Genomic DNA, 57,671 nt, shown 5'->3' with positions numbered 1-57,671 from the left:
TCGCGCGCCGAGAGCAACAGCGGGCTCTGATCCTTGCGCTTGAACAGCGTCCAGCCGCCCAGTGTCACTGCTCCCAGCAGCAAACTACCTAAAGTCAGAGCCTGGCGTCGCAGCATGGCACTTGCCCTCATCAGTCACCGTCGTTGGCGTTGAAGCCCAGTTGAATGCCCAGCGCCTTGGCCAGTTCGCCTTCGTGCAGGCGATGGACGACGTTGAGGCTGTCGTAGAGGTCGTTGAGTTGCTGGCGACCAGCGTCGTCGGCGAGCATTTCGGTCAGCGAGCGCTGAGTGCTGCCGAACAGTTCCAGCGACGCGGCGTAGGCGGCGTCGATTTTGTCTGCCAACGGTTTCTGCTCGGCCGGCAACAGACCGCGCAGGCCTTTGTTGTCGACGCCTTCCCAGACGGTTTTGGCCGCGGCAAGGCTGGCTTCCAGCGCGGTCAGCGATGACTGGCTGCGCCATGCATCTGCCTGGAACGGCTGCGGCACACCCTTGCTCTGGCGGCCCATCGGCGTGCCGAGTTTTTTCTTCAGGGTGTCGAGGGCGGTGACCTGCACACGCAGCAGATCGGCGATCGCTTCGTGGGAGTCGGCGTAGCGCTGGTTAGGGAACTTGCTCATCTGCGCGAGCATGCCGTCGGTGTTGTTCCAGCTTTGCAGAATCTCTTCGGCCAGTTGCTTCTGACGCTCGCCGATGGCGATCAGCAGTGGGCAGTATTTGGCTTTTTGTTCAGCGTTGGCGACGTCCGGCTTTTCATCGAACAGGATGTATTCGTAAGCCGACAGGCCTTGCACCACCACGCTGGACTTGGCCAGGGCGGCGGCATCGATCTGCGGCTGGGCGACGACCAGTTGCTCGACCTGACGGCCGACGAGGTTCTTCTTGTCCGGCCAGAACTGCACCTGCCACGAACGGTTGCCCTCGGCCAGCGGCCCGATCAGCAGCGGTTGCAGCTCGGCCCAGGCTTTCTGCGCATGCAGGAAGTCGGCGCGGGCGGTTTCCAGGGTTTCCTTGCCCTGGCAGTAGGCGAGGGCGCTGACGGCCAGTTGCTTGTCGGCTTCGACCCAACGAGTGTAGGTCGGCAGGATCACCGATTTGGCGATGGCCGCCGAGGTGACTGCTTGCGGATCCTGCGGCGAGCAGGCGCCGAGGGCGAGCGCGGCAAGGCTGGTGAACAACAACTTGGGACGGAACATGTCGGGCTCCCGATTCTTTTAAGTGTTTAAAGTGAGTTCAAGAACGCCAGCAGCGCGGCACGCTGTTCGGCGTTGAAAGACAAAACCTGTTGCTGCGCCTTCTGCGCTTCGCCGCCATGCCAGAGCACGGCTTCGAGCAGATTGCGGGCGCGGCCGTCATGCAGAAACTGAGTGTGGCCACTGACCGCCTGCGTCAGGCCGATCCCCCACAACGGCGGGGTGCGCCAGTCGCGACCGGAGGCCTGGAATTCAGTGCGGTTGTCGGCCAGACCGTCGCCCATGTCATGCAGCAGCAGATCGCTGTACGGGCGAATCACTTGATTGGCCAGTTCAGGTTCGGCGGCGTTGGCGGCGGTGGTGTATTGGGGGGTGTGACAGGACTGGCAGCCCGCCTGGAAAAACAGGTTCTTGCCGGCCAGCACGTGTTCGTCGTTGACGCCACGGCGCGCCGGCACCGCGAGGTTGCGGGTGTAGAACAGCACCAGGCGCAGGATGTTGTCGCTGACTTCCGGCTCGCCATCCGGGCCATTGCCGTTGGGCGCCTGTTTGCAGGCGGTTTGCGTGTCGGTGCAGTCATCGAAGGGCCTCAGGCGGGTGGTGAGGCCCATGTCGCCGGAAAACGCGTGAACATTCTGCTGATTGAGATTCGGTTGCCCGGCTTTCCAGCCAAATCGACCGATGACGGTTTTCTGTAGCTCATCGTCCCAGACCCGATTCGGCCGGCCATTGATGCCGTTGTTTGCCTTGGCCTGCGCGGCGGCGTTGGCGAGGATCGCCTCTTGCGGGATGGCTTCGAGCAGGCCGAGGCCGATCATCGGCGGCGCGACACGGGCCGAGAAGCGCGTGTCCGGGTGCATCGGGCCGTAGCCCAATTGCGTGAATTGCAGAACCGGTTTGCGCAGCTCCACTTCGGTGCCGTCCTTGAAGCGGATCGGCAGCGGGGTGTACTCGACGCGCACCTTGCCTTCCGGCGTGACCCCGGGCACCGCCATGTCCTGAAACTGGCCGCCGTAGATCGGCTCCGGCACTACGCCGAGCTGCTCGATGACTTTGGCATAGGCCGGCGAATCGGGAATCGACAGGCGCACCAGCATCGACACTGCGTTCGCCGCATCCGGTGCTGGCGGGTGGCCGCGACCGTCCTTGATGTGGCAGTTCTGGCAGGCGTTGGTGTTGAACAACGGACCGAGGCCATCGCGGGCGGTGGTGGTCGACGGCGCGATCACCCAGGGGCTGCGGAAGAAGCTGTTGCCGACACTGAAATCGACCCGGCGCGACGGCGGCAGATTGGCCGAAGGCAGGGAGAATGCATTCTGATCGGTCTTGCGCACGGTCGCCGCGCCGCCCGAACGCGCTTCACCGGGCTCAGCCTTGGTAAAGCGCGGGGCGTCATCGCAGGCACTCAGGCCCAGGGCCAGAATCAGTGCGGACAAGCGAAGAGGCAGCGAGGGCATCAGACATCCTGCGAAGGGGCGAAAACAAAGGCGCAAAGTCTAACAGGGCGAGGGAGTTTGAATAAGAGGAATTATCGTTTGCTTGATATGGAACAACTCTGAAGGCCTCTGCAAATCCTCTGTAGGCGCTGCCGCAGGCTGCGATCTTTTGATCTTGATCTTAAAAAGCAAAATCAAAAGATCGCAGCCTGCGGCAGCTCCTACATGGGAATGTGTTTGGCAGGCATGAAAAAGGCGACCCCAAGGTCGCCTTCTTGTGCAGCCAGCGTTGATCAGAACTCGTGATCAGCGTTGTCCGGGTTCAGGTCGCTGATGCCCAGTTTGCCGGCAGCGGCTTCGATCGAACCGGTCTGCTTGACCAGGGATGCGATGGCGTCGCGAACGATCTGGTTGCCGGCGGTGTTGCCGGCAGCGATCAACTGGTCGTAGTGCTCACCCTTGTTGGCGTGATCGACCATGACCTGGATCTTGGCTTCGGTAGCGGCCAGATCGGCTTTCAGCGTGGTGTCGGCAGCCGGGTCGGCCTTGGCCACCAGCGAGGACAGGCTGGCGCCGGTCATCTTGGTGCCGTCAACACGGGTGTACTCGCCCAGGTACACGTTACGAATGCCTTTGGCGTCGTAGAAGTGCGAGTTGTGGGTGTTGTCGCTGAAGCAATCCTGTTCGTCTTCCGGCGAGTTGGCTTCCAGGGAAACCTTCATGCGCTCGCCCGCCAGTTCACCCAGGGACAGGCTGCCCATGCCGAACAGCATTTTGCGCAGACCGCTTTCAGCCGGTTCGGCTTCCAGGGTGGCACGGTAGTTGTCGGCGACGTTCGGCTTCCAGTTGCCGACCATTTCTTCCAGGTCGCTGACCAGCAGCTGGGTCACGGCTTTCAGGTAGGCACGGCGACGATCGTTGTGACCGCCGGTGGCGCCTGCGCCTTCCAGGTAGTCCGAAGCCGGACGGTTGCCGGCGCCCGGGCCGGTGCCGTTCAGGTCCTGGCCCCAGAGCAGGAATTCGATGGCGTGGTAGCCGGTGGCGACGTTGGCTTCGGAACCGCCCAGCTCGTTGAGGCTGGCGAGTTTTTCCGGGGTGATGTCTTTCACGTCGACCTTGTCTTCGCCGACCTGCACTTCAGTGTTGGCGATGATGTTGGCGGTGGCCCCCGGGTTGCCCAGCGCGTGTTCGTAGGATTTGTCGACGTAGTCGATCAGGCCTTCGTCCAGCGGCCAGGCGTTCACCTGACCTTCCCAGTCGTCGATGATGGTGTTGCCGAAGCGGAATACTTCGCTCTGCAGGTAAGGCACGCGCGCGGCGACCCAGGCAGCCTTGGCGGCTTTCAGGGTGTCGGCGTTCGGCTTGGCGAGGAACGCGTCGACGGCGGTTTGCAGGGTTTTCGCGGTAGATTCGGCATCGCTGTAGACGGCGAAGACCATGTCGGCGTAGTGCGCGACCACAGCCTTGGCGGCGGCTTCATCGACTTTACCGGCAGCGGCAGGTGCTGCTGCAGCGGCGGTGCTGGCGGCCGGAGTCGGCGCGGCCGGGGCGGCTGCCTTCTCTTTGCCTTCGCCGCAACCGGCGAGGGAAATAGCGATGGCCAGCAGACTGGCGGTAGCCAGAGGCATACGAATCATGGCGAACATCCTGCTTCGGTAATTGAATGGACAGGGCGCGGGTGCGCAAAGCTGCGACATAATGCAAATCTTTCGCATTATGTGTAAAGGGCTGTGGCTGGAAATATTTCTTATTTACGCGATCTTTGGCTTTTATAAAATAGCCGCGTTACTGCGCTGGGCCTGCTTGAGATAGGCGCTCAGTTCCCGGGCAGGCAGCGGCTTGCTGTAGTGGTAACCCTGACCTTCGTGACAGCCTTCGGAGATGATGTAGGACTCTTGTTCGGCGGTTTCCACGCCCTCGGCGATCACCTGCATGCCCAGGCTTTTGCCCAGTTGAATGATCGCGCGAACGATGGTTGCATCGTCGTCGTCATCCAGCAGGTCCTGCACGAAGCTCTTGTCGATCTTGATCTTGTCCAGCGGCAGGCTTTTCAGATAGCTCAGCGATGAATAGCCGGTGCCGAAGTCGTCGATGGCGATCAGCGCCCCGGAACGGCGCAGGCTCAGCAGATGCTGGGCGGCGGTGCTGATGTCTTCCATCAGGCCGGTTTCGGTGACTTCCAGCTCCAGGCTGCGTGGCGGCAAACGGTAGATCTGCAGCAGGTTGTTGACCACCCGCGGCAGCTCGGCATGGTGCAGTTGCACGGTGGACAGGTTGACCGCCATGCGCAGATCCACGAAGCCTTGATCGTGCCATTCGCGCAATTGCTTGCAGGCCTGATCGAGCACCCATTCGCCGATGGCGATGATCGTGCCGTTCTGCTCGGCCAGCGGGATGAACAGGTCCGGCGGCACCAGACCGTGTTCCGGGTGTTGCCAGCGGATCAATGCCTCGACTCCGACCACGCGGTGATCGCGATAGCTGATCTGCGGCTGATAGACCAGATAGAACTGGTCGCGAATCAATGCGTCGCGCAGGTCTTTTTCCAGTTCGCGGCGCCGACGCATTTCGCTGTCGACGCTGGCGATGTAGAACTGATAGCGATTGCGCGAGCGGGTCTTGGCCAGCGTCATGGTCTGCTCGGCCTTCTGCAACAGCTTCTCGGTGCTGTCGCCATCCTCAGGGAACAGGGTGATGCCGATGGTCGCGCGCAGGCGGATTTCCTGATGGTCGAGGGCAAACGCCGCTTCCAGATCATCGAGGATGCTCTGCGCCAGTTCCGCCGCTTCGTAAGGCTGTTCGATATCGGCCTGCACCAGGGCGAACTGATCGCCACCCAGACGGGCGAGGGCGCCAAGGCGGCCACTGTGGGCACGCAGGCGATCGGCCAGTGCCAGCAGCAACTGATCGCCGGTCTGGTAGCTGAACTGTTCGTTGATCCCTTTGAAATCATCCAGGCCCACACACAACACCGCGACCCGGCGTTGCAGCTTGCCGGCGTCGACCAGAATCTTGTCCAGTTGCTGCTGCAGTTGCTGGCGGTTCGGCAGGCCGGTGAGGAAGTCGTACTGCGCCATGCGCAGCAGGCTGTTTTCCGCTTCGTGGCGCAGGTGGGTGTTGCGCTCGATCGATTCGAGCAACTGGTTGGCGGTGTTGATCCAGATCCCGAGTTCGTTTTTCTCGTGGCCCTTGATCTGCGGAATCTTGTGTTCGCTGGGGCGATCCGGATTGATTTCGGTCAGGTGCTCGATGATCCGCGACAGCGGTCTGGTCAGCAGCCAGTGATAGACCAGATACAGCACCAGGCCCATGGCCAGGGCGCGCAGCACACCGGAAATGAAAATGATCACCGAACTGACGATGAAACTCTCGCCGTAGGTGGCGGTGTCGAGGGTGATGCTCAGGTCGCCGTAATACTCGCTATAGGGACCACGACCGACCAATTGTGTGGTGAAGGTGCGTTCCTGGCCGAGGATCAGGTCGGTCAGCCAACGGCTGTTGGAATGCTGCAACTCACGGGACTTTTGCGCGAGCATCGCCTCGTTGGGATGGCCGATGGAGGCCTGGCGCACGGCGTCGTCCTGGAACAGGCCTTCGATCACCTGCATGCCCATTTCCCGGTCCAGGCTGTAGACAGCCTGAGTGGACGGGTCGCGGAACATGTCGAGGATCCGTTGGGCGTCGCCGGCCACGGCCTGGCGGGTCTTGTAAGCGTCGAAGACGATCTGGGCGCAGCTCAAGACCACGCCGACGATCAATGCCGAAAGGAGCACGACCCGGAGCAACTTCACCGACAAGCTGTTCTTGAGTTCCAGCTTCAAAGGGTTATTCCTTGTTCCGTGCGGGTAGCGTCAGGTTGCCATGAGTATTGGCAATCCGGTGTTGGCAGTCAAAGGGACAATCAACCCCAGGGATAATTGCCCGTGGCGTTGGCCGAAATGCAGCTGTCTGGAGTTTTCACCCTGATTGTACTGTGTCGGTAGTTTGAGCCTGCAACTTGAGGGGAACGGGACAATTTTTCCTCTGTTTGATGTTAGCCCGCCACGGCCTGGCGGCAATAGATCGAAGGCTGCTTTCGTAGCAGGAAACACGCTACCCACTGTAGGCGCTGCCGGAGGCTGCGATCTTTTGACGTAGCCTTTAAAAACAAGATCAAAAGATCGCAGCCTGCGGCAGCTCCTACATAAATCAAAGGCATTAAAAAACCCGGCAATGCCGGGTTTTTTGTCTGGCGCGCAGCTTAAGCGGTGAAGGTTTTGCCTTCGAACTGCTCAGCAACGAACTTCCAGTTGACCAGGTTCCAGAACGCTTCAACGTACTTCGGACGCAGGTTGCGGTAGTCGATGTAGTAAGCGTGTTCCCAGACGTCGCAGGTCAGCAGCGGGGTGTCGCCGCTGGTCAGCGGGTTGCCGGCGCCGATGGTGCTGGCCAGAGCCAGGGAACCGTCAGCCTTTTTCACCAGCCAGCCCCAGCCGGAACCGAAGGTGCCGATCGAGGTTTTGCTGAACTCTTCCTTGAACTTGTCGAACGAACCGAAAGCAGCGTTGATGGCTTCAGCCAGTGCGCCGGTTGGTTGACCACCGGCGTTTGGCGCCAGGCAGTTCCAGTAGAAAGTGTGGTTCCAGACCTGAGCGGCGTTGTTGAAGATGCCGCCCGAGGAAGTCTTGACGATCTCTTCCAGGGTCTTGCCTTCGAACTCGGTGCCTGGCACCAGGTTGTTCAGGTTCACGACATAGGTGTTGTGGTGCTTGTCGTGGTGAAATTCCAGGGTTTCCTTGGAAATGTGCGGCTGCAGGGCATCGTGTGCGTAAGGCAGCGGCGGCAATTCGAAAGCCATGATGATTCTCCTAATCAGGTCTGTTGCGGTGAGCGCAAGGCCGATCACGGGCGGCCAGAAATGCACCGACGAGTTTTTACTCTTTGCGGCGCAGGGTTCGGATCATAGCACCGGGGTTACGGCTTAACCACGCAACAACTGTGTGGGATAGAGGTTCCAGAGCCTTTTGGAATAAATCAGTTGGCGATAATCAATTGGCCCGCCACCGTGAACATCATCAACGCCACCACCAGATCAAGAATCCGCCAGGTACTCGGTCGCGCCAGCCATGGCGCAAGCCATGCCGCACCGAGGGCGAGGGTGAAGAACCACAGCAGCGAAGCACTCGCCGCGCCCACTACGTAAGCGCCTGGCACCGACTGTTGCGCACCGAGGGAGCCGATCAGCAATACCGTGTCGAGATACACGTGCGGATTGAGCAACGTCACTGCCAACGCACTGAGCATCACTGCCCGCAGCGAGCGCACGGTCTGATTCTCGCCCTGATCCAGACTCTGTTTCGAGAATGCCCGGCGCAGTGCCTGGCTGCCATACCAGATCAGAAAGACTGCACCGCCCCAGCGCGCCACTGCCAGCAATGTCGGGTTCTGCGCCAGCACGGTGGCCAGACCAAACACTCCGGCGGCTACCAGCAGCGCATCGCAGGCCACGCACAGCGCGGCGACCGGCAGGTGATGTTCGCGACGCAGGCTCTGGGCCAATACAAAGGCGTTCTGCGTGCCGATCGCCATGATCAGCCCCAAGGCCACCAACAGCCCGTTCACATAGCTTTGCCACATAAAGCGTTACTCCGCGTTGGCTGCGAGTTCGCGCAGCACATGCATGGCGCGTTCGGCGTCGGCCTGACCGACAAACAAATGATCGTGGTAGTAACCGGCGATCACGTTGCAACTGATTCCGGCCTTGCCCAGTGCCGTGGCGAACGCGGCGGTGAGGCCGACTGCTTCCAGGGCCGAATGCACGTTCAGGGTGATCCACGCCGCTACATAGTCGAAGCTCAAACCGGCCTGTTCGGCGTGGGCGCGTTCAAGGATCACGGTCAGGCCTTCCTGTTCACGGAAGCTGCCGACAATCTCCAGACCGCTCGGCAACTGGCTGTCGCGCAGGGTGCAGAACACGTATTCGCCGGCGTTGAGCTGCGGGCTCATGCTGCGCAGCAACGTCGTGAGAGAGGTTTCGCCAGCCATTGGGTAGTCCTTGATAAAGAGTGCTTGCTGGCTATTCTCCGGTCGGAAGCTGTATAAGGAAAACGAATAGTCCTGATCGCTCATTAGGAAAACTGATGTTCGACTACAAATTGCTTTCCGCTCTGGCCGCCGTGGTCGAACAAGCTGGATTCGAACGCGCTGCGCAGGTTCTGGGCCTTTCGCAATCGGCGATTTCCCAGCGGATCAAACTGCTGGAAGCGCGGGTCGGCCAACCGGTGCTGGTACGCGGCACGCCGCCGTCGCCGACTGAGATTGGCCGGCGCCTGCTCAACCATGTGCAGCAGGTGCGCCTGCTCGAACGCGACTTGCAGACTCTGGTGCCGGCGCTCGACGAAGAAGGCCTGCCGGAACGCCTGCGCATTGCGCTCAATGCCGACAGCCTCGCCACCTGGTGGGCCGAAGCCGTGGGCGCTTTTTGCGCCGAGCAGCATTTATTGCTGGATCTGGTGGTGGAGGATCAAACCGTCGGCCTCAAGCGCATGCGTGCCGGGGAAGTGGCGGCGTGTGTCTGTGCCAGCGAACGCCCGGTGGCCGGCGCGCGCAGCGTGTTGCTCGGGGCGATGCGCTACCGGGCGCTGGCCAGCCCGGCGTTCATCGCGCGGCATTTCCCTGATGGCGTACGCGCCGAGCAGTTGCCGCGCACCCCGGCGCTGGTGTTCGGGCCGGATGATTTTCTCCAGCATCGTTACCTCGCATCCCTCGGCGTCGATGGCGGATTCGAGCACCATTTGTGCCCGTCCTCCGAAGGTTTTGTGCGCCTGACCGAAGCCGGGTTCGGCTGGGGACTGGTGCCAGAACTGCAAGTGCGCGATCAGTTGCAGCGCGGCGTGTTGCGCGAACTGTTGCCAGATAAACCGATCGATGTGCCGTTGTACTGGCATCATTGGCGCAATGGCGGTCAGCTGCTGGGGTTGCTGACCGAGCAACTGGTACGTTCATCACCACGATGGCTGGTGCCCTGGAAGCAGCCATAAGCGTCAAGCTGCAAGCGGCAAGTAAAGCGCTGCGCACCGTTTTAAACTTGCAGCTAGAGGCTTGACGCTCGCAGCTGCTTTTTTGTTGGAGTTTTGCATGAAAATTCTGGTCACCGGCGCAAGCGGCTTCATTGGCGGACGCTTTGCGCGTTTTGCCCTTGAGCAGGGCCTGGACGTGCGGGTCAACGGTCGCCGGGCCGAAAGCGTCGAGCATTTGGTGCGCCGTGGTGCCGAGTTCGTTCCGGGCGACCTCACCGATGCGGATCTGGTGCGCGACCTCTGCACCGACGTCGAAGCGGTGGTCCACTGTGCCGGTGCCGTCGGCTTGTGGGGGCGTTATCAGGACTTTCATCAGGGCAACGTGCAGGTCACCGAAAACGTCGTTGAAGCCTGCCTCAAGCAGCGCGTGCGGCGACTGGTGCATCTGTCGTCACCGTCGATCTACTTCGATGGCCGCGATCACCTCGGCCTGACTGAAGAACAAGTGCCCAAGCGTTTTAAACATCACTACGCCGCGACCAAGTACCTGGCCGAGCAAAAGGTCTTCGGCGCGCAGGAATTTGGTCTGGAAACCATTGCCCTGCGCCCGCGTTTTGTCACCGGCGCTGGCGACATGAGCATCTTCCCGCGTCTGCTGAACATGCAGCGCAAGGGTCGTCTGGCGATCATCGGCGACGGCTTGAACAAGGTCGATTTCACCAGCGTGCAGAACCTCAACGAAGCGCTGCTCAGCAGTCTGCTGGCGGCCGGTTCGGCGCTGGGCAAGGCCTACAACATCAGCAATGGCGCGCCGGTGCCGTTGTGGGATGTGGTCAATTACGTGATGCGCAAAATGGAAGTGCCGCAGGTCACCCGATATCGCTCGTATGGTCTGGCCTACAGCGTTGCGGCACTCAACGAAGGCGCGTGCAAACTCTGGCCGGGGCGTCCGGAGCCGACGCTGTCGCGGCTGGGCATGCAGGTCATGAAGAAAAATTTCACCCTCGACATCAGCCGCGCCCGGCATTATCTGGACTACGATCCGAAAGTCAGCCTGTGGTCGGCCCTCGATGAGTTCTGCGGTTGGTGGAAAGCTCAGGACATCCGTTGATACAAGTCGGTCGGCCGGCAATGAACCGCGCTGCCGCTTGAGGGTCAATCCCTGCGGCTGCGGCGGTTATACTTCGCAGCATTTAGCCATCACCGCGTTCCACAAAGGTTGCCTCAATGTCCATGCGTAACGATGCCAACGACGATTTCGACGATGTACCGAGCCTGCGGGCCGACACCTTTGACGACGATGACATTCCGCCCAGCGCCCGCACCTCCGTGCATTCGCGCACGCCGCCAGTGGTCAAGGTCAAGGCCGCGAGTACCGGGCCGCTGTGGGCACTGGTCGGCGCGTTGTTCTTTGCCTTCATCGGTCTGGCCTGGTGGAGTTTCCAGCAGATTTCGCTGATGGAGCAGCAGTTGGTCGCGACCCAGGAAAGCTTTGCGCGCATCAGCGAGGAAGCGGCGGGGCGCCTGCAGGACATTTCCGGCAAGGTGGTGGCCAGTCAGAGCAACGTCACCAGCGACAGCGAAGCGTTGAAGCTGCAGATCAAACAGCTGGAAGACAAGCTGGTGGATCAGAGCAAGCAGCAACAGGGCGTGGTCGGTCAGGCCAGCGATCTGGACAAGCGCCTGGCGCAGATGACCGCACAGACCACTGAACAGCAGAACGCCAACAGCCAGTTGCAGGCTCAGGTCAAAGCCTTGAGCGCCGAACTGGCGACCCTCAAAAGCGCCCCGGCCGACACTGGCAAGGTCGACGCCCAGCTCAAGAGTTATGACGCCCAACTGAAAAGCCTCGGTGCTGATATCACTGCGCTGAAAAAGCAGGGCAACTCGAACGCAGCGATCGAGCGTCTGGAGCAGGAAATCGTGGTCCTCAAAAGCGAGCAGGACAACCGTCCGGCAACGCCACAGGGTGGCGGCAATACCGCCGAGTTCGATGCGTTCCGTGGCCAGATGACCCGCAACCTCAACACCCTGCAGGCGCAGATCCAGAACCTGCAGCAACAGATCAACGCCCGGCCATAGAACCCGAGTCAGCAACACCTGTGGTGGAGATATCTTTGTGATGAAGATAGCTCTGTTGTGAAGATGATTCTGTGGTGAGGGGGCTTGCCCCCGTTGGGCTGCGAAGCAGACCCGGTTCGGCACCATACGGTCTGGCTCAAGAATGCCAGGGCGTGCTGCGCACTCCAACGGGGGCAAGCCCCCTCGCCACAGACATCTGGTGCAATCTTTCCAAACGCGCTGAATATCCATACATCCCCCCAAGCCGTCTACGCTCTTGAAACACCAACAAGAACGAGGGATGCGTTATGGGGTTTCTGCATAAAGTGGCGTGGCTCGGTGTGATGCTGCTTGTGGGGGCAGGGCAGGTCAATGCCGCCACCACACAAAAGGACGACAGCAAGGCTGCCATCGCCTTGCTGGAAAAGGCCCTGGCCTATTACCACGACAACGGCGACAAGGCCTTCGCTGCGTTCAGCCGTCAGGGTGAGTTCGTCGACAAGGATCGCTACGTGTTCGTGGTCGACACCAAGGGCGTGATGCTCGCCAGTGGCGGGCCATCCTCTGCCTTGATCGGTCGCGATGTCAGCGAAGTGCTCGGGCCGGATCTGCAAAAGGCCTTCAAGGACGCGTTGCTGGTACCTGAAGGCAACGGCATCCAGCAAGCCGAATACCGCTGGCAGAATTGGGCGGACGGCAAGGTCGAGCGCAAGCATGTCTACTATCAGCGCATCGGCCAGCGGATCCTCGCGGTCGGGTATTACTTGCCGAGGGCTTCAGCGGAACAGGCCAAGACCCTGCTCGACAAGGCTGCGACTGACTTGGGCAAAAACGAGAAAGGCACGCTGACGGCAATCAACTCGCTCAAGGGCGGTTATCTGCAGGATGACCTGTACGTGTTCGTGGTCGATCTGGACACCCAGCGCTATGTTGCCCACGGCACCAACCTGCGGCTGATCAACACCGATTTCAGCAAGATCAAGGACCCGGAGGGTAAACCGGTGGGCGAGCCGATTCTGGCGCTGGTCGCCAAACAGGATGACGGCGAATACGAATACCGCTGGAAAAACCCGGTGACCGGCAAGGTCGAAGACAAGCATGCCTACCTGAAGAAGGTCGGGCATTTTCTGGTGGCGGCGGGTTACTACAGCCCTTGAGTGAACGGCCTTTGCAGGAGTGAGCCTGCTCGCGATGAGGGTGTGTCAGTCGACACCACTGTTCGATGACACACCCTCATCGCGAGCAGGCTCACTCCTACAGGGGATCGCGGTGTTGCTTTTATTTGGCGCCGTGCTCCCGCCCGCGCAGCAGGTTGTTCGGCATCGCGATCGCCGCCGCCAGCCCCAGCAGCGACACCGCGGTACTCACCCACAGCAGATGCCGGAACGTCACCGAAAGCTCGGCGCGCAAGGCGTTCTGTGCATCCCCGGGGGCCGCGTTCAAACCGTCCAGCAGCACGTTGCCCGAATGGCCCTCGCTGATCAGCGAACTGCTCGCCAGATGGGCGAAACTCGAATCCTGCAACAAGGCCAGCAACAGCGCCGACATCAACGCCACACCCACCGCGCCGCCCAGTGAGCGGAACAGATTGGTGGTGCTGGTGGCGACGCCGATGTCGCGTTGTTCCACCGAGTTTTGTGTACCGACCAGCGACGTCGGGAACTGCATGCCGCCAGCGATGCCGCTGAGCAACATGAACAAACCACTGAACAACGTTGCTTCGGGTGGACTGAACGCCATGCCGAGAATCGAGATCGGCATCAAGGTCGCCCCGGTCAGGATCTGCGGCTTGTAGCGCCCGGTGATCGACGTACGCCGGCCGGCGAAATAGGCACCGATCGGCAAGCCCATGGCCAACGGCAACAGGTGTAACGCGGCACTGTCGGCCCCGGCGCCGGTGACGCTCTGGAAGCGCAGCGGCATCAGCACGATCAGCGAGATCGCCTGGAAACTGGTGAAGAAAATCGTGCACCAGCACAGCAACGCATTGCGGTTGGTGAACAAGTGCATCGGTAGCAAAGGCTCGCGCGCCCGGCGTTCATGCCAGACGAACACCGCCAGCACCAGCACCGCACAGGCGAACAGTCCCAGCACTTCGCTGCTGCGCCACGAATGGCCCTGACCGACCTGGGTGATGCCCAGCAGCAATGCGGTCAGGCCGATGATCATCAGCAGGGTGCCCAGGTAGTCGATGATCGGTTTGCGCTGCGGAATCGGCAGCCCGCGCAGGTTGCGTCGCGCCACCCAATACGCACCAAGCCCCAGCGGCAGGTTGATCAGAAACACCCAGCGCCACGACAGGTATTCGGTCATGTAGCCGCCGAGCACCGGCCCGGCGACACTGGCGACTGCGTACATGCTGCTGAAGTAACCCTGATAACGCCCACGTTCGCGGGGCGGGACGATGTCGCCGATGATCGCCTGGCTGACCGAAATCATCCCGCCGGCGCCGATGCCCTGGAGAATCCGCGCCAGCACCAGTTGTTCCATGCTCTGCGCCATGCCGCAGAACAGCGAGGCGAGGGTGAACAGGCCCATGCCGAACAACATCAGTTTGCGTCGCCCGTACAGATCCCCGAGCTTGCCGTAGATCGGCACCGCCACGGTCATTGCCACCATGTAGCCGGAAATCACCCAGGCCAGCAGGCTGACGTCCTTGAATTGTGCGGAAATGGCGGGCATCGACACGGCGACGATGGTCTGGTCCAGCGCGCCGAGAAAGATCGCCAGCATCAGCGCGACCAGCACGCTGCGAATGGCCGGTTTGGGCGTTTCAGGGTGATTGAGGTTGGTCACGGGCGGAACCTGCGGGCAGTGAGAGTCCCGCAAGTCGTCAGGCGAGCGGGGATGCTCGCCAGTGTAAGTCGATAGCAGGCTATTCGATAGCCTCATACGGAAGTCCGACGTAATTTTCTGCAATGGTTTTTCTGCCGGCTTCGGAACTGACGAAATAGTCCAGCTCCGAGGCGCTGATCCGTTGGCTGAAGTCATCATGCTCCTCGAAACGGTGCAGCATCGAGGTCATCCACCAGGAAAACCGTTCGGCTTTCCATACGCGACGCAGGCAGATTTCCGAGTACTTCTCCAGCAGATCGGTGCGGCCCTCGCGATAGACCTTCAACAGAATATTGAACAGCGTACTGACATCGCTGGCGGCCAGGTTCAGGCCCTTGGCGCCGGTGGGCGGAACAATGTGCGCGGCATCACCGAGCAGAAACATCCGCCCGTACTGCATCGGTTCGACGACGAAACTGCGCAGCGGCGCGATGCTTTTTTCAATCGACGGGCCGGTGACCAGTTTCTCGGCAAGCGCGGCGGGCAAGCGTGTTTTGAGTTCATCCCAAAAGCGCTGATCAGACCAGTCTGCGACGTTTTCTTCGGCCGGCACCTGCAGGTAGTAACGGGTACGCGTGGCCGAACGCATGCTGCACAGGGCAAAGCCGCGTTCATGGCGGGCGTAGACCAGTTCCTCGTGCACCGGCGGGGTGTCGGCGAGAATCCCCAGCCAGCCGAACGGATAGACCCGTTCGAAAATCTTCAGGCAGTTCTCGGGAATCGACTGCCGGGCCACGCCGTGAAAACCATCGCAACCGGCGATGTAGTCGCAATCGAGGCGCCAGGTTTCACCGTCCTTTTCGAAGGTGACAAACGCCTCGTCGCTTTTCATGCCGTGCGGAACGACATGGCTCGCCGCGTAAATCGTCGGCGCACCGGCCTCCCGACGAGCGGCCATCAGGTCACGAGTGACTTCGGTCTGGCCGTAAACCATGACGGTTTTTCCGCCGGTCAAACCCTGCAGATCGATGTGTGCCAGACGCCCGTCCAATGCCAGATCGAAGCCGCTGTGCACCAACCCTTCGGCGTCCATCCGCGCGCCCACGCCGGCCTGGCGCAACAGCTCTACCATGCCTTGTTCAAGCACGCCGGCGCGAATTCGTCCAAGCACGTATTCGGGTGTCTGGCGTTCGAGAATCAGGGTGTCGATGCCGGCGTTATGCAGCAACTGGCCGAGGAGCAATCCGGAAGGACCGGCGCCAATGATGGCGACTTGGGTTTTCAGCGTTTTCAGCGTTTTCATTGTTTTTATGACTCGCAAGCTTCACGCGGGATCAACCGGTGAATGATTTTTATGGATCGAGTGCTTGCATTTTTCCCTCGCGGGTCTGTCAATTGAAGGTGAAAACTGAGCCGATACCTGTACATTCTGCCAATCGGTGCGATTATCGCCCGCAACCTCGAGGCCTGGATTGAAGTGATGAACAAGCCTGACCTGCCTTCGATTCCGGTGTTCAAGCTCTACGGTGAAAGCCTGGACTGGCCGACCCCTGACTTGCTGCACTGTGAAACCATTTCCAAACGCAGCCGCGAACATCAATGGGAAATCAAACCCCACCGCCACGCCGATTTGTGCCAGTTGCTCTTCGTCTTCAAAGGTCAGGCAGAGCTTGAAATCGAAGGTCAACGCACGCAGCTCAACGAACCCGCCATCCAGGTCCTGCCACCGTTGTCGGTGCATGGCTTTCGTTTTTCCGAGGACGTCGAAGGCTTTGTCGTCACCCTCGCCAATCCGTTGATCAACCACCTGCAGGCGCAACTGGGCAATTCAGTCCACGCCCTGGCCCAGGTCGGGCACTACCCGGCGGGCAAGGATGCGGAGTACCTGCACAGTCTGTTTTGCGCGTTGCAGGCCGAGTACAACGGCCATCAACCTGCGCGGGAAATGCTCATGCATTCGTTGGTCAGCGTGATCATGGTCTGGGTCAGCCGTCAGGCGATCGTGCGCCATAACGCCAGCCAGCGGCCGCAACGCCAGCGCGAGTACCTCAACGGTTTCATTCAATTGGTGGAGGAGACGTACCGCCAGCATGTGAAGGTCGAGGACCTGGCCCATCGCCTGGGCATCTCGGTATCGCACCTCAACGGCACTTGCCGGGAACTGGCAGGGCAGCCGGCGCTGCAGATCATGCATGAACGTCAGTTACTGGAAGCCAAACGTTTGCTGACGTACACCAGCATGACCATTTACGAGATGTCGGAGCTGTTGGGGTTTTCCGATCCGACCAACTTCACGCGCCTGTTCCGGCGCCGGGTGGGGATTTCACCAAAGGCGTTTCGCGACCGGTTGAAGGCCGAGCAATAAGTCAGACACGCCCCCTGTAGGCGTGAGCCTGCTCGCGATAACGTCGGGTCAGACATCACCAGGTTGAATGATCCACCGCTATCGCGAGCAGGCTCACTCCTACAAAGGGAAATCAGTGACCGCTCGATCAGCGCAGCGCATTGAGCGTCGCGTTATGCGGAATGCAGCGCTCGAAATTGCAGCTGGCGTATTCGCGGGGCAGTTGTCGCAGCTGCTCGACCCGCCAGGCCGCGGTGCCGTACAGCGCCAGCGTGGCGGCGCAGGTGATGAAAATTGCGAAGTACCTTCTTGTTCTGATGTTCATGGCGTTGACCTCTGAACGTATACCCTGCGGTATTACTTTCAGCATAGGTCAGGTAGAAGCAGCTGCAAGCATCGAGCGGCAAGCGCCAAGATGAATGGCGGCGCAGCTAGCTTGTAGCTTGTGGCTTTGCGCTGGAAACTGCTTCATCCCACGCCGGATTCTCGGGAAAACGCTGCACCAGAAAATCCAGCATGCTGCGCAACGCCGCCGGCATGTGCTTGCGTGAAGCGTACACCGCGTAGATGTTCATCTGCCGTGGCTCGGCATCGGGCAGCAGGCGCACCAGTTCACCGGCATGCACATGCACCCCGGCCTGATAGGTCGGCAACATTGCCACGCCCGCACCGGCCAGGGTGGCGCGCAACAGGGTGCTGGCCTCGTTGGCGCTGATGTTGCCCTGTACCGGCACCGACACCGGTTCACCGTGTTCCTCGAAATGCCACAGGCTTTTGCCGAAGTAGGAGTGGGTCAGGCAGTTGTGCCGACTCAGGTCCTCGACCCGCTGCGGTGGCGGGTTGTCCCGCAGATAGGCGGGCGCGGCGCAGACCACCGAACGGCACACCGTCAGACGTCGGGCGATCAGGTTCGGGTCCAGGTCATTGCTGGTGCGGATCGCCAGATCGATGCGCTCATCCACCAGGTTCACCGTGCGATCGAGCATCTGCATATCGATGCTGACGCCGGGGTAGCGCTTGACGTACGCCGCCATCGCGTCAGCCAGTTGCGCCTGGCCGAACGAGGTGCTGACGCTGATGCGCAGCAGTCCGCGCGGTGCCTCGTCGGGTTCGCTGACGGCGGCCTGCATGTCGGTCGAGAGTTCGAGCATCTGCCGGCAGCGCGGCAGGATCTCACTGCCGGCGGCGGTCAGGCTCAACTTGCGCGTGGTGCGGTGCATCAGGCGCGCGCCGACCCAGTCCTCCAGCTCCGCCAGATAGCGCGACACCACCGGCCGCGACAGGTCCAGATGATCGGCTGCCGCCGACTGGCTGCCGAGGTCCACCACTGTGACAAACACCCGCATTGCTTGAAGACGATCCATGATTTGCCCGCTTTCAGAAACAAACTATGTTCAAGCATCGCATTTTTTGTACCGAGTCAGGCAACTAAGCTCTGTCCCATCGCCAAACACGGCATTCGGACCACGGAGCAACAGATGATCGGCTTCACTACCCTCAAGCGCGTTTTGCTGGCCACCGCCACCCTCGGTTTCGCGGCCCACGCCGCGGCCGCCAACCTGACCCTGGACGTCTACAACCCTGGCACCCAGGCCATCTTCCCGGTGACCTCGGTGCTGGTCAGCGGCGAAAAAGACGCCATTCTGGTCGACGCACAATTCGGCAAGGCCCAGGCCGAGCAGGTGGTGGAAAAGATCCGCGCCAGCGGCAAGCACCTGACCACCATTTATATCAGCCACGGTGACCCGGATTACTACTTCGGCCTCGACACCCTGACCAAGGCCTTCCCCGACGCCGAGGTGCTGGCTTCGCAGCCGACCGTGGATCACATCAACAAAACCGTCGCCGGCAAACTCGCCTTCTGGGGGCCGAAAATGGGCGCCGACGTACCGGCCAAAACCATCGTGCCGGGCGTGCTCAAGGGCGACAGCCTGATGCTCGAAGGGCAGAAACTGCAGGTGGTCGGCCTTGAAGGCAAGCAGCCGGATCGCAGTTTCGTATGGATTCCGTCGCTCAAGGCCGTGGTCGGTGGCGTCGTGGTGGCCGAGAACATCCATGTGTGGATGGCCGACACCCAGACCGCGCAATCCCACGCCGACTGGCTGCAAACCCTGCATTCGATCGAAACCCTGAAACCGAAAACCGTGGTGCCGGGTCACTACCTGGGCGAGAGCAGCCGTTCGTTGGCCAGCGTGAAATTCACCGCCGACTACATTAAGGCTTTCGACGCCGAAACCGCCAAGGCCAAGGATTCTGCCGCACTGATCGCGGCGATGAAAAAGCGCTACCCGAAACTGGGCGAAGAAAGCTCGCTGGAGCTGAGCGCCAAAGTCGCCAAGGGCGAAATGCAGTGGTGATCAACTGCCTTTGAGATACACCGATTTCTGTGCTGAAAAACTGATGTGTGGCGAGGGAGCTTGCTCCCGCCCGCCTGCGCAGCAGGCGTAAAACCTGCAAATGCGTTGTATCTGAAACAGGCGGGGAGTGCTTCGTCCTCCAATGGGAGCAAGCTCCCTCGCCACAGGGAATACCGCTTCAAGATTAGATTTATGCCGTCGTTGAAACTCTCAAGCCAACTGGAGAATGTCATGAGCAAGATCGCAATCATTGGTGCCACCGGCCGTGCCGGTAGCCAACTGCTGGAAGAAGCCCTGCGTCGCGGCCATAGCGTCACCGCGATCGCTCGCGATACCTCGAAGATCGGCAGCCGTGCCGGTGTGGTCAGCAAGAATGTCGATGTGCTGGATGCGGCGGCGCTGCAAGCCGCAGTGGCCGGTCACGACGTGGTGATCAGCGCCGCGCATTTCGCCACCGTACCCGCCAGCGCCGTGGTCGGGCCGGTGAAGCAGGCAGGCGTGAAGCGTCTGTTGGTGGTCGGCGGCGCCGGTTCGTTGTTGCTGCCGGACGACACCCGAGTGATCGACAGCACAGGTTTCCCCGCCGAATACAAAGCCGAGGCCAGCGCTGGCGCGGCGTTCCTCGATGCCTTGCGTCAAGAGAAGGCGCTGGACTGGACCTTCCTGTCGCCATCGGCCGAGTTCGTCGAAGGCGAGCGCACCGGCACCTTCCGTGTCGGCAAGGATCACTTGTTGTTCAGTGCAGAAGGTCGCAGTTGGATCACCTTTGCCGATTACGCGATTGCGCTGATCGACGAAGTGGAAACGCCGAAGCATTCGCGGCAGCGGTTTACGGTCGGCTACTGACCTGTAAGCACAATCCCTGTAGGAGCTGCCGCAGGCTGCGATCTTTTGATCTTAAAACAAGATCAAAAGATCGCAGCCTGCGGCAGCTCCTACGGGGTATTTGTGTGTTTCAGCGGGTATGCGCCTGCTCCACCAGCCAGATCATCAACTCCTCCAGCTGCGGCGAGGCCTCTCCACCCTGCGGCATCACCACGAAGTACCCCAACCCCGTCTTCACCTTCAAATCAAACGGCATCACCAGCCGCCCGGCGCGCAGGTCATCGCCGATCAACGACCAGTCGCCAATCGCCACACCCGTCCCATGGGACGCCATCGACATCGCCTGATCCAGCGTCTCGAAATGCTGGCCCATGTTGACGTTGCTCAACTGCAATTCAGCGGCGGTCAGCCACACGGTCCAGTCCTGCGTGTCGCGGGTCGGATGCAGCAGCAGATGCTGTTGCAGGTCGGCCGGTTCGGTCAGCGCTGGCGGGCCTTTCAGCAGGGCCGGCGAACACACCGGTGTCAGTTGCTCATCGAACAGGTGCAGGGCGGTCGATGAGTTGTCCGGCGGTGTGCCGTAGATCACCGCGGCATCGAACTGCTCGCGCTGAAAGTCGACGCCGTGGGCCAGGGTGGTGGTCAGTTTGACCGGCACGTCCGGGCGTTCCTTTTGCCATTGCAGCAGGCGCGGCACCAACCAGCGCATCACGCAGCTCGGCGCCTTGAGCTGCAGGGTTTCGCGCTTCAGACCAATCTGCTCGGTGGCTTCGCTGATCAGGCCGAAGACCTTCTCCACCCGTGGCAGCCATTCACGCCCTTCGGCGGTCAGCTCCAGGCCCCGGGCCCGGCGAATGAACAACTCATAACCCAGATGATCCTCCAGCCCGGCGATCTGCCGGCTCACCGCGCCTTGGGTGATGTGCAACTGCTCGGCGGCCCGCGTGAAGTTGCAGCACTGCGCGGTGATCAGAAACGTGTGCAGGGCGGGCAGGGGAGGCAGTCGTTTCATGTGGATCCAAGGTATGACGTGAGGACATGGCTAGTATGACTTTTAATCGATTGTTGCCGCTACCTGCCGCCCGTTCAATGAGCCCATTGAAGGGCCCTTTGTAGGAGTGAGCCTGCTCGCGATAGCGGTGTGTCAGTCACCGTAATGTTGAATGCGAAGACGCCATCGCGAGCAGGCTCACTCCTACACAAAGGCCTTGTGTCTCAAATGAACAACAAGGGCAATCGACATGGCGACGTGTGGCGAAGTACTGGTCAAGTTACTCGAGGATTATGGGGTCGAGCAGGTGTTCGGCATTCCCGGGGTGCATACCGTGGAGCTGTATCGCGGACTGGCCCGTTCGAGCATCAACCATGTCACCCCACGGCATGAACAGGGCGCTGGGTTCATGGCCGACGGCTATGCGCGCACCAGCGGCAAACCGGGTGTGTGCTTCATCATCACAGGCCCTGGCATGACCAACATCACCACCGCGATGGGCCAGGCCTACGCCGATTCGATTCCGATGCTGGTGATCTCCAGCGTGCAGACGCGCAGCCAGTTGGGCGGTGGTCGCGGCAAGCTCCACGAGCTGCCGAACCAGAGCGCGCTGGTCGGCGGCGTCGCTGCGTTCTCTCACACCCTGATGTCGGCGGCGCAATTGCCGGGCGTGTTGGCCCGGGCCTTCGCGCTGTTCCAGGCCGGGCGTCCGCGTCCGGTGCACATCGAAATTCCGCTGGACGTGCTGGTCGAGGAAGCCGATGACCTGCTCGCCAGCATCCCGGTCAACATCGACCGCGCCGGGGCGGCGCCGACGGCTGTGAGCCGCATGACTGAACTGTTGGCCGGCGCCCAACGTCCGCTGATCCTCGCCGGTGGCGGGGCCATCGATGCCGCCGCCGAACTCACCGAACTGGCCGAACTGCTCGACGCCCCGGTGGCGCTGACCATCAACGCCAAAGGTATGCTGCCGTCCAGTCATCCGCTGCTGATTGGCTCGACGCAAAGCCTGGTCGCGACCCGCGCACTGGTGGCCGATGCCGACGTGGTGCTGGCGATCGGCACCGAACTGGCTGAAACCGATTACGACGTGACCTTCGCCGGCGGTTTCGAGATCCCCGGCAAGCTGCTGCGCATCGACATCGACGCCGATCAGACCGTGCGCAATTATCCGCCGCACCTGGCATTGGTCGCCGACTCGCGCAACGCTGCACAAGCACTGCTCAGTGCTTTGTCGCACAAACCGCTGACCGCGCGCCGCAACGATTGGGGCCAGGTGCGCGCTGCGCGTTTGCGTGAAGATCTGGCCGCATCCTGGGACGCACCGACTCTGGCCCAGACGCGTTTCCTCGAAACCGTCCTGCACGAGTTGCCGGAGGCGGTGTTCGTCGGCGACTCCACGCAACCGGTGTACACCGGCAACCTCACTTTCAACCCGGAGCGTCCGCGCCGCTGGTTCAACTCGTCCACCGGTTACGGCACCCTCGGTTACGCCTTGCCGGCGGCGATCGGCGCATGGCTCGGCGGCAGCCTCGAGCATGGCGCTCGTCCGCCGGTGGTGTGCCTGATCGGCGACGGCGGCTTGCAGTTCACCCTGCCGGAGCTGGCCAGCGCCGTCGAAGCGCGTACCCCGGTGATCATCCTGCTGTGGAATAACCAGGGTTACGAAGAGATCAAGAAGTACATGGTCAACCGCGCCATCGAGCCGGTCGGCGTCGACATCTACACCCCGGACTTCATCGGCGTTGCCAAGGCTCTGGGTTGCGCCGCCGAAGCGATCAGCTCGGTTGAGCAACTGCGCAGCGCGCTACGTGCCGCCACCGATCGTCAGGGCCCGACCCTGATCGAAATCGACCAGACCCAATGGATGCGGGCGGTGGCCCAATGATGAGTTTTCCAACCACACTCGATGGCCTGTACATCAACGGCCAATGGTCGGCCGGCCGCGAACACCTGCGGGTGATCAACCCGGCCACCGAAGCGCTGCTGATCACGGTCAATGGCGGTGATGAACACGCGGTCAACCTGGCTGTGAGTGCTGCCACTGAAGCGTTCAAGGACTGGTCGAAAACCACTGGCGCCGCGCGCGGCGCGATTCTGCGCAACATCGCCAACGGCGTGCGCAATGGTCGCGATCACCTGATGAAGCTGCAGTCGAGCAACAACGGCAAACCGCAATTCGAAGCGGCCATCGACGTCGATGACGTGATCGCCACGTTCGAGTATTACGCCGAATTGGCCGACGGCCTCGACGCACAACTCGACAGCAACGTAGCGCTGCCCAGCGACGATTTCAGCGCACGTCTGCGCCGCGAACCGTGCGGTGTGGTCGGGCTGATCGTGCCGTGGAATTTCCCGATGGTCACCACCGCGTGGAAACTCGCCCCGGCGCTGGCCGCCGGCTGCTGTGTGGTGCTCAAACCGTCGGAAGTCACGCCACTGCCGGAGCTGGAACTGGCGGCGATCATCGCCGAGTCCGGCCTGCCCAAAGGTGTGTTCAACCTGGTCTGCGGCACCGGTCTGGCGGTCGGTGCGCCACTCTCGGCTGACCCGCGCATCGCCAAGATTTCCTTCACCGGCAGCAACGCCGTCGGCGTGCAGGTGATGCAACGCGCCGCGGAAACCGTGAAAGGCGTGAGCCTGGAACTGGGCGGCAAATCTTCGCTGCTGGTGCTCGACGATGCCGATCTGGAACTGGCGGTGGAGCTGGCCTGCGGCGGCGGTTTTTTCAACGCCGGGCAGATGTGCTCGGCCACCAGTCGGGTGTTGGTCGCCGATGAGCTGGCCGATGAATTTCTTGAGCGTCTGCAAAAACGCGCGCAAGCGATTCGCGTGGCTGACCCGTTCGACCCGGACGTGGAGATGGGCGCACTGGTCAACCAGGCGCAATACCAGCGGGTGCTCGGCCACATCGACCGGGGTTTGAGTGCCGGAGCGAAGCTGGTGTGTGGTGGCAATCGTCCGGCGGATCTGCCGCGCGGCTATTTTTTGCAGCCCACCGTGTTCACCGACGTGCCCCTCGACAGTGCGCTGTGGTGCGAAGAGATTTTCGGCCCGGTGTTGTGCGTGCGCCGTTTCAGCAGCGAGGCCGAGGCGATTGCCCTGGCCAACGACAGCCAGTTCGGGCTGGTCGCCAGTGTGGTGACGCGTAACGCCGAGGCTGCCGACCGGGTCGCCAACGCCCTACAGGCGGGGCTTGTGTGGCTCAACGCGCCGCAAGTGATCTTCCCGCAGACGGCGTGGGGCGGCTACAAGCAGAGCAGCATCGGCCGCGAATTGGGGCCGTGGGGCCTGGCCGCGTTTCAGGAAATCAAACACGTGATCCGGGCGCTTTGAACGCCCGAAAACGGTGAACGCATGCCTCGCAACGAGGCATGCGCCGGTGTCATGGCTTCGATGAGTTTTTATCGATAGTCAGGTGTATTGCACGACCTCAGGATGAACCCGTCGGCAGCGCTGCAGGCCTTTGAAAACAAGGCCTTCAGCGGATCCGGCCGCGCGGATGCAACGGTTGCGACCAACCTCATACTTAAAAGAACAAAGGGAGTCCGTCATGGGCGAGCATGATCTGAACAGGCGTCAATTCATTAAAACCGTCGGCGTCGCCTCGGTAGCGGCGGCGGCCCTGAGCATGCCCTTCATCCGGGCCAGTGCCAGCGACACGCGCTTTGCCGGCAAGACCCTGCGCTTGCTGACCTGGTCGGATGACACCGGCCTCGCTGCATTGCGCAACATCGCCGCCACGTTCGAGGCCAAGACCGGCGCCAAAGTCATCGCTGACCGCACCGGCAGCACCTCGGAAATGGTCGCCAAACTCAAGGCCGGCGGTGACCGTCCGCAGTACGACATCATCACTCTGGCCGGGGTTGGCGCCGAAGGTCTGGCCGCCGCCGGACTGCTGGAGAAACCCGACCTCAACCGCATTCCCAACCTGATCGACGTACCGGAAAAATACCGCACGGGCGCCAACGGTCACGGCATTGGTTACCTGCTGTGGTGCAACAGTCTGGTCTACAGCACCCGCACGCTCAAACAAGCACCGGACAGTTACGCCGCGCTGTGGGACGCCGATCTGGCACCGAACATTTTCCTGCCGCCGCCGAACTGGACCGAGGCCATGGACCTGATCATCATCGCCGCCAAACTCGCCGGCGGTGATGAACACAACATCGAGCCGGGCTTCAAGAAACTCGCCGAGCTGAAGGATCGCGTGGTCACCCTCGGCGAAAACCCGAACCAGATCGCCGAGCTGTTCCGCACCGGTTCGCTGGACATGGGCGGCTTGTACGCCCCGGCATTTTTCCCCAAGCAGATCCGCGATCCGAACTACGGCCTCGGTGCCACGTTCGGCATGAAGGAAGGTTTCTACACCGACCTGATGCTCTCGGTGATGCCGAAGAACCGTCCGGGCGACACCGATCTGGCCTACGCCTTCATCGACCACTCCCTCGACCCGCTGGTGCAGGGCAAGATGGCCGAAGACATCTTCAACGGCCCGGTCAACGCCAAGGCGATCATCTCCGCCGAGGCGCGCAAGAGCCCGTACATCCTCACGCCGGAGCAGATTGCCGAGAAGGCGATCATGCACGACAACGCCTTCCTGGCGACCGTGCATGACCAATGGATTCGTCGTTATACGGAAATCTTTTCTTCCTGACCCGAACTCCCCCTGTAGGAGCTGCCGAAGGCTGCGATCTTTTGCCTTTGATCTTCTCTGAGCAGATGAGGATCAACAGCAAGATCAAAAGATCGCAGCCTTCGGCAGCTCCTACAGGGATGTGTTGTTTGGCTTTCCATTGACGAGATCATTGCTATGGAACATCAATCCCTGACCCAACCGGTCGGCGCCAGTGACGTGCGCCCGGCGCGCGGTATTTCGCCGACCGCCCGGGCGTGGTTTTTCCTCACGCCGTCGATGCTGTTTCTCGGTGTGCTGATCGCCGCCAGTCTGTTGGTGCTGCGCATGAGCGTCGGCACCAAAGGCGCGGAGTGGAGCGGGTTCAGCCTCGCCAGCTACGCGCAATTGCTCGAACCCTATTACCTGAAATCCCTGCTGCTGACCCTGCGTCTGGCGTTGATCAGCGCAGTGATCGCCGTGCTGCTGGCGATCCCGGTGGCGTACACCATGTCGCGGCTGACCTCGCCGTTCGTGCGGCGGATTTTCCTTGCGGCGGTGCTGTTGCCGCTGCTGGTCAACCTGCTGCTGCAAAGCTACGGCTGGCTGGTGATCCTCGGTCCGGGCGGGATGCTCAACCAGACGCTGATGGGCCTGGGCCTGATCAAGCGCCCGATCATGTTGCTGTACAACCAGAACGGTGTGCTGATGGGCCTGGTGCAGACCGCGTTTCCGCTAGCCGTGTTGCCGATTGCCAGCGCCATGCGCGGCGTCGCGCGCACCTACGAAGAGGCGGCAGCAACGCTGGGCGCCAGTCGTTTTCAGGTGTTCCGTCAGGTGGTGTTGCCGATGAGTCTGCCGGGGATCATCACCGGGGCGACGCTGGTGTTCGCCTACAACGCCAGCAGTTTCGTCGTGCCGTTGCTGCTCGGTGGCCGCCGTGTGCCGATGCTCGCGGTGATGGTGCATGACCAGATCGCGCCGCTGATGAACTGGCCCGCCGCGTCGGCGGCCGGGGTGGTGCTGATCGTCACCACGCTGGCGATCATGACCCTGTCCGAATACATCACTGGCCGTCGTCGGCGCCTGCTGGAGGCTTCGCAATGAGTACCCTGACCAAGAAGCGCATGGCGCTGCTGCCCGGCGACACCGGCAAGTTTGCCGGGATCCTCTCCGGGGTCATTCTGCTGCTGGCGGTGTTGCCGATCCTGACCATGATCGTGATGTCGTTCAGCGGTGCGTCGAACCTCGACTTCCCGCCGAGCAGCTACAGCCTGCAATGGTACAAGGCGGCCTGGCACACTTTCGTTTCGCCGGACGCCAGTGATGTGTTGAGCCTCGGCCAGGCCATGGCCACCAGCTTGCTGGTGTCGTGTCTGACCATGGTCTTCGCCACGCTGATCGCGGTGCCCGCCGCCTATGCTCTGACCCGCTGCGAGTTCCGTGGCAAAGCGGTGGCGTTGCAACTGATGTCGCTGCCGCTGGTGTTTCCGATGGTGGTGCTGGGCCTGGCATTGCTGCTGGTGTTCGACAGCTTGCCGTTTCACCTGACCACCTCGCGGCTGGTGATTGCCCACGTGATTCTGGCGCTGCCGTTCGTGGTGAAAAACTGCACCGCGGCGATGCTCTCCATCGGCAGCGAAGTCGAAGAAGCGGCGCGAATGCTCGGTGCCTCGCCGCTGCGGGCGATTGTCGACGTGGTGGTGCCGTTGATGAAGTCGGGGATTCTGGCGGGGATGCTGCTGGCGTTCATCGTCTCGTTCAACGAATTCACCGTGACCTATTTCCTCTACACCATCGACGTCATGACCGTGCCGATCTGGATGTACAGCCGCACCGTGTCATCGCTCGACCCTACCGTGTTCTCGTTTGCCGTGCTGATCGTGCTGATCGACTTCGTCCTGATCTGGGCGCTGGAGAAGCTGGTGGGCGAGGGCGGCGTTTCCTTTTGATTTGAGGTGCAACATGACTGGTCTGATTCTGGAAAACGTCGAGAAATTCTACGGCTCGGCGTGCGCGGTACAAGACGTCAACCTGCATTTGCCGGAAGGCAAACTGGTGTGTTTTCTCGGCCCGTCGGGCTGCGGCAAAACCACTTTGCTGCGGATGATCGCCGGGCTGGAAACCCTCACCGGCGGCGAGATTCGCCTGGACGGCGAGGACATCGGCCACACCCCGGCGCACCTGCGCAACTTTGGCATGGTGTTCCAGTCGCTGGCGCTGTTCCCGCACATGACCGTCGGCGAGAACATCGCCTATCCGCTGAAACTGCGCGGCGTGAGCAAAACCGAGCAGCAGGCGCGGGTGGTGGAATTGCTGGAGTTGATCCAGCTGCAAGCGATGATCAATCGGCCGGTGGCGAAGCTTTCCGGTGGGCAGCGGCAGCGGGTGGCGATTGCCCGGGCCATTGCCTCGCGGCCGAAAATTCTTTTGCTCGACGAACCGCTGTCGGCGCTCGACGCCAAGCTGCGCGAGTCGATGCAGGTGGAGATTCGCCAACTGCAACAGCGCCTGAACATCACCACGATCATGGTCACCCACGACCAGCGCGAAGCCATGACCATGGCCGACATCGTCGTGGTGTTGGGCGAACACAAGGTGCAGCAGGTGGGCACACCGATCGAAATCTACCGGCACCCGGCCAACGAGTTCGTCGCCGACTTCATCGGCTCGGGCAACATTTTCCCGGCCACGGTGCTGGGCGACGGCAAGGTCAGTCTGCCGGGCGGCGATGCGCTGCAAGTGCCGATCTGCAGCAGCATTGTGGTGGGGCAGAAGGTAAAAATGCTGATTCGTCCGGAAGACTTGCAACTGTCCGCGCCGCAGGCGACGGCGGGCAATCGCTTGCTCGGCAAGGTGACGTTCGTGCGCGATATCGGCGCGACCATCGAGACCACGGTGGAGTGTTCCGGGGTGACGTTCACCGCGTTGAGTACGCCGTGTCAGGGGATTGGTTTGGGGATCGGGCATCCGGTGTCGGTGACGTTGCCGGTGGAGGCGTGTCGGGTGTTAGGGGTTTGATCCGGATTTGATGTTGGCCTTGCGACGCTATCGCGAGCAGGCTCACTCCTACAGGGGAACGCATTCCAACTGTAGGAGTGAGCCTGCTCGCGATAGGGCCATAAGCCTCACCGCAGATTTCGGATCAGACCGACTGCCGCAACCGCGCCAGATCCCTTAACGGCGGCGCCCCAAACAAGCGGCTGTACTCGCGGCTGAACTGCGATGGACTTTCATACCCCACCCGATACCCCGCCGCCGACGCTTCCAGCCCTTCGGCCAGCATCAGGCGTCGCGCTTCCTGCAGGCGCAATTGCTTCTGATATTGCAGAGGACTCATCGCGGTCATCGCCTTGAAGCGGTGATGCAGGGTCGAGACGCTGAGGTTCACTTCCTTGGCCAGATCATCGATGCGCAACGGCTGTTCGAAGTTGCCGTTGAGCCATTTGATCGCCTGGCTGATGCGGTGGCTCTGGCTGTTGGCAATCGCAATCTCATACAAACGATGGCCCTGCGGACTGCGCAGCAGGCGATAGAGAATTTCCCGGCGGATCAGCGGCGCGAGCATGGCGATGTCTTTCGGCGTGTCGAGCAGCCGCGCCAGGCGCAGTACCGCATCGAGCATCGCGCTGTCGATCTGCTCGACATACAGGCCTCGCCCGGTCGGCCGGGTCGGCACGCCCATGGGGCCGGCGTCGGCGATCAATGCGGTGATTTCGGCCGGGTCGATGTCCAGGCGCACAGCGAGGATCGGATCCTGCGGCGAGACATTCACAACGCGTCCGCTGAGCGGCATCGAGACTGAGACCACCAGGTAATTCAACGGGTCATAGTTGAAGTACTCATCCGCCAGCCGCACCTCTTTGCGTCCCTGCGCCATGATGCACAGCGCCGGTTGCGCCAGCACCGGGGCGAAGTCGTGGGATTTAGTGTGGCGCGACATGAACAGCGAGCCGACGGCGGTCTGATAACTGCCGTCGTCCGTGGTGTTACGGCGAATGATCGCCGCCAGTTCTGCGCGCTGTTTTTCCATGTCGGCATCGGGCGGGGCTTGGAAACGATCGAATGACGTCATGCACGGCATCCTCGGCAAGGGATCTGGAATGGAGCAGAGCTTAAGTTTGTGCAAGCGCAAGCGGTAGACACATTCTGTCAAATGCTTGCCTGATTCTGCATCGGGATGATTTCGCACCTGCCGCCACTCAACCTTGCAGGAGCGGCCGAAGGCTGCGATCTGTTGATCTTCAAGGCAAAATCAAAAGATCGCAGCCTTCGGCAGCTCCTACACAAAACGCATATGACAGCCGTGTTACGCAAGTTTGCAGGTTGTTACAGGCGTTCAGACAACTCTCGCAGGATTGTGCAACGCAGCGACAGGAATCGACTAACGGCACCTTGCGCCCGGCCCTTAACCTTTGATCCTGTCGCAGCCCGTCCCCCGGCTGCCACGCGACTCCCTGGGAGGGTTGAACATGTCCAAGCAGATTCCCGTCAGTCATATGGCCTTCGTTCGAGCGCGCGCCGGACGCTCCGCCGAACTGGGTGTACGCCTCAGTGCCTTGATCGAACCGTCGCGCAGCGCCCCCGGTTGCCTGAACTTTGCCCTGCAGCATTCGCAGTGTGATCCGGACTTGTGGCTGGTCTCCGGTTTCTGGAGCCATCAGCAGGCGATGACCGCGTATTTCAGCAGCCCGTCGATGCAGATCTTTGCCGAATTGGTCCAGGACCTGGTGGTCAACAGCCTGGATTTTCACACCTTCAAAGAGGTGTCGGCGGCACAGGCCCTCGGTCAATGCCCGGCACCGATACACAAACTCGCCGGTTGAGGGTTTAATGTCCGGCTTATTCGTCTGAGCCAGGATGTGTGCCATGGCACGTAAAGAGTTCGAACACTTCGAAGCAGTCTCCGCAATCGTCCCCGTCGAGTTGGGCGGCAACAAGGGTTATCACGCGGCAATCGCGGTCAAGGCCCTGGTCGATGGCGGTGCGCCGCGCTTTCACAAACTGCTGGGTGATCAGGTTTTCCCCGGCGCCATCGCTGCCGATGACGCGGCTACCCAAGAGCTGGACCGTCTGCAGGGCGTCACTGATGACGCCGAGCTGATCTGGTAACTGCGCTTATTTGCCGGCGCCCGGGCGCCACATCTTGAACAAGGCCTCTGGCCCCAACTGGAAATAATCCGCCGGCCCGCCGCCGCGCAGAATCGGTTCTGCCGCGGCGGTGTCGTAGATGCCGTCCTTCAACAGCCACTTGGCGATATGCACGGCGACCACTTCGCCGAGAATCAGCCAGCTCGGCACGGTTTCGCCATCGGCGCGCTGCAACTGAATGATCTGCGTGACCTTGCACTCGAAGGACACCGGGCTTTCGGCCACCCGTGGCACCGCAATCACCTTCGACGCCACGGGCGTCAGTCCGGCCAATTCAAACTCGTTGACCTCAGGCGCGACCATTGCGCAGCTCTGGTTCATCTGCTCGGCCAGCGGCCGGGTGGCGAGGTTCCAGACGAATTCGCCGGTCTGCTCGATGTTGTTCAGGCTGTCTTTGCGCCCGACGCTGGAAAAACCAATGATCGGCGGAATGTAGTTGAACGCATTGAAGAAGCTGTAAGGCGCAAGATTAAGCCGGCCGTGAGCATCCTGCGAAGAGATCCAGCCGATGGGGCGCGGGCCGACGATGGCGTTGAACGGATCGTGGGGCAGGCCGTGGCCGTTGGCGGGTTCGTAGAAATGGATGTCATCGGACATGGCTGGGGTTCCTGAAGAGGGCGTTTTGAAAGACGCCATAGTGTAAGAGCGCACCGCGTATTTCCAGTCAAACGCTGATCCCCTGTAGGAGTGAGCCTGCTCGCGATAGCGGTGTAACAGTCACCCAATGCATTGACTGGTATGACCCTATCGCGAGCAGGCTCACTCCTACAGGGAATGTTTGTGATGCCCCAGAAATGACTAAGCCCGGCCGAAGCCGGGCTGTGGAAGAACCGCTGAGATTCAGCTGATGGCTGCAGCAGTACCGGTTTTGTCGAAGCCATCAGCCGCGATGGCGTTGGCGGTACCGGTTTTGTCGAAGCCATCGGCAGCAACGGTTTTGCCGATGTTGGTTTTATCGAAACCGTCAGCGGCGTAAGTGCCCGAGTGGCTGGTTTCGATGGCGGCGCTGGCGCCGGAAATGAAGTCGGCCGATTTGGTTTTGTCCGAGCCATCGGCAGCGAAGGTGTTGGCAGCCAGTACAGACAGGGTCAGGGCGAGGATCAGTTTGGTTTTCATGTGGGTGACTCCAGATGGGTTGGCGATGTGTCTTGCTTGGGTTTAATGCTACGCCAACTAAATTGATTAAAAAGTGCAAAATAATGCTAAAAACAATCGATTAACTTGATGTTAAGGGCGGCGCACTGATGGGCTTCCACTGTCGGGAGCGAACGCCGCGCAGGTAATCGATCAGGTATTGGCAGGATGCAAGGGCAGCATTAATAGGGGATTAATCGCTGTTTTGGCGACATGACAGATTTTTCATCTGTTGCCGACCGGTTTTTCACCGGCGCAACGCCAGTCTGCCCACGGCCAGAAAACCAAGAAACGGCCGTCTCACACTGGAGCTTTGCTTGCGATGAATAAACTGCCTCAAATCACCCTGGCGTTCTGGGTCATGAAAATCTGCGCGACGACCCTGGGGGAAACCGCGGGGGATTTGCTGTCGATGACCCTCAACGTCGGGTACGCCCTCAGCTCGCTGATCCTGATCAGCGTATTCGTGCTGACGCTGATCACCCAATTGATGGCCAGGACCTACAAGCCGCTGCTGTACTGGATCGTGATTCTGTCCACCAGCACCGCCGGCACCACCATGTCCGACTTCATGGACCGCACCCTCGAACTGGGTTACGCCACCGGGTCGATGATCCTGATTGCGATTCTGCTGGCGATCTTCGCGGCCTGGCGCCTGAGCGGCGATTCGCTGAACGTCAACAAGGTGCAGACCTTGCGGGGCGAGATGTTCTACTGGATGGCGATTCTGTTTTCCAACACCCTGGGCACCGCGCTGGGCGACTACCTGGCCGATGATTCGGGCCTGGGCTTTGCCGGTGGCGCACTGCTGATCGGCTCGACCATTGCCGTGGTCGTGGCGCTCAAATACTTCACGAAGATTTCGACTGTGCTGCTGTTCTGGGTAGCGTTCGTGCTGACCCGGCCGTTCGGTGCGACCCTGGGCGACTTGATGACCAAAACTCATGAGAAGGGTGGTCTGGACTTCGGCACCATCGGCTCGTCGGCAGTGCTGGCGGGGATTCTGCTGGTGATGATTGTCGGTGCGTCGTATGTGCAGAAACGCTATGGCAAGCCGCAGATTGCCGTTTGACCTGATACCGCGTTGCCCGTATTCGCGAGCAAGCTCGCTCCCACAGGGGATTTGTGTTGATCACAGTTCCAATGTGGGAGCGAGCTTGCTCGCGAAGGGGCCATCACAGCCACCGTTGCAGTGGCTGCATGAACACGATCAGTCAGTCACGATCCGTGAGTGTTTCTGCGTGTCTTTCATGGTGATGTACACCAGCAGCGACACCGCGATGCACGCGGTCACGTACCAGTAGTAACCGGTTTCCATGCCGATGCTCTTGAACCACAGCGCGATGTATTCGGCGGTACCGCCGAAGATCGACACGGTCAGTGCGTATGGCAGGCCGACGCCCAGCGCGCGGATTTCGGTCGGGAACAGCTCGGCCTTCACTACGGCGTTGATCGAGGTGTAGCCGCTGACGATGATCAGTGCCGCCATGATCAGGAAGAACGCGCCCCACCAGCTCTGGATGGTGTGCAGTGTCATCAGGATCGGCACGGTGAAGATCGTCCCGAGCACGCCGAAGGCGATCAGGATCGGGCGACGACCGATTTTATCGGACAGGCCACCGATGATCGGTTGCAGGCACATGAACAGGAACAGCGTGGCGGCAGAAATGGTGGTCGAGTCGGAGATGCTCATGCCGACGGTGTTCACCAGGTATTTCTGCATGTAGGTGGTGTAGGTGTAGAACGCCAGCGTACCGCCCATGGTCAGGCCGACCACGGTCAGCAGTTCTTTCGGGTGGCGCATCAAGGTGCGCATCGCGCTTTCCTTGGACTTCTCTTTCTTGGTGAACGACTCGGTTTCTTCCATGCCGCGACGCAGGTACAGCGCGACGATGGCGCACAGTGCGCCGATGGCGAACGGAATGCGCCAGCCCCACGCGTACAGCTGCTCAGTGGTCAGCATGTTCTGCAGCACGATCAGTACGCCCAGCGCGATGAGCTGGCCGGAGATCAGGGTCACGTACTGGAAGCTGGAGAAGAAGCCGCGACGTTCCTTGGTCGCCATCTCCGAGAGGTAGGTGGCCGAGGTGCCGTACTCGCCGCCGACTGACAGGCCTTGCAGCAGTCGCGCGAACACCAGCAGGATCGGCGCGCCGATGCCGATGGTTTCGTAGTTCGGGCTCAGAGCGATCAGCAGCGAGCCGAAACACATCAAATAAACCGAGGCCATCAAGGCTTTCTTGCGACCGACCTTGTCCGCGTACAGACCCATCAGCCAGCCACCGATCGGGCGCATCAGGAAACCTACGGCGAAGATCGCGGCGGTGTTCATCAGCTGGGCGGTGGTGGAACCGGCAGGGAAGAAGGTCTTGGCGAAGTACAGCGAGAAGGCGGCGTAGACGTACCAGTCGTACCACTCGACCATGTTGCCGACAGAACCGCTGAAAATCGATTTGATCCGGCTGGCGGTGGTTCTTGCTTTGGCGGGCGCGGCAGCCGACCCAAGGGGCAGGGCGTTGGAGTTATCCATTGAAGGATCCTTCGTTTAATTGTTTTTGTGGAGCGCGTTAAAACGCAGCCTGCTGGGGCTATAGCAGGAGCTGTGCCAACGGGGAGAGGGCCGGTTTAGAGGGGGTGGCAAGATTGAATGAGCGGAAATCCGCTTATTGTTTGATTTGATTGAGCGGAAAATCGCTTAAAAGATCGCAGCCTGCGGCAGCGCCTACAGGAAATCTGTGGACGACGGTGAAACGGTAGGAGCTGCCGAAGGCTGCGATCTTTTGATCTTAGGAGCTGACAAACATCTCCCGACTCAACCCATGCCGCTGCAGCTTCTCATTGAACGTGCGGCGCGGCAGCTGCAACTCCTCCAGCACCGCTTTCACGTCACCCTTGTGCCGGGTCAGCGCGGCGCGCAGGCATTGGGCTTCGAAGGCTTCCTGCTGCGCGGCGAGGGACTGGCCCGGGTCGATGCCCTGCACCGGCTCATCCAGCCCCAACACCTGACGCTCGGCGACGTTCGCCAGTTCACGCACATTGCCCGGCCAGTCGTGACTGAGCAGGTGGCTCAATTGCGCTCCGCTCAACGGCGGGAAGGTGCGGCCCAGGCGCTGAGCGGCGCTGAAGGCAAACGACTCGAACAGCAGCGGAATGTCTTCGCGGCGATCACGCAGTGGCGGCAGGCGCAGCTCGGCGACGTTCAGGCGATAGGCCAGGTCCTCACGAAAGCGTCCGGCCCGGGCTTCATCGAGCAAGTCGGGTTTGGTCGCGGCGACGATCCGCAGGTCGACGCGAATGCTCTGGTTCGAGCCCAGGCGCTCCAGCTTCTGTTCCTGCAACACTCGCAGCAGTTTCACCTGCTGGGCCAGCGGCATGCTTTCGATTTCATCGAGAAACAGTGTGCCGCCGTCGGCGTACTCCAGCTTGCCGATGCGCTTGCCGGAGGCGCCGGTGAAGGCGCCGCTCTCGTGGCCGAACAATTCAGCCTCGAACAGTTGCTCGGGGATCGCCGCACAGTTGAGCGCCACAAACGGTTTGTCCGCGCGCGGGCCGAAGTCGTGCAGGCAGCGGGCGATCAGTTCCTTGCCGCTGCCGGTTTCGCCACGGATCAGCACGTTGACCGGCAGCGCCGCCAGATCCAGCACCTGCCGGCGCAAGGTCTGCATGCCACGGGACACGCCGAGCAGCGTGGCATCGAGCCTGGCGCGGTGGTCGGCCTGTTCGTGCAGGGCGCGGTTTTCCAATACCAGCCGACGCTTGTCGAGCGCCCGGCGCAGGCTGCCGAGCAGGGTTTCCGGGCTGAACGGTTTTTCCAGAAAGTCGTAGGCACCGTCGCGCATGGCTTCGACCGCCATCGGCACATCGCCGTGGCCGGTCAGCAGAATCACCGGCAGGTCGGCGTCACGGCGCTGCACTTCGGCCAACAACTGCAGGCCACTGAGCCCGGGCATGCGCACATCGCTGAGAATCACCCCGGGGAAGTGCGCGGGCAGTACCGCCAGGCAATCTTCGGCGCGGCTGAACAACTGCACCTCGAATCCCGACAGGCTCAGCCACTGTTCGACAGCGCTGCGAATACTGCTTTCGTCATCGACCACCATCACCGAATTGAGCATCAGATGTGCGCCTCCAGATCGATCGGCAGGGTCAGGGTGAACACCGCACCGGACTCGCCATTTTCGGCGCTCAAACGGCCGCCGGATTCATGCACGATAGCGAAGGATACCGCCAGCCCCAGACCGAGGCCGTCACCCACGGGTTTAGTGGTGAAGAACGGGTCGAACACCTGATTCAGGTGCTCTTGTGCAATCCCGCCGCCATTGTCGATTACGCTCAGGCGCCACAGTTGTTCGTCAACTTCCAGGCGAATTTCCAGGCGTTTGCACGGTTTGCCCTGCATCGCGTCGAGGGCGTTGCGCAACAGATTGATCAGCACCTGTTCGAGGCGGATCGCATCGCCACGCACCCACGCCGGACGCGTCAGGTGCAGCACCAGGCTGACCTGTTCGTCGCGCAGACGAGCGTCGAGCAGTTGCAGCGACTGGTCGACCACGGTCGCCAGATCCAGCCGTTCGCGCAGGCCGCTGGGGCTCTTGCGCGCGAAAGTTTTCAAGTGGCCGGTGAGCGACGCCATGCGCGTGAGCATGTCGTCCACCGGTTTGAGCGCCTTGTACGCGTCATCGACGCGGCCATGGTCGAGCAGCAGGCGCAGCGTCGCGAGCTGCATGCGTTGCGCGGTCAGCGGCTGATTGATTTCGTGGGCCAGTGCTGCGGACATCTGCCCCAGCGCCGCGAGCTTGGCCGATTGCACCAGACCGTCCTGAGCGGTGCGCAGGTCGCGGGTGCGTTCTTCGACCAGTTGTTCGAGTTCTGCGCGGTTGCGCTGGCGGACTTTCGCCAGGCGCCAGCGCTGGTTGAGGAACAGCAGCAGAAACACCAGTGCCAGCCACACCCCGGCAGCGGCCAGCCCGGCGTTGCGCAAATCTTCGAAGGCTATTTGCGGGCGCCGTAACAGATGCAAGGTCCAGCCTTCGGCAGTGAGTGGCAGCGACTCCCACAGATAATCCGCCGTGCCCTGCGGGCCTTCGACCCGGCGCAGGTCGCTGTTGTCGTCGAAGTGGCGCAGTGACAAGTGCGTCAGCGGGCTCAGCGATTGCTTGTCGTACTGACGTGTGCGCTTGATCTCGGCCATATCGCGGCTGTCCAGCGGCCGCAACGAGCGATAGCGCCAGCCGGGCTGATTGGCGATGAAAATGATCCCGCGCGCATCGCTGACCAATAGCGTGTCGCTGCCCTGGCTCCATTCGCGCTCCAGCTCCGGGAACTCCAGCTTGACCACCATCGCCCCGAGGAACTCATCGTTGTCGCCCAGCACGGCACTGGACAGAAAATAACCGGGGATGCCACTGGTCACGCCCACCGCATAAAAACGTCCGGTGCCCTGGGTGCGGGTCTGACTGAAGTACGGGCGAAAACCGTAGTTGTGGCCGACATAACTGCTGGGCAGACGCCAGTTGCTCGCCGCCACCGCGAGGCCGGTACGATCGAGCAGTTCGAGGGTCGAGGACTGCGCCGCGCCGTTGATCTTTTCCAGTTTCAGATTCAGCGCGTTCTGCTGTTCGGCATCGACCGGCCCGGCCAGCGCCCCGCGCAATTGCGGGTCCAGCGCCAGCACGGCGGGCAGAGCGCGATAGCGGTCGATCAGGGTGTGCAGGGAGTTGGCATACAGCGCCAATTGCTGGTTGGCGCGGGTGGCGTCTTCCTCCAGCGCCTGACGTTCGGCGTGGCGGATGGCAAGGGTGGCGGCGATGGCCGCACCGGCGATGATCAGCAGGGTGTACAGCGACAGACGCAGGGTACGGGAAGTCGGCAGCATGCTGGGCTAATGGATAAAGGGACGGGCGGGCACGATAGCATGCGCCTGCCCGTCCTGTTCGCCTGACGCGTTACCTGATCAGACATGGCTGAATTTGTGTGAATGTGAGAGCAGCATGGTTCTGGCGTAGGCCAGTTCGGTGATCACTGCCTGGGTTGTCTGTGTCAGACTTTCGACGCTGTCGCCGGGGCTATCCTTGAACAGGCCGAAGGTGTGAATGGCATCGACACCGGCCATTTCGAAATAATTGGCAACTTCGGACAGATTGCCTTGCAGGGTATTGATCAGATCCGTCAGGTTGCGCTCGCCCTGGGCAATTTTTTCCGCTGTCAGACCGCCGACAGCACCGGCGATTTCATGGCCGATTTCCACAGCGCCCAGCAGGGCGCTGGCGGTAGCACTGACCTCGGCTGCCATGCTCGGGGTGATTTGTTTGGCCCCCAGACTGATGGCGGTGCTGGTGCTTTCCTTCAAGCCCTTGAACGCGCCTTTTTGCGTGTCAGGAAGCATTTTTGCGTACTTCTGCTCCATGTAGCTCAAGGGCGACATAGTCTTGTACTCGGTCTTCTTGATGATTTTTTCGGCCGATACCCGGCTGGCCTTGAATTTGATCGAGGCGCTGGCGCCTGTGCGTTCGGCTGCATAGTCCCACAGCAGGCTGATGGTTTTTTTCGCCGCGAATCCGATCACAACCCCTGCCACGTTGCCTACGCCCGGGGCTGCAACGCCCAGCGCCTGGGCACCGATGCCCACTGCGATTCCGCCACCATAGGCGACCACCTGTCCAGCGATATGCGTCGCACTGCGGCGCAGGGTCGAGCCGGCGAAGTCAGATGTCGTGCGGTGATTGAGAATCTGCTGTTGAGCATCCAGACCACGGCGCAATGACAGGGCCAGAATGTTCAAATGCCGTTCGACCTGAGATGACAATTCCACCCGCGCTCGGCGTCGTCGATTCTGCTCGGCGCCTCGTGCCTTTCTCAGGTCACGTTCCTCGCGGGTTTCGGGCTGAAGAAAATCGCTCAGGGCCTGGCCATCGGTGTCGATGAAACCTGCCGGATTGTTACCGACAAAGGCATACAGATTCAGTCCATCGACATCCCCGGCCGGGTCGGCACTGATCCAGCGTTGCAGCCACGGTGCGTAATAGCGGGCGCCGTAATAATAGAGACCGCTGGCGTCCATCTCCTGACCCGAGTAGCGGATGGTTTTGTAGCTGGCTTCAAGCGCTGAGCGGGCAGCCCACCACGCTGTGCCACCGAACGGGTAGTAATGCTCCAGGCTGATGACGGCGGCGCGGTGGTCCAGTTCCAGTGCGCAGGAACCGAGGTGATCGTCGAGGCTGTAACGCAGTTGATCGTCTTCCAGTCCAGGTGGCCGACCACTGAGCCAGTGCAGGCAGCGGACGCCGGGCAGGATGATGACGTGCAGGTGCTGGCCGTCGCTGCGGGCGTGGATTTCCAGCCCCGGCAGATAACGTACCTCGCGGCGGTGCGTGACTGACGGGGTATGGCTCAGTGAGCACTTGTAGACGCGCTCACCCTGGCTGTAGCGATAGATTTCCTCATCGTCGGGCAGACCATTGCTGTGCTGCAGCAATGTCGCACGGGCCAGTTGATCGCGGTTGTCCCACAGCAGTGGCTGGGTGCCGGGTTGCAGACGCAGTTGATTACCGTGCAGGTCGAAGTGTTCAGCGAAGACCGGTTCGGGATCACCGGTTTTCCAGCGTACCCCTCGGTTGCTGTGTGGATCGATGATCATCTGCTGAGTGAAGTTGTGGCCTTCACGCACATGCTGTAACTCGACAAGGTTGTTGCCCTCGTCATACCGGTAATGTTCGCGGTAGTTGAAGCGTTGCCCGGGATCGATGGGCTGAATCGGCTGCGGCAGCCCCGGCGATTGTGGGGGTGTTTCGCCCTCGAAGCCGCGGCTGTCGATCAGGCGATACAACGAGTCGTAGACAAAGTGTCGATTGCCATCGACGCGCTGGTTGGCAAAGTACACCGTGGCCAGAGTGTGGTCCTCGATGCTCAGGATGTTGCCTGCCGGGTCGTAGACATAATGCAGGTCCTGCAGTGGAGCGGCCGGGTCCTTGTACGCCAGCAAGCGGAGCAGACGAGCGTCGGCCGGATCGTAATGCTGGCTGCGGCGAACGCCGTTGCCGGCCAGTTGCTCGATCAGCTGGCCGTCAGCGTTGTAGCGTGTTTCGCTGACCACCGGTTGCGCCGTGTCGGAGCCCGCCAGCTGTAGCGACAGTTGCTGCAACTGCCCGGCGACGTCGTATTGCGACTGTTGCCGGTGGCCGCCGGCGTCGGTGAGCTGCAATATATTGCCCAGCGGATCGTAATGCCTCTGGGTGGTGAAGGTGCCGGTTGCGTCGACGAGGGTGCGCGTTTCACTCATTCCCTGGCCGAGCAGGCTATAGCTGCTGAACACTACGTTGCCGGACGGATCTGTTTGCGTGGTCAATGCGCCGCGCAGGTTAAACCCGGCATTCGCGTTGTGGTCCGCGTAGCTGTAGCACTCGGTCCCGGCCTGCGCGTTTTCAGTGACGGCGATCACGCGGAGCAATAAGTCGTGCTCATACTGCCAGTGGTTGCCGCGCTGGTCCCAGCGTTGCCGTTCTTCACCGCCGAGCCCCGGCAACATCAGTCGCCAGCCGGCGTCCACGCTGTCGACACACAACGGACGAGCATCCAGCGTATAGATCGTTTGCAGATTGGGCGGCGACGCACCGTCGAAAAGGCGCGGATCGCGCTGTGTCACCAAGCGGCCGGCAGGGTCATGCAGATGACGGCTGACGAGGGCCTGCGCTGCTTCACCTGCGACCTGACGCAAGTATTCCACCTGACGCACCGGCAAGTGCCGAGGGTCGTGGCTACGCAGGGTTGGGGTGTGGTGAAACAGCGACGTCGCCATTGTTCACTCTCGGTTGCTCTGCGAATCCGGCGCTATGCCGCTTGCTGTTTCAGCGCCAGATAGGCCGATACCCGACCCAGCAAATCCCTGGCGTGCTTGATGGTGCCGCGAGCCACCGTCATTTGTTGTTGCAGGTGTGCCAGGTCGCTGTCGGCACGCTCCGGCATCTGGGCGATGCCAATCAGTTTTACCGGTGCAGGCGCTGCACCGGCCAGCGTGTCGAGGTGTTGCTGGAGGCCGGCCTGCTGGCTGTCGAGGTAACCGGTCAATTCATCCAGCCGCGCACTGATGCGGTTCAGGTCTCCCTGCCCCCATGAGTCGTTGAGCGCTTCTGTGAGTTGGGCCATTTGGCGGGCGATGTTCAATGACTGTTTCAGGTAAGGAATCTTGAGGTGTTTGCCCAATGACCGGGCGGTGGTTTCCAGACCGATCTTTACCAGGCCCCCTGAGGTCTGCGGATTGAAGCTTTCCAGGGTCCCCCTCACTGAGTTCGGCGAAGCCTTGGCTTTGCTTTGCAGGCTTTTCACCGAAAGCGCGGCCTGATCCGGCATGATCGAATAGCCGAGCGTGGTTTCTTCGCCGATCTTGGCCATGAGCTTGACTGACGCCTCTGCGGCGAAAATGGCCCCTACCGTTGATGTCACCGGCATCACAATTGGCGCGGCGGGGCCGCTCAGGCTACCGACGCCGGCACCGACGGTGCTCCCTACGGCACCGGCCTTGATCGCCACGGCAAACGTTGCCACGCTGAACGCGAGTTTTTTTGCGGCGGTCTTGTAGATGTCGCGAGTACGCGTGAGGTTGTAGAGCTGATAGTTGAGCTTTTGCAATTCGCTGGTCATGTGTGTCAGCACATTGGAAAACTCGCTGACTTTTTGCTGTGCTTCGCTGGGCGTCTGTTCGGTCCCGCCGTTATCGACGAAGCACAACGGGTTGTTGCTGACCATCGCGTACAGGTTCAGCCCGTCAACATCGCCTGCCGGGTCGGCGCTGATCCAGCGCTGCAGCCACGCGGCGTAGTAACGGGCGCCGTAGTAATACAGGCCGCTGACATCCATTTCCTTGCCTGAATAACGGATGAACCGGTAACTGACTTCGATCACCGAACGCGCGGCCATCCACGCAGTGGCGCCAAACGGGTAATAACCTTCCTGGCTGATCACTTGCGCCTGTTGATCGAGTTCCAGCTCACAGGAGTCCAGATGATCGTTGAGGCTGTAGCGGAGCTCGTCGGGTTTTTCCTGTGCCCAATGCAGGCACCGGACATGGCCGATACCGATGTCCAGTTGAATGACGTGCAGTACTTCACCGTTGTCCTTCGAGCGGATTTCCAGCCCGGGCAAGTAGCGCACCTGCTGGAAATGAGCACGTTGTGCGGTGAAGGTCTCGTGGCGCTTGAACACCCGCTCGCCCTGGCTGTAACGGTAGTGCTCGGCATCGTGTCGACCGTCCTCGCGGTGGATCAGGATGACGCTGGCCAGCTCGTCGCGAGTGTTCCAGTGCAATGTTTGCCCCGGTTGCAGCGCTTGCAGGTTGCCGTGACGGTCGAACAACCGGTCGAATATCGGTTCGGCATCGCCAGGCGTCCAGCGCACCCCGCGGTTGCTCTGTGGATCGATACGCATCTGGCGGGTGTGGCTGGCACCGGCCCGTACATGCTGCAGCTTGATCAGGCTGCCGCCGGCGTTGTACTCGTAGGTCTGGGTGTAGTTGAGGCGGTTATTCGGGTCGCTCGGCTGTGGCAGTCCCGGGATGTCGGAGAGTGGGCCTTCGTCATGACCGGTCGCGCGGATCAACCGGTATAACGAGTCATAGCCGAAGGTGCGGTGGCCGTCGATCAACTGGTTGGCGAAGTAAACCGGCTGAAAGCCATGGTCATCGATGCGCACGATGTTACCGACCCGGTCGTGGAAATATTCGAAGTCCTGCAACACAGGGCCAGCGTTCTTGTGGCAGACATGGGTGTGCAATCGACCATCGGCCGGGTCATACGTCCAGCGGCTGCGCACCCGGTTGCCGGCCACCTGTTCGATGATCTGACTGGCAGCGTTGTATTGCGCCTCGATCAATACCGAGTGCCAGTCGGTGTGTCCGTTGAGCTGCAGTCGAACCTGCTTGAGTTGCCCGGCCAGACCGTACTGTGACTGCTGTCGATGTTGACCCGCATCAATCTGTTCCAGCACCGCGCCCAGCGGACTGAAAACACGCTGGCTGGTGAATGCTTCGCCGTCGTGAAAGGTACGTGTTTCAGTCCGAGGCTGACCGGACAGGGCATAGCTGTCGATACGCAGTGTACCGGCGTGGTCTTCGTGTTCGAGCAACTGGCCGCGCAGATTATGCGCGGCATCGGCCGAGGCTTCAGCGTAAGTCAGTACCTCGACATCGAACTCGTTTTCCTCGACCGTCATCAAGCGCAACTGCTGGTCATAGCTCATGCGCCAGTGGTTACCGCGGGCATCCCAGCGCTGCAGTGATTGACTGCCAGGGCCTGGCAGGCTCAGGCGCCAGCCGGCGTCGACGCTGTCGATTTTCAATGGCTCGCCATCCAGCCGGTAAACCGTAGTCAGGCAAGGCACGTGGAGGCGCGGGTCCCATTGTTCGGTCAGGTGTCCGCTCGTGTCGTGGTGTTGGCGAGTGATCTGGCATTCGACGTCGGCGCCCGCCACCGCACGCAGGTAAGCCACTTTCCTGGCGGGCAAGCCCCTGGGATCATGAGCCGACACGGCAGGCGTTCGCCAATGCACGGAACGTTTCATGCCCGCACACCCGCACAACGGTTCATTTCAGGCCGCATTTTTCCGCACTCGCCGCTGCGCCAGCAGGAACTGATTGTCGGTAGTGCCCAGCTCCTTGTACAACGTCATCATGTCCTGAGCGCGCTTGATGTTGGACAGGGTGAAGCGGGTCTGGCGTTGCAGGTCCGCGCGGTTGATGGGCGCCAGGGCCTCTGTGGGTGTCATGTGGTTGACGTTGGGCAGCGAGTTGGCCGGGTAAACCGTGTCGGTACCCAATGCATCAAAGGCATTTTCGGACCAGGCGGCACGTTGCTCGATGGCTGTTTTCCAGTCGCCGAGCAGGGTTTCAATTTTCTGCACCTTCATCGGATCAAGGCGATTTTTGATGTCCTCGGCTTCGATGGCCCTGGCAAACATGTTGATTGCCCCGGGAAGAATCGATATCCACGAGGCCATGAGCCTGCCCATCACGAATGACGGGTTGAACACCGCATTCAGGCCCGGGTGAATCAACTCATCCTTCATGTCTCGCCAGGATTTGATTTCCTTGACGGTCTCCTCGATACCCAGGCCCTGGTCAATCGCACTGACGGATATCTGCGAGGTCTGCGGAATCAACGGGCCTACCCTGAGCCTTGCGCTGTTTGCCAGCGGCTCGACCATGGCGGTGGCGGCATCGCCGCCGATATTGCCGCCGACCACGCCGCCACTGGTTGTGAACGGCGTAGTGAAAGGCACATTGGGCGCCACCAGGTCCACCAGCCCAGCGCCGATGACACCGCCTTCATAGCCGATGACGCCCCTGACGACTTCGCCTGCCATGTTCAGGGCCAGCCCCCCCGCGACACCTTCATCATGGAGAATGCTGTGGATTTGCCCGACCACCTGCGTGGAGTGTTCCTGGACGGTTGAGATAAACGCCGAGTACAGCATGATCACACTTTCTGCCCGGGTGTTGCCGTCAGGGTCGACATAGCGCAGCGGGTTGTTTGCGACAAAACCATACGGGTTGAGGCCATCGGCATCCCCCGCCGGATCGGTACTGACCCAGCGCTGCAACCATGGCGCGTAATAGCGCGCGCCATAGGCGTAAAGGCCGCTGACATCCATTTCCTTGCCCGAATAGCGCACGGTCTTGTAACTGACTTCCTGTGCCGACCGACCAACCATCCACGCGGTTGCGCCGAACGGGTAATAGCCCTCGTGACTGACCAGGCGCGCCTGTTGATCGAGTTCCATCACGCAGGAGCCCAGGTGATCGCCGAGGGTGTAGCGCAGTTGATCGGCATCGACGCCTGTTGGCTGGCCGGCGACCCAGTGCAGGCAGCGGACACTGCCTGATCCGGCGCTGATGGAGATGATGTGCAGTTCTTCGCCATTGTCGCGTCGGCGGATTTCCAGGCCCGACAGGTAGCGCACTTCCTCGAAATGGCTGACGTTCGTGGTGTATCGCTCATGGCGTTTGTAGATCCGGCTCCCCTGGCTGTAACGGTAATATTCGCGGTCATGGAGGCCGTCATCGCGTTGTACCAGTGTCACCTGTGCCAATTGGTCCCGGGCATTCCATTGCAGGGGTTGGCCAGGTTGCAGGGCGAGGAGGTTGCCGTGGCGATCGAACAGGCTGGTGAAGTCCGGAGCAGGGTCACCCTCCTGCCAGCGAACACCGCGATTGCTCTGCGGGTCGATGAACATCTGGCGGGTATGGCTGGCGCCGTCACGCACATGGCTGAGCCTGATCAGATTATTGCCACGGTCATAGGCATAGGTCTGGGTGTAGTTGAGCCGGTTGCGCGGGTCAGTGAGCTGCGGCAAGCCGGGGATGTCCGTCAGCGGGCCGTCGTCGTAGCCGCTGGCACTGTGCAGTCGGTACAGCGAGTCGTAGCTGAAACGGCGTTCACCGTCGACCCGCTGGTTGGCGAAATGGCTGACGCTGAACGCATGGTCGATGATGCGCGTGATGTTGCCGCTGGGGTCAAAGGCATACTCGAAGTCTTGAAGAACAGATTGTGTCCCCTTGTTCGAGGATTGCCGGTTCAAACGACCATCGGCTGGATCGTAGTACCAGCGACTGACCACACCATTGTCGGTCCGCTGTTCAATGATCTGTCCGGCAGCGTTGTACTGCGCGTCCTGCAACACCGGTTGCCAGTCGGGGTTGAGGCTCAGCCGAAGCTGGCTGAATCGCAGTTGCCCGGCGGCGTCATAGCGCAACTGCTGATGGTGTCCGCCGGCATCAATCTGCTCCAGCAGGGCACCCAAAGGACTGTAAGTGCGACGGGTGACAAAGGCCTGCTCATCGTCGAACCGGCGAGTCTCCTGCAGTGCCTCGCCGTACAGGCCGAAGCTGTTGAATTGCAACGTCCCCGACGTGTCGTGCACGGAGATCAGTTGCCCGCGAAGGTTGAAGGCGGCGCTGGCCGAGGCATCAGCGTAGGTGAAGGTCTCGCGGTCCGGCTGCAGGCTGTTGTCAACGGACAGCACGCGCAACTGTTCATCGAAGCTGCTGCGCCAATGGTTGCCACGCGCGTCCCAGCGCTCGAGCGCTTCGCCGGCAAGGCCCGGCAAGGTCAGGCGCATGCCGGCGTCGACACTGTCGCTTTTCAACGGTTCGCCACCCAGACCATACACCGTCACCCGACTGGCGACCGACAGGCGCGGATCCCACTGCGCAACCCTGCGCCCGGCTACGTCATGTTGTTGGCGGGTCAGCAGTGGCACCGGGGTGTCCTCGGCGACAGTGCGCAGGTAAGCGACCTGGCGCACCGGCAAGCCGCGGCTGTCATGCACCGTGAGTGCGGGTGTGCGCCGATGGACGTTCATGGTTGTGGTTCCGATTCATCGGTGTCGTTGAAGTCCTGACTGGTGCGGTACCAGGGGTGATGCGTCTCGAGAGAAAAATAGCCTTTGGCATTGATCAGTTTGATCGGGCGCCCGAGTGCGTCGTAAAACAGTTGATCGAAATAACCGTGCTCGCGCAGGGAGACATCGTTGACGTAGCGGTGAGTGTCGGCAAAGAACGGTCGGAACTGCCGCACCGCCAGTCCCTTGTTGTTGTATTCGACCCGTTCGCTGATGCGCCAGCGCGAGTCGGCGTGGCGTATCACCAGCTTGCCGTCCTCGATGAGCAGTGCGCCGTTTTCATCAACCACATAAGCGTCTCCGGACTCGACCAATTGCTGGGTTTGCAATGACCGCCCGAAGCCATCGAAGCAGTTTTTGACGATTTGAAACTGTGCGGCGATCGGGTCATCGTGATAGCGGTCGGCACTGAGCATGACGCTGTGCACCGGCTCGCGCGCGATGCTGGCGATCGCCGTAATCAGTGCCTGTTGCATCGGGCTCGGTGCGACAGTTTGCGCCAGGCACCGACGGGCGCTGGCGCGAATATGGCCGCTGGGCAGGACCAGGCCGGCGTTGACCCACACGCTAAAAAGTTCAGGGGGCTCGCGCAGCACGAGAGGCAGTTGCCCCATCCAGCTGAACAGATCCTTGCGCAGCGTGCTGGCGGCTTTTTGCACAGCCAGCGCCGGGTTGGCAATTGCCGCATCCGGGTGATGATTCTCCGGTCGCTGGTATTCGCTCAGCGGTCTGAAACCTGCAATTTGACCGTTTTCAGTGCCATGAAACGTGATGGTCAGTGGTTGTCCGGAGGGTTCGTACATCGCCTCCTGGACATTGTCGTTGGCATCGATGATGCACAGCGGTTGCACGGCGTGATAGTCGTATTCGAAGCGGGTCGTGCAGCCGTCCGGCAGTTTGATGCATATCAGCGCCAGGCTGTAAGGGTCGTATTGCGCTTCTGTCACGCCATGACTGGGCGTCTCTTGGTACTTGAGCACCTTGTAGAAATGGTCGGGGCCAGCGTATCCGGCAAAGCTGTAACGGGAAGACCAGAGGTTTTGTTCATCGTCGGCGGTGAGCGCGGTTTCGAACAGAAAGGGCATCGGTGCATAACCGATGTTTTTCAGCTCTGCGCGGATGTCGAACGGTGGCGGCACGGTGTCGTAGGCCGCCAACGCGGTCTTGTCCAGTTGCGCCACTTCCACCGGCCCGGCCAGCGCTTCGAAAGCGGCCTCGCCATCCGGCAACGGGGACTGGTCGGTAGTCTTGAGGTAACGCTGCACCGATTGCAGGGTCAACACGCGCAGGGTGTTCCACGCGGATGAATCCTGATGCTGCATCAGTTGCTCGTAGCACACCTGCTTGGGGGTGAGGCCGTTCGGCAACGTACCCGTGGGAAGGTTCAGGGCATTGCTGCGTTGCTGCCAGGGCAGCCCCAGTCGCCATTGTTGTGGGTCATTGTCCAGATCAATGTAGCGGCTTCGGGTCTCGCTTACATACCATGACTGCTGAGCTTCATCGTGGGCGTCGCGCCACCATTGTTGTTCGTCCGGATCGCTGTAGGGCGGTGTTTCCGAAACCTTGCGGCGACGCGGGTAGTTGATGGTCATCGTGTGGGTAGGCATGCCGTAATGATTGGTGCACAACACGACGTCGTGGGCGCACATCGGATCGTCGGCCAGGCGTTCGTAGGCGTAGCTGATTTGCTCCAGTGGCAGGAGCAATAGCACCGAGTCCGGGTAAAGGCCGCGCGGTCGTACTTCGCGTACCCGATAACGGTGCTCTGCTACGGCATAGGGATAGCCCGTGGCGAGGTCGTCAGCGGCGGCCCAGGTTTCGATGCGGGCGACGGATCCTGCCAGCGCCCGGGCGATTTCGTACTCGGTGGTGGTATCGGGCGGCGTTATCGTTTCATCGCATTCGTCACCCGCGTGATAACGGCTGAACAGCGTGTTGCCCAAGGGGACCGCGTCTGGATCGCGGTTGAAATAGCGCTCGGGCGAGCGGTCCATGGCCTGCCCGGTGTGGAACCAGGTGCATACCCGCACGGGCTCGGTGAAACCGCTATCGTCGTCACCGGTGGCTGATTCACTGTCGATCTGCTGCAGTCGGCCGAAGCCGCGAAACTCACGCTCCCGGCCATCGTAGGTGCCTTCGCGATACTCGAAACTCTGCGTCAGACGGTTGCCGGTCACTTCGTCCAGTTGCACCTGCTGACTGACAAGCTGCACGGGGAACGGCAAATGACACGCCGGGACCCGGTCCGGGTAATGCGCGAGCTGCTCGCTTTTTTCGTCGAGCCATGTCTGGGCGGAGCTGCGATAGAACACCTGCGTGCTGCAGCCCATGTTGTTGTTGCTGGCCGTCATCAGATAGGGCTTGGCTGATACGAAATCGTAGCGCCAGTGCTGCGGCGTCATGTGTGGCACCGTTAGAATCAGGCTGGCGCCCCCCAATCCCTGCAGGTCGGCGAGGGTGACCTGGCACAACCGGTCGTAGCGCACGCCCGGGGGCCATGGAACGTGCACGGCCTCGCTCTCCAGGCCGTTGCCGCCCCGGTTCAGGTAAATGTCGAAGCCGTCCGAATTCAGATAGATCAGCGCCGGTGCCCCGGATCCGTTGAGGTCGGCGATCCGCACCCGTGCGGCATCGAATTGCTCATAAGGAAACACCGGGCCGCTGATTCGGCGCCCCTTGCCGAACCGGCCGTGCCCCAGGTTCGGCCAGCAGCGGATTTCGTCGTGCCGGATGCGGCACAGCTCGGTCATGTCGCTGCCCAGCAGGTTGCCGAGAAAAACCAGTTCGTTGCGGGCATTGCTCAACAGCGGCAAGCGGTCGTCCAGTGGGTGTTCGACCTCGGTGGCCGGGCCGAATCCAGCTTCACGGCGGTTGGCATACAGACGCACGGCCTGGGGGCCGATCATCGCCAGGGAGTCGAGGCCATCGCCGCAGAAGTCGCCCAGTTGCGAAAGACCGTGGAAAAACTCTGCGGGAAACCCTTTAAAAGTAATGAACGGTCCCCAGCTGCGATCTGCGTTCAGCGTGCGAAATCCGCTCATGCCCGGCATCGCGCTGACCCAGTCCAGGCGCCCGTCACCGGTCAGGTCGGTCAACAACTGCTGCACGGCCTGATTGCGGTTGGCCACCGGCACCTGCTCCAGGGAGGTCCAGGCAGCGTAGGTTATGGCCTCCGGGCCGGTGCTGGCGCGCACAGGTTCGCGGTAATACCAGCACTGGTCATAGCGGCAGAGAAACCCCGGCAAGCCTTCGCCGAACAGATCGACCAGGTGATAGGGCTGCTCATCGATACCCGGTTGTGTCTCCAGTTCAAGCAAGCGACGCGGTGTCGGGTCAAGGGTGAAGGAGGAGTACTCGAACTCGGTCGGCGGCTGGTCTTCCACGAAACCGTCGGCATCCCGGGTCTGTTTGTGCGCAGCGGTGAGTTGACTGAATGGCGATAGTGGCGTGACCTGCGAATATTCAAGCAGCAGTCGGCGAACCAGCACCGGCGTGGCGCCGGTTTGTTCGGCAAAATGATGGAACAACAACACCTGTCGGCACAGGCGTCGGGTGCCCAGTTCAAAGCCCTGGATGAAAGTCGAAAAGGGATCGGGGCGTACTGGCCAGGGGTGCAGAGGGTTCTCTGCGTACTCGGGCATCTCGGTCAGCGAGGTGGTGCGCTCGCCGTAGTCGAACAGCAGATGAAAGTGCCAGTCGCCCTCGGCTGGACTTTCCTGGGTCCAGCCATACAGGTCCTGACTGGCGCTGGCATTGCCATAGAAAACCGCACGCAAGTAGCGCTGCGCGCGCGAGTTGCTATCGGGGTCGAGGTCATGGTCGTCTGCCTTGTAATCGAACCCGATGTGTTCGCCGTGGGTATTCATGCTTTCACACAGCAGCCAACTGAAGACTCGTAGCGGGTCATCGGGATCGGCCTGACGTGCAGCGGCGGTTTTGCCATACAGGTGCAAAGAGCCGTCGGCGCCGTGAATCAGCCAGAACCCGGGTTGCTCGCCGGTCTGCGGCTGCCAGTATTCGCGCAGGGCAAAATCGCTTTCCATCCGCGCCCCGTAACGCACCACGTCATGCGGGCCGATCTCCACCCCGTTGTATTTGTTCTCTTGGCGGGACTGGATCTGGCCGTTATCGTCAAGCTCCGGCGTCCACACCTGACCGTCGTGGCCGATGATCTCGTCATGGGCGGTGTAGTGCGGCACGCCTTTGTTAGTGCGACGGCTGATGAGGCTGACACCCAGGCTCCAGCCGTCGCCGAACGGTCCGTTACCGGCCTGGCTGCTGTAAGTCAGCGACAGTTGCGGATCCCAGCCGCGACCGGCGGACAGGGGCAATGACACCTCAATCGACGCAGCGCCCGTCGTTCCCACCGCTCCCCAGCTTTTGCCGATGGTGGCAATCGTCGAACTCTTGGCGATGGACGGTGGGGTGATGCTGAGGTCTTGATCAGCCATGGGTCATATCCATTGCACAGGTGAAGGCGTGGGTGGATTGACGCTAGCAAGAATCGCGGCGGCGCACACCTGTCAGATCTGACAGGTGCGATCAGGCCAAAGGTGTGAGTTTTTCTCTCAGGCAAAAAAAAGGCCGGCCCGTCATGTGACGGGCCGGCCTGATTTTTTTCGGCTGTGAAACGCTTACTGCACTTCTACCGCCAGGCTTTCGGCGATCTTCTGTTGCCAGATCGCAGGGCCGGTGATGTGTACCGACTCACCGTTGCTGTCCACCGCAACGGTGACCGGCATGTCCTTGACCTCGAACTCGTAGATCGCTTCCATGCCCAGCTCGGCGAATGCCAGCACCTTGGACTTCTTGATGGCCTGGGCCACCAGGTAAGCGGCGCCGCCCACGGCCATCAGGTACACGGCCTTGTTGTCCTTGATCGCTTCGATTGCGGTCGGGCCACGCTCGGACTTGCCGATCATGCCCAGCAGACCGGTCTGCTCAAGGATCTGACGGGTGAACTTGTCCATCCGCGTGGCGGTGGTCGGGCCAGCCGGACCTACCACTTCGTCACCGACCGGATCGACCGGGCCGACGTAGTAGATGAAGCGACCCTTGAGGTCCACCGGCAGGGTTTCGCCCCTGTTCAGCATCTCGACCATGCGCTTGTGCGCAGCGTCGCGACCGGTGAGCATTTTGCCGTTGAGCAGGACGGTTTCGCCCGGCTTCCAGCTCTGCACGTCTTCCGGAGTCAGGGTGTCGAGGTTGACGCGACGGGCCGACGGGCCGGCTTCCCAGACGATTTCCGGGTAGGCGTCCAGCGATGGCGCTTCCAGCGAAGCAGGGCCGGAACCGTCGAGCACGAAGTGTGCGTGACGGGTGGCGGCGCAGTTCGGGATCATGCACACCGGCAAGGAGGCGGCGTGGGTCGGGTAGTCCATGATCTTCACGTCGAGCACGGTGGTCAGGCCACCGAGGCCCTGGGCGCCGATGCCCAACTGGTTGACCTTCTCGAACAGCTCCAGACGGATCTCTTCGATGCGGTTCTGCGGGCCACGGGCTTTGAGCTCATGGATGTCGATGGATTCCATCAACACTTCCTTGGCCATCACTGCGGCTTTCTCGGCGGTGCCGCCGATGCCGATGCCCAGCATGCCCGGTGGGCACCAGCCGGCGCCCATGGTCGGAACGGTCTTGAGCACCCAGTCAACGATCGAGTCGGACGGGTTGAGCATGGCCATTTTCGACTTGTTCTCGGAGCCGCCGCCTTTGGCCGCCACGTCCACTTCCACGGTGTTGCCCGGGACGATGGAGTAGTGGATGACCGCCGGGGTGTTGTCCTTGGTGTTTTTACGAGCGCCCGCCGGGTCGGCGAGGATCGAGGCACGCAGGACGTTTTCCGGCAGGTTGTAGGCGCGGCGTACGCCTTCGTTGATCATGTCGTCCAGGCTCATGGTCGCGCCATCCCAACGCACGTCCATGCCCACGCGCACGAACACGGTCACGATGCCGGTGTCCTGGCAGATCGGCCGGTGGCCGGTGGCGCACATGCGCGAGTTGATCAGGATCTGAGCGATCGAGTCACGGGCCGCTGGCGACTCTTCGCGCAGGTAGGCTTCGTGCATCGCCTGGATGAAGTCCACGGGGTGGTAGTAGGAAATGAATTGCAGGGCGTCGGCAACGCTCTGAATCAGGTCATCTTGCTTGATCACGGTCATGAGTCGCGCTCCTCTAAAAAACGGTGGGGCAGCTACAAGCTTCTAGCTTCGAGCGGCAAGTTAAAGCAGTACGCGGACAGCTTGAGCTTGAGCTTGCCGCTTGAAGCTTGCGGCTCGTAGCTGTCCCTCTGTGGCGCGACGCTAAAAAGGCGCGGCAGTATACCGCGCCTCTTCAGGGCATACACGCGCCGACAGTCATTCGTTGGTCGCATACCGAACACTGCCGGCCCCCTGTGGCGAGGGAGCTTGCTCCCGCTCGCCTGCACAGCAGGCCCAAATCCAGCCAACTCAATATTTCAGTTCCACCACGTATACCGGTTTACGGCTGCTGTGCAGCCGAGCGGGAGCAAGCTCCCTCGCCACAGGAGGGCGGCATCAATCCTGCAATTGGGTCATGCATTTGACGTCAATTTTTGGCTCCGAAAATCGGTGGTCATTTCTCGACCGCGCCTCTAAAGTGGCATCCGGTCTGTAGAGTAGGACACTCGGTCAGCCTCCTATCGCACGGTGAGTCAACGATTGACCCATAACGCCATTCAACGCCTTCTGCTCAAGCGCTTTGCCCTCGCTGCAGCCACCTACGGATTGGCTTTGCTGCTGCTGTGGCTGGCGTTTTTTACTGGTCATTACCCGCAATCATTGAACAGTGTGGCCATCGGCAGCGCGCTGGTGGTCATCAGTCAGGCCACGTTGTTCGCGCTGTTCTTGTCCGGGCGCAACCTGCGTTTTGCCGACCCCAGCCTGACCGAGGTGCAAGTGCTGCTGGGGCTCGGCTGGCAGACCTGGCTGGTCGCCCATCTGGAGGAGGCCCGCGGCGCGTTTCTGGTGTTCTACGTGCTGATTCTGCTGTTCGGCCTGTTTCATTTATCCCGGCGTGCGTTCATTCGTTGTGCGCTGCTGGTGTTCTTCAGTTTTTGTGCGATCACCCTCTGGGATGGCTACTACTTCCGGCTGCCGGATCCGGCGCTGGCCGCCTTGCAGGTGTGCATTCTGGCGATGGTGCTGGCGTGGCTGGTGATCTACGCCCGTTTTGTCCAGGTGTCGCGACAGCGTCAGCGTCAGCGCCGGTTCGCCCTGCAGGCGCATCAGGACACCCTGCGCGGCATGATGCGCCAGCTCGAAGACCTGGTGGCCACCGATGAGCTGACCGGGCTGTTCAACCGTCGACATTTTTTGCGCCTGGCTTCCCGCGAACTCGATGCGATGGACCCCGGCGTGGTCCATGGTCTGGCGCTGATCGACCTTGATCACTTCAAACGCATCAACGATTTGCACGGCCATGCTGCCGGCGATCAGGTGTTGCAGGCCTTCGCCGGGGTGGCGGGCGCCTGCCTGCGTGACGGCGACGTGCTGGCGCGTTACGGTGGCGAGGAATTCGTGGTGTTGCTGCCCGACTGCGATGCCGAACGCCTGACGGCCTGTTGTGAGCGCTTGCGCATCGCTTTTACCGACGTCGAACTGGTGGGCCTGAATGTGCGCGACCTCAGCCTTTCGGCGGGCATGACCTTGCTGGAACTGGACGACGATCTGGACGATGCCTTGCAGCGTGCCGATCAGGCGCTGTACCGGGCCAAGCGCGACGGGCGCAATCGCTGTGCGGCCGCGTGGGAGAATGTGGATGCCTGAACTTCGGGTCGGTGAACAACAATGGTCAGTGGCAGCGGGCAGCAACCTGCTCGATGCCCTGAATCAACACGGCGTCGCGGTGCCTTACAGCTGTCGCGCGGGCAGTTGCCATGCGTGTCTGGTGCAGTGCGTGAGCGGCCTGCCTGCGGACAATCGGCCAGATGCCCTGAGTGCCGAGCAGCGTCAGCAGGGCTGGCGTCTGGCGTGTCAGTGTCAGGTGACTGAAGACTTGCAGGTGCACACCTTCGACCCGGTCACGGACGGTCGGCCGGCGCTGGTCGAAGCGCTGGACTGGCTCAGCGACAACGTGCTGCGCCTGCGCCTGACCCCGCAACGACCGCTGCGCTACAGCGCCGGGCAACATCTGGTGCTGTGGATCAATCACATCGCCAGGCCGTATTCGCTGGCGAGCCTGCCGGAGGAAGACCGCTTTCTCGAATTCCACCTCGACTGTCGCCAGCCCGGCGAATTCAGCAATGCGGCGCGGCGCTTGCAGATCGGCGACCCGATCCGCCTTGGCGAACTGCGTGGCGGCGCGCTGCATTACGACCCGGACTGGCACACGCGACCGCTGTGGCTGCTGGCGGCCGGCACCGGGCTGGGACCATTGTTCGGCGTGCTGCGCGAAGCCTTGCGCCAGGATCATCAGGGCGCCATCCGCGTCATTCACCTGGCCCATGACGCGCGCGAGCACTATCTGGCCAAACCCCTTGCGGCGCTTGCCGCGCAGCGCGAAAACCTCAGCGTCGAGCTGTGGACGGCGGCCGAGTCAGCCGCCGCTTTGGCGCAACTGCGCCTTGTTTCCCGGCAAACCCTGGCCTTAGTCTGCGGCTCACCGACCCGCGTCGATGCCTTTGCCCGGCGTCTGTACCTGGCCGGATTGCCGCGCAATCAACTGCTGGCGGACGTCTTTCTGAGCCGTGGTTGAGCGCTGAAACTATTTTTGTGGCGAGGGAGCTTGCTCCCGCCGGGCTGCGCAGCGGCCCCGAAAAGCGTGTGAGCGCTGCGCACTCAAGCGCGAGCAAGCTCGCTCGCCACAATTGAACTTTGTCGGCCTGTAATGCTGAGTAACGCTGATGACCGAAGCCATCCTGCTGGAACGCGAACGCGGCCTGTTGACCCTGCGCCTGAATCGCCCGGACAAGAAAAACGCCCTGACCCGTGCGATGTACAGCCACCTGGCCGAAGCCCTGAAGCAGGCCGACAACGATCCTGAGATCAACGCCGTGCTGATCACCGGCAGCGCCGAATGCTTCACCGCTGGCAACGACATCGCCGACTTCATCCAGCAACCGCCGAGCGGCCTCGACAGCCCGGTGTTCCACTTCATGCTCAATCTGCTTGAATGCCGAAAACCGATAGTCGCCGCCGTGGCCGGCGCAGCGGTGGGCATCGGCACCACGTTGTTGCTGCATTGCGATCTGGTTTATGTCGCCCGCGATGCCCGGCTGCGCATGCCGTTCGTCAATCTGGGGCTGTGCCCGGAGTTCGGCTCCAGCCTGATCCTGCCGCGCTTGCTCGGTCAGGCCAAGGCGGCTGAGCTGTTGTTGCTCGGCGAAGGGTTTACCGGTGAACAGGCGGCGCAGTGGGGCATTGCCAGCGAGGCGCTGGGCAGTGGCGAAGCCGCCTTGAGCAAGGCGCGGGAAATGGCGTTGCGCTTCGATGAGCTGCCGCCGGAAGCGGTGCGCATCAGCAAACAACTGATGAAGGCGCCGGACCGCGAGCTGATCCGTAAAGTGATCGAGGAGGAAGGCGCATTGTTCACCCAGCGGTTGCGCTCGCCGGAAGCGTTGGCGGCGTTGACCGGGTTTATCAAGCGGCATTGAGTTTTCGGAATCAGGGCCGGCCCCATCGCGAGCCTGGATAATCCAACTGCTGGATCAGAAAGGTAAAAGCCCCGCCATTCACAGGGTGGGGCTTTAGTTGTTCAACGAATGGTTGCTGGGAAGCTGGACGGGTGCCCAACGAAAAAACCATCAAACGATTAGGACAAATAACGCAAAATTATCCCTTTGTCTAACTCCATGACGGTGGTTGCTACTACGATTTTTCCATCGTCCTGAAGCGCCATGGATGTTGCATAACCTCCCCTGGATGTGGTGGGTAAAGCTGTAGTGCTCCAACCTCCGTCACCAAAGGATGTATCCAGATCTGCATTGATGTAGCGGGCAACTACAACCTCATATCCTTCTTCTCCCTTCCGGGCATGACCCACACCTCCGCTTACGACAATTTTTCCATCCTTTTGAACGGCAGCGCCCATCCAGAACGTCGCATTCCAATCCTCAAACTTCGTAAAGAGAGGCTCGCCCCTATTGAATTGGATATTGGGTGTACCATCAGGCTCGATGCTGGTCATCACTCCGATTTCATTGGGGAACGTATAGGTTGCCCCCACTCCAAGAATCCGTTGATTGGGTTGCTTGGCAATCGTGTCGATATATACGGGGGTATCAATTGGCCCTTTTATGACAACAAATCCATTTGCGCTAGGACCAAACGAGTTGTCGATCGTGCCTGTGTCATCGAGACGGACGAAGTAGGGTTGGTTGTGAGTGCCAATAATTACTCCGCAACCGACATACTTGCCACTGTTTTGACGCTGCACTCTAAACAATCGCATGCTGTCGGCGGAATAATCGGGATGTACCACACGAACAAAGCCATTTTTATTGAATGTTTCGTCCAGGATTCCTTCAGGGGTAAGACGAATTATCCAGCTATTCTGGTTACAAGCGAGTATCTTTCCATCGGGTAAAATCTCTATGCTAGATAGACTCCCGTTGCTGGCGGTATGTTGTGGCTTTTTATCATCTATAGGTGCCTCGGGCGCTGTTTGACGTGCAAAAGTAACCCAAGTGTAACCATTCGTCCCGAAGGCAACATCAAGTGTGCCGTCAGGTTCAAAACGCGCGAAAAGTGTCGTCGTGATTAAAGCATTCACGTGATACCCTTGCAGGACAATTTTGCCGTCGGCTTGAATGGCAAACGACTTAACAGATATATTGGGATACCCAGGAAACTTCCCCGATATCAGGCCCTTATAGCCAAAGGTGGTGTCAGGTGTTCCGTTATAATTCCGTCGACCTACAAAATAACCGTCAGAAGAACTGAATGGGATTGTCTCACCTGCAAAATAGATTTTCGCATCTGGGCCCGTGCCCAGAATCATGACATCGCGTATATAGCGGGGGTTGGGATTCGGGAAGTCAACAATGACCATTCCGTTATCTCCGAATGACGGATCCAGTGTTCCAGCCTTTGTGTTTTCAGAGGTTTTCATCTTCAGTACTCAGTCGTTTAAGAGGGACTGCAACTCGCCAGATTCCATTTGGATAGCTCACTGCTCTTAGATCGAAGCAAATGGCTGTTGGACGAAACCCGATTGAATACTTTTCAGCAGGGGAGAACTACTGTCAGATCTGACAGTTCGTTAAACCTGTTTGGAATAAAAAAGCCCCGGCACTCACATGCCGGGGCTTTTGTTTTTCAGCTGTCCCGTCCTGAATAAGGTTTACACCTTCTGACTTCTTTTCAGGAAGGTGCAATGGATACGGGCACGAAGCGCAGTCAGCGTGATTACACACTGGCTTTTAAATTATCGGTTGTCGACCAGGTCG

The 57,671-nt window shown here is 60.9% G+C and carries 44 protein-coding genes (1 of these 44 running past the window's edge); 19 read left to right on the top strand and 25 right to left on the bottom strand.

Annotation, left to right across the window (positions count from 1 at the left end; translation table 11 throughout):
• From KKQ10_RS27965 to KKQ10_RS27930, 8 genes are all read right to left on the bottom strand, one after another.
• Positions 1–116, bottom strand: partial view of a DUF1513 domain-containing protein gene (locus tag KKQ10_RS27965; RefSeq protein ID WP_215502951.1) — the beginning only. It extends 985 nt beyond the left edge of the window; the window shows 116 of its 1,101 coding nt (coding positions 1–116); its start codon is at positions 114–116; the stop codon falls past the left edge of the window.
• Between the two features lie 14 nt (positions 117–130).
• Positions 131–1,195, bottom strand: a complete 1,065-nt coding sequence (locus tag KKQ10_RS27960; RefSeq protein ID WP_215502950.1) for an imelysin family protein — start codon at positions 1,193–1,195, stop codon at positions 131–133.
• A gap of 26 nt (positions 1,196–1,221) precedes the next feature.
• Positions 1,222–2,649 (bottom strand): di-heme oxidoreductase family protein, encoded by a 1,428-nt coding sequence (locus KKQ10_RS27955; RefSeq protein WP_215502949.1) that lies wholly within the window; start codon positions 2,647–2,649, stop codon positions 1,222–1,224.
• Positions 2,650–2,921: 272 nt separating this feature from the next.
• Positions 2,922–4,265: an imelysin family protein gene (locus tag KKQ10_RS27950; RefSeq protein ID WP_215502948.1), complete on the bottom strand. Its 1,344-nt coding sequence runs from the start codon at positions 4,263–4,265 to the stop codon at positions 2,922–2,924.
• Positions 4,266–4,397: 132 nt separating this feature from the next.
• Complete coding sequence (locus tag KKQ10_RS27945) at positions 4,398–6,449, bottom strand: putative bifunctional diguanylate cyclase/phosphodiesterase (protein WP_215502947.1); 2,052 nt, start codon at positions 6,447–6,449, stop codon at positions 4,398–4,400.
• Between the two features lie 419 nt (positions 6,450–6,868).
• Positions 6,869–7,465: a superoxide dismutase gene (locus KKQ10_RS27940; RefSeq protein ID WP_003227660.1), complete on the bottom strand. Its 597-nt coding sequence runs from the start codon at positions 7,463–7,465 to the stop codon at positions 6,869–6,871.
• Positions 7,466–7,641: 176 nt separating this feature from the next.
• The gene (locus KKQ10_RS27935) at positions 7,642–8,244 is read right to left on the bottom strand and encodes a LysE/ArgO family amino acid transporter (protein ID WP_127648313.1); all 603 of its coding nucleotides are present in this window, start codon (positions 8,242–8,244) and stop codon (positions 7,642–7,644) included.
• A gap of 6 nt (positions 8,245–8,250) precedes the next feature.
• Complete coding sequence (locus KKQ10_RS27930) at positions 8,251–8,652, bottom strand: ACT domain-containing protein (protein ID WP_127648314.1); 402 nt, start codon at positions 8,650–8,652, stop codon at positions 8,251–8,253.
• 95 nt (positions 8,653–8,747) lie between these two features.
• Here KKQ10_RS27930 and KKQ10_RS27925 point away from each other — a divergent pair, with 95 nt between their 5' ends.
• The 4 genes from KKQ10_RS27925 (at position 8,748) to KKQ10_RS27910 (ending at position 12,844) form a co-directional block, all read left to right on the top strand.
• Positions 8,748–9,647: a LysR family transcriptional regulator ArgP gene (locus KKQ10_RS27925; protein ID WP_127648315.1), complete on the top strand. Its 900-nt coding sequence runs from the start codon at positions 8,748–8,750 to the stop codon at positions 9,645–9,647.
• Between the two features lie 97 nt (positions 9,648–9,744).
• Complete coding sequence (locus KKQ10_RS27920; RefSeq protein WP_127648316.1) at positions 9,745–10,737, top strand: NAD-dependent epimerase/dehydratase family protein; 993 nt, start codon at positions 9,745–9,747, stop codon at positions 10,735–10,737.
• Between the two features lie 116 nt (positions 10,738–10,853).
• A complete protein-coding gene (locus KKQ10_RS27915; protein ID WP_215502946.1) occupies positions 10,854–11,708 on the top strand; it encodes an ATPase in 855 nt (284 codons plus the stop codon).
• 287 nt (positions 11,709–11,995) lie between these two features.
• The gene (locus KKQ10_RS27910; protein WP_215502945.1) at positions 11,996–12,844 is read left to right on the top strand and encodes a cache domain-containing protein; all 849 of its coding nucleotides are present in this window, start codon (positions 11,996–11,998) and stop codon (positions 12,842–12,844) included.
• Positions 12,845–12,965: 121 nt separating this feature from the next.
• Here the strand turns inward: KKQ10_RS27910 and KKQ10_RS27905 are convergent, their stop codons facing one another.
• Positions 12,966–14,483, bottom strand: coding sequence for an MDR family MFS transporter (locus KKQ10_RS27905; RefSeq protein ID WP_215502944.1), 1,518 nt, complete (start codon positions 14,481–14,483; stop codon positions 12,966–12,968).
• 79 nt (positions 14,484–14,562) lie between these two features.
• On the bottom strand, positions 14,563–15,756 hold the full coding sequence (gene pobA / locus KKQ10_RS27900; RefSeq protein WP_215502953.1) for a 4-hydroxybenzoate 3-monooxygenase: 1,194 nt from the start codon (positions 15,754–15,756) through the stop codon (positions 14,563–14,565).
• A 186-nt stretch (positions 15,757–15,942) separates the two neighbouring features.
• Here pobA and KKQ10_RS27895 point away from each other — a divergent pair, with 186 nt between their 5' ends.
• Entirely contained in the window at positions 15,943–16,827 is an 885-nt protein-coding gene (locus KKQ10_RS27895) for a helix-turn-helix domain-containing protein (protein WP_215502943.1), read from the top strand.
• Positions 16,828–16,954: 127 nt separating this feature from the next.
• Here KKQ10_RS27895 and KKQ10_RS27890 read toward each other — a convergent pair whose 3' ends face one another.
• Together KKQ10_RS27890 and KKQ10_RS27885 are read right to left on the bottom strand one after the other, a co-directional pair.
• Positions 16,955–17,131 (bottom strand): hypothetical protein, encoded by a 177-nt coding sequence (locus tag KKQ10_RS27890; protein WP_007964044.1) that lies wholly within the window; start codon positions 17,129–17,131, stop codon positions 16,955–16,957.
• 106 nt (positions 17,132–17,237) lie between these two features.
• Positions 17,238–18,170: a LysR family transcriptional regulator gene (locus KKQ10_RS27885; protein WP_215502942.1), complete on the bottom strand. Its 933-nt coding sequence runs from the start codon at positions 18,168–18,170 to the stop codon at positions 17,238–17,240.
• A gap of 114 nt (positions 18,171–18,284) precedes the next feature.
• Between KKQ10_RS27885 and KKQ10_RS27880 the strand changes: the two genes are divergently transcribed.
• Positions 18,285–19,163 carry an MBL fold metallo-hydrolase gene (locus tag KKQ10_RS27880; protein ID WP_127648322.1) on the top strand — a complete coding sequence of 293 codons (879 nt, stop codon included), beginning with the start codon at positions 18,285–18,287 and terminating at the stop codon, positions 19,161–19,163.
• A gap of 231 nt (positions 19,164–19,394) precedes the next feature.
• Positions 19,395–20,009, top strand: coding sequence for an NAD(P)-dependent oxidoreductase (locus tag KKQ10_RS27875; protein WP_215502941.1), 615 nt, complete (start codon positions 19,395–19,397; stop codon positions 20,007–20,009).
• Between the two features lie 109 nt (positions 20,010–20,118).
• Here the strand turns inward: KKQ10_RS27875 and KKQ10_RS27870 are convergent, their stop codons facing one another.
• A complete protein-coding gene (locus KKQ10_RS27870) occupies positions 20,119–21,000 on the bottom strand; it encodes a LysR substrate-binding domain-containing protein (RefSeq protein WP_127648324.1) in 882 nt (293 codons plus the stop codon).
• A gap of 229 nt (positions 21,001–21,229) precedes the next feature.
• Here KKQ10_RS27870 and KKQ10_RS27865 point away from each other — a divergent pair, with 229 nt between their 5' ends.
• The 6 genes from KKQ10_RS27865 (at position 21,230) to KKQ10_RS27840 (ending at position 28,615) form a co-directional block, all read left to right on the top strand.
• Positions 21,230–22,867, top strand: coding sequence for a 5-guanidino-2-oxopentanoate decarboxylase (locus KKQ10_RS27865; protein WP_215502940.1), 1,638 nt, complete (start codon positions 21,230–21,232; stop codon positions 22,865–22,867).
• A complete protein-coding gene (locus tag KKQ10_RS27860) occupies positions 22,867–24,315 on the top strand; it encodes an aldehyde dehydrogenase family protein (protein ID WP_215502939.1) in 1,449 nt (482 codons plus the stop codon). Before KKQ10_RS27865 ends, KKQ10_RS27860 begins: the two co-directional genes overlap by 1 nt.
• 217 nt (positions 24,316–24,532) lie before the next feature.
• Complete coding sequence (locus tag KKQ10_RS27855) at positions 24,533–25,636, top strand: ABC transporter substrate-binding protein (RefSeq protein WP_027612490.1); 1,104 nt, start codon at positions 24,533–24,535, stop codon at positions 25,634–25,636.
• A 156-nt stretch (positions 25,637–25,792) separates the two neighbouring features.
• Positions 25,793–26,701 (top strand): ABC transporter permease, encoded by a 909-nt coding sequence (locus KKQ10_RS27850; protein ID WP_127648327.1) that lies wholly within the window; start codon positions 25,793–25,795, stop codon positions 26,699–26,701.
• A complete protein-coding gene (locus KKQ10_RS27845) occupies positions 26,698–27,546 on the top strand; it encodes an ABC transporter permease (RefSeq protein ID WP_127648328.1) in 849 nt (282 codons plus the stop codon). Before KKQ10_RS27850 ends, KKQ10_RS27845 begins: the two co-directional genes overlap by 4 nt.
• Positions 27,547–27,559: 13 nt before the next feature.
• Positions 27,560–28,615, top strand: a complete 1,056-nt coding sequence (locus KKQ10_RS27840) for an ABC transporter ATP-binding protein (protein WP_127648329.1) — start codon at positions 27,560–27,562, stop codon at positions 28,613–28,615.
• A 124-nt stretch (positions 28,616–28,739) separates the two neighbouring features.
• On the opposite strand, the gene KKQ10_RS27835 is transcribed toward KKQ10_RS27840, so the two are convergent.
• Complete coding sequence (locus KKQ10_RS27835) at positions 28,740–29,669, bottom strand: AraC family transcriptional regulator (RefSeq protein WP_215502938.1); 930 nt, start codon at positions 29,667–29,669, stop codon at positions 28,740–28,742.
• Positions 29,670–30,066: 397 nt separating this feature from the next.
• On the opposite strand from KKQ10_RS27835, the gene KKQ10_RS27830 reads away from it, so the two are divergent.
• Together KKQ10_RS27830 and KKQ10_RS27825 are read left to right on the top strand one after the other, a co-directional pair.
• Positions 30,067–30,420, top strand: a complete 354-nt coding sequence (locus KKQ10_RS27830) for an antibiotic biosynthesis monooxygenase family protein (protein WP_127648331.1) — start codon at positions 30,067–30,069, stop codon at positions 30,418–30,420.
• Between the two features lie 43 nt (positions 30,421–30,463).
• On the top strand, positions 30,464–30,706 hold the full coding sequence (locus tag KKQ10_RS27825; RefSeq protein ID WP_127648332.1) for a hypothetical protein: 243 nt from the start codon (positions 30,464–30,466) through the stop codon (positions 30,704–30,706).
• 6 nt (positions 30,707–30,712) lie between these two features.
• On the opposite strand, the gene KKQ10_RS27820 is transcribed toward KKQ10_RS27825, so the two are convergent.
• Both KKQ10_RS27820 and KKQ10_RS27815 read right to left on the bottom strand, forming a co-directional pair.
• Entirely contained in the window at positions 30,713–31,342 is a 630-nt protein-coding gene (locus tag KKQ10_RS27820; protein WP_095136994.1) for a flavin reductase family protein, read from the bottom strand.
• Between the two features lie 243 nt (positions 31,343–31,585).
• Positions 31,586–31,861, bottom strand: coding sequence for a hypothetical protein (locus KKQ10_RS27815; RefSeq protein ID WP_086791830.1), 276 nt, complete (start codon positions 31,859–31,861; stop codon positions 31,586–31,588).
• Between the two features lie 340 nt (positions 31,862–32,201).
• Between KKQ10_RS27815 and KKQ10_RS27810 the strand changes: the two genes are divergently transcribed.
• The gene (locus tag KKQ10_RS27810; protein ID WP_127648334.1) at positions 32,202–32,951 is read left to right on the top strand and encodes a COG4705 family protein; all 750 of its coding nucleotides are present in this window, start codon (positions 32,202–32,204) and stop codon (positions 32,949–32,951) included.
• 138 nt (positions 32,952–33,089) lie between these two features.
• Here the strand turns inward: KKQ10_RS27810 and KKQ10_RS27805 are convergent, their stop codons facing one another.
• From KKQ10_RS27805 to KKQ10_RS27770, 8 genes are all read right to left on the bottom strand, one after another.
• Positions 33,090–34,409, bottom strand: coding sequence for an MFS transporter (locus tag KKQ10_RS27805; RefSeq protein ID WP_127648335.1), 1,320 nt, complete (start codon positions 34,407–34,409; stop codon positions 33,090–33,092).
• Positions 34,410–34,665: 256 nt separating this feature from the next.
• Positions 34,666–35,994: a two-component system response regulator MifR gene (mifR, locus tag KKQ10_RS27800; protein ID WP_215502937.1), complete on the bottom strand. Its 1,329-nt coding sequence runs from the start codon at positions 35,992–35,994 to the stop codon at positions 34,666–34,668.
• Entirely contained in the window at positions 35,994–37,754 is a 1,761-nt protein-coding gene (locus KKQ10_RS27795) for a sensor histidine kinase (protein WP_215502936.1), read from the bottom strand. Before KKQ10_RS27795 ends, mifR begins: the two co-directional genes overlap by 1 nt.
• Positions 37,755–37,832: 78 nt before the next feature.
• Positions 37,833–40,673, bottom strand: coding sequence for an RHS repeat-associated core domain-containing protein (locus tag KKQ10_RS27790; RefSeq protein WP_215502935.1), 2,841 nt, complete (start codon positions 40,671–40,673; stop codon positions 37,833–37,835).
• A gap of 32 nt (positions 40,674–40,705) precedes the next feature.
• Positions 40,706–43,429, bottom strand: coding sequence for an RHS repeat domain-containing protein (locus tag KKQ10_RS27785; RefSeq protein WP_215502934.1), 2,724 nt, complete (start codon positions 43,427–43,429; stop codon positions 40,706–40,708).
• Positions 43,430–43,456: 27 nt separating this feature from the next.
• A complete protein-coding gene (locus tag KKQ10_RS27780) occupies positions 43,457–46,228 on the bottom strand; it encodes an RHS repeat domain-containing protein (RefSeq protein WP_215502933.1) in 2,772 nt (923 codons plus the stop codon).
• Complete coding sequence (locus KKQ10_RS27775; RefSeq protein WP_215502932.1) at positions 46,225–50,718, bottom strand: SpvB/TcaC N-terminal domain-containing protein; 4,494 nt, start codon at positions 50,716–50,718, stop codon at positions 46,225–46,227. The genes KKQ10_RS27780 and KKQ10_RS27775 overlap by 4 nt, the downstream gene beginning before the upstream one ends.
• Positions 50,719–50,901: 183 nt before the next feature.
• A complete protein-coding gene (locus KKQ10_RS27770; RefSeq protein ID WP_215502931.1) occupies positions 50,902–52,425 on the bottom strand; it encodes a fumarate hydratase in 1,524 nt (507 codons plus the stop codon).
• A gap of 519 nt (positions 52,426–52,944) precedes the next feature.
• Here KKQ10_RS27770 and KKQ10_RS27765 point away from each other — a divergent pair.
• The 3 genes from KKQ10_RS27765 to KKQ10_RS27755 all read left to right on the top strand — a co-directional run bounded on the left by KKQ10_RS27765 (position 52,945) and on the right by KKQ10_RS27755 (position 55,877).
• A complete protein-coding gene (locus KKQ10_RS27765; RefSeq protein WP_127648342.1) occupies positions 52,945–54,051 on the top strand; it encodes a GGDEF domain-containing protein in 1,107 nt (368 codons plus the stop codon).
• Positions 54,044–54,979: an iron-sulfur-binding ferredoxin reductase gene (locus tag KKQ10_RS27760; RefSeq protein WP_215502930.1), complete on the top strand. Its 936-nt coding sequence runs from the start codon at positions 54,044–54,046 to the stop codon at positions 54,977–54,979. The genes KKQ10_RS27765 and KKQ10_RS27760 overlap by 8 nt, the downstream gene beginning before the upstream one ends.
• 148 nt (positions 54,980–55,127) lie before the next feature.
• The gene (locus KKQ10_RS27755; protein WP_215502929.1) at positions 55,128–55,877 is read left to right on the top strand and encodes an enoyl-CoA hydratase-related protein; all 750 of its coding nucleotides are present in this window, start codon (positions 55,128–55,130) and stop codon (positions 55,875–55,877) included.
• A gap of 158 nt (positions 55,878–56,035) precedes the next feature.
• Here the strand turns inward: KKQ10_RS27755 and KKQ10_RS27750 are convergent, their stop codons facing one another.
• On the bottom strand, positions 56,036–57,334 hold the full coding sequence (locus KKQ10_RS27750) for a delta-60 repeat domain-containing protein (protein WP_215502928.1): 1,299 nt from the start codon (positions 57,332–57,334) through the stop codon (positions 56,036–56,038).
• Positions 57,335–57,671 lie beyond the last annotated feature (337 nt).

It is taken from the genome of Pseudomonas sp. MG-9 (assembly GCF_018729515.1).
GTDB classification, from domain to species: domain Bacteria; phylum Pseudomonadota; class Gammaproteobacteria; order Pseudomonadales; family Pseudomonadaceae; genus Aquipseudomonas; species Aquipseudomonas serboccidentalis.
Note: the sequence above shows the minus strand (reverse complement) of the source record. Positions and strands in the feature narration are given on the sequence as shown.

What these genes read in the sequence shown, in the direction of transcription:
- KKQ10_RS27960 (WP_215502950.1), bottom strand. Translation starts at nt 1,195, where the DNA reads ATGTTCCGTCCCAAGTTGTTGTTCACCAGCCTTGCCGCGCTCGCCCTC.
- KKQ10_RS27955 (WP_215502949.1), bottom strand. Translation starts at nt 2,649, where the DNA reads ATGCCCTCGCTGCCTCTTCGCTTGTCCGCACTGATTCTGGCCCTGGGC.
- KKQ10_RS27950 (WP_215502948.1), bottom strand. Translation starts at nt 4,265, where the DNA reads ATGATTCGTATGCCTCTGGCTACCGCCAGTCTGCTGGCCATCGCTATT.
- KKQ10_RS27940 (WP_003227660.1), bottom strand. Translation starts at nt 7,465, where the DNA reads ATGGCTTTCGAATTGCCGCCGCTGCCTTACGCACACGATGCCCTGCAG.
- KKQ10_RS27935 (WP_127648313.1), bottom strand. Translation starts at nt 8,244, where the DNA reads ATGTGGCAAAGCTATGTGAACGGGCTGTTGGTGGCCTTGGGGCTGATC.
- KKQ10_RS27930 (WP_127648314.1), bottom strand. Translation starts at nt 8,652, where the DNA reads ATGGCTGGCGAAACCTCTCTCACGACGTTGCTGCGCAGCATGAGCCCG.
- KKQ10_RS27925 (WP_127648315.1), top strand. Translation starts at nt 8,748, where the DNA reads ATGTTCGACTACAAATTGCTTTCCGCTCTGGCCGCCGTGGTCGAACAA.
- KKQ10_RS27920 (WP_127648316.1), top strand. Translation starts at nt 9,745, where the DNA reads ATGAAAATTCTGGTCACCGGCGCAAGCGGCTTCATTGGCGGACGCTTT.
- KKQ10_RS27915 (WP_215502946.1), top strand. Translation starts at nt 10,854, where the DNA reads ATGTCCATGCGTAACGATGCCAACGACGATTTCGACGATGTACCGAGC.
- KKQ10_RS27910 (WP_215502945.1), top strand. Translation starts at nt 11,996, where the DNA reads ATGGGGTTTCTGCATAAAGTGGCGTGGCTCGGTGTGATGCTGCTTGTG.
- KKQ10_RS27895 (WP_215502943.1), top strand. Translation starts at nt 15,943, where the DNA reads ATGAACAAGCCTGACCTGCCTTCGATTCCGGTGTTCAAGCTCTACGGT.
- KKQ10_RS27890 (WP_007964044.1), bottom strand. Translation starts at nt 17,131, where the DNA reads ATGAACATCAGAACAAGAAGGTACTTCGCAATTTTCATCACCTGCGCC.
- KKQ10_RS27885 (WP_215502942.1), bottom strand. Translation starts at nt 18,170, where the DNA reads ATGGATCGTCTTCAAGCAATGCGGGTGTTTGTCACAGTGGTGGACCTC.
- KKQ10_RS27880 (WP_127648322.1), top strand. Translation starts at nt 18,285, where the DNA reads ATGATCGGCTTCACTACCCTCAAGCGCGTTTTGCTGGCCACCGCCACC.
- KKQ10_RS27875 (WP_215502941.1), top strand. Translation starts at nt 19,395, where the DNA reads ATGAGCAAGATCGCAATCATTGGTGCCACCGGCCGTGCCGGTAGCCAA.
- KKQ10_RS27870 (WP_127648324.1), bottom strand. Translation starts at nt 21,000, where the DNA reads ATGAAACGACTGCCTCCCCTGCCCGCCCTGCACACGTTTCTGATCACC.
- KKQ10_RS27865 (WP_215502940.1), top strand. Translation starts at nt 21,230, where the DNA reads ATGGCGACGTGTGGCGAAGTACTGGTCAAGTTACTCGAGGATTATGGG.
- KKQ10_RS27860 (WP_215502939.1), top strand. Translation starts at nt 22,867, where the DNA reads ATGAGTTTTCCAACCACACTCGATGGCCTGTACATCAACGGCCAATGG.
- KKQ10_RS27855 (WP_027612490.1), top strand. Translation starts at nt 24,533, where the DNA reads ATGGGCGAGCATGATCTGAACAGGCGTCAATTCATTAAAACCGTCGGC.
- KKQ10_RS27850 (WP_127648327.1), top strand. Translation starts at nt 25,793, where the DNA reads ATGGAACATCAATCCCTGACCCAACCGGTCGGCGCCAGTGACGTGCGC.
- KKQ10_RS27845 (WP_127648328.1), top strand. Translation starts at nt 26,698, where the DNA reads ATGAGTACCCTGACCAAGAAGCGCATGGCGCTGCTGCCCGGCGACACC.
- KKQ10_RS27840 (WP_127648329.1), top strand. Translation starts at nt 27,560, where the DNA reads ATGACTGGTCTGATTCTGGAAAACGTCGAGAAATTCTACGGCTCGGCG.
- KKQ10_RS27835 (WP_215502938.1), bottom strand. Translation starts at nt 29,669, where the DNA reads ATGACGTCATTCGATCGTTTCCAAGCCCCGCCCGATGCCGACATGGAA.
- KKQ10_RS27830 (WP_127648331.1), top strand. Translation starts at nt 30,067, where the DNA reads ATGTCCAAGCAGATTCCCGTCAGTCATATGGCCTTCGTTCGAGCGCGC.
- KKQ10_RS27825 (WP_127648332.1), top strand. Translation starts at nt 30,464, where the DNA reads ATGGCACGTAAAGAGTTCGAACACTTCGAAGCAGTCTCCGCAATCGTC.
- KKQ10_RS27820 (WP_095136994.1), bottom strand. Translation starts at nt 31,342, where the DNA reads ATGTCCGATGACATCCATTTCTACGAACCCGCCAACGGCCACGGCCTG.
- KKQ10_RS27815 (WP_086791830.1), bottom strand. Translation starts at nt 31,861, where the DNA reads ATGAAAACCAAACTGATCCTCGCCCTGACCCTGTCTGTACTGGCTGCC.
- KKQ10_RS27810 (WP_127648334.1), top strand. Translation starts at nt 32,202, where the DNA reads ATGAATAAACTGCCTCAAATCACCCTGGCGTTCTGGGTCATGAAAATC.
- KKQ10_RS27805 (WP_127648335.1), bottom strand. Translation starts at nt 34,409, where the DNA reads ATGGATAACTCCAACGCCCTGCCCCTTGGGTCGGCTGCCGCGCCCGCC.
- mifR (WP_215502937.1), bottom strand. Translation starts at nt 35,994, where the DNA reads ATGCTCAATTCGGTGATGGTGGTCGATGACGAAAGCAGTATTCGCAGC.
- KKQ10_RS27795 (WP_215502936.1), bottom strand. Translation starts at nt 37,754, where the DNA reads ATGCTGCCGACTTCCCGTACCCTGCGTCTGTCGCTGTACACCCTGCTG.
- KKQ10_RS27790 (WP_215502935.1), bottom strand. Translation starts at nt 40,673, where the DNA reads ATGGCGACGTCGCTGTTTCACCACACCCCAACCCTGCGTAGCCACGAC.
- KKQ10_RS27785 (WP_215502934.1), bottom strand. Translation starts at nt 43,429, where the DNA reads ATGAAACGTTCCGTGCATTGGCGAACGCCTGCCGTGTCGGCTCATGAT.
- KKQ10_RS27780 (WP_215502933.1), bottom strand. Translation starts at nt 46,228, where the DNA reads ATGAACGTCCATCGGCGCACACCCGCACTCACGGTGCATGACAGCCGC.
- KKQ10_RS27775 (WP_215502932.1), bottom strand. Translation starts at nt 50,718, where the DNA reads ATGGCTGATCAAGACCTCAGCATCACCCCACCGTCCATCGCCAAGAGT.
- KKQ10_RS27770 (WP_215502931.1), bottom strand. Translation starts at nt 52,425, where the DNA reads ATGACCGTGATCAAGCAAGATGACCTGATTCAGAGCGTTGCCGACGCC.
- KKQ10_RS27760 (WP_215502930.1), top strand. Translation starts at nt 54,044, where the DNA reads ATGCCTGAACTTCGGGTCGGTGAACAACAATGGTCAGTGGCAGCGGGC.
- KKQ10_RS27755 (WP_215502929.1), top strand. Translation starts at nt 55,128, where the DNA reads ATGACCGAAGCCATCCTGCTGGAACGCGAACGCGGCCTGTTGACCCTG.
- KKQ10_RS27750 (WP_215502928.1), bottom strand. Translation starts at nt 57,334, where the DNA reads ATGAAAACCTCTGAAAACACAAAGGCTGGAACACTGGATCCGTCATTC.